At 69.1% G+C, this 57,671-nt stretch carries 45 protein-coding genes and 1 pseudogene (2 of these 46 cut by a window edge); 31 read left to right on the top strand and 15 right to left on the bottom strand.

What is annotated here, in order from left to right; all coding sequences use genetic code 11:
• Together ACFYSH_RS25210 and ACFYSH_RS25205 are read left to right on the top strand one after the other, a co-directional pair.
• Nucleotides 1-1,060 carry the 3' portion of an MFS transporter gene (locus tag ACFYSH_RS25210; RefSeq protein ID WP_359470802.1) on the top strand. It extends 662 nt beyond the left edge of the window, so the window shows 1,060 of its 1,722 coding nt (coding positions 663-1,722); its start codon lies beyond the left edge, outside the window; the stop codon is at nucleotides 1,058-1,060.
• An 85-nt stretch (nucleotides 1,061-1,145) separates the two neighbouring features.
• Nucleotides 1,146-2,372 carry an acyl-CoA dehydrogenase family protein gene (locus tag ACFYSH_RS25205; RefSeq protein ID WP_359470805.1) on the top strand — a complete coding sequence of 409 codons (1,227 nt, stop codon included), beginning with the start codon at nucleotides 1,146-1,148 and terminating at the stop codon, nucleotides 2,370-2,372.
• A 22-nt stretch (nucleotides 2,373-2,394) separates the two neighbouring features.
• On the opposite strand, the gene ACFYSH_RS25200 is transcribed toward ACFYSH_RS25205, so the two are convergent.
• Entirely contained in the window at nucleotides 2,395-2,835 is a 441-nt protein-coding gene (locus ACFYSH_RS25200; protein ID WP_359470807.1) for a cell division protein SepF, read from the bottom strand.
• 287 nt (nucleotides 2,836-3,122) lie between these two features.
• On the opposite strand from ACFYSH_RS25200, the gene ACFYSH_RS25195 reads away from it, so the two are divergent.
• The gene (locus ACFYSH_RS25195) at nucleotides 3,123-4,358 is read left to right on the top strand and encodes a DUF5685 family protein (protein ID WP_388755447.1); all 1,236 of its coding nucleotides are present in this window, start codon (nucleotides 3,123-3,125) and stop codon (nucleotides 4,356-4,358) included.
• A 30-nt stretch (nucleotides 4,359-4,388) separates the two neighbouring features.
• On the opposite strand, the gene ACFYSH_RS25190 is transcribed toward ACFYSH_RS25195, so the two are convergent.
• Entirely contained in the window at nucleotides 4,389-5,324 is a 936-nt protein-coding gene (locus ACFYSH_RS25190) for an ABC transporter substrate-binding protein (protein WP_388755444.1), read from the bottom strand.
• A gap of 450 nt (nucleotides 5,325-5,774) precedes the next feature.
• Between ACFYSH_RS25190 and ACFYSH_RS25185 the strand changes: the two genes are divergently transcribed.
• The 8 genes from ACFYSH_RS25185 to ACFYSH_RS25150 all read left to right on the top strand — a co-directional run bounded on the left by ACFYSH_RS25185 (nucleotide 5,775) and on the right by ACFYSH_RS25150 (nucleotide 14,419).
• A complete protein-coding gene (locus ACFYSH_RS25185; protein ID WP_388755441.1) occupies nucleotides 5,775-6,653 on the top strand; it encodes an amino acid ABC transporter permease in 879 nt (292 codons plus the stop codon).
• Nucleotides 6,650-8,512, top strand: coding sequence for an FAD/NAD(P)-binding protein (locus tag ACFYSH_RS25180; protein ID WP_388755438.1), 1,863 nt, complete (start codon nucleotides 6,650-6,652; stop codon nucleotides 8,510-8,512). The genes ACFYSH_RS25185 and ACFYSH_RS25180 overlap by 4 nt, the downstream gene beginning before the upstream one ends.
• Before the next feature lie 35 nt (nucleotides 8,513-8,547).
• A complete protein-coding gene (locus ACFYSH_RS25175) occupies nucleotides 8,548-9,300 on the top strand; it encodes an amino acid ABC transporter ATP-binding protein (RefSeq protein WP_359471067.1) in 753 nt (250 codons plus the stop codon).
• Between the two features lie 105 nt (nucleotides 9,301-9,405).
• Nucleotides 9,406-10,482 (top strand): LLM class flavin-dependent oxidoreductase, encoded by a 1,077-nt coding sequence (locus ACFYSH_RS25170; RefSeq protein ID WP_359470821.1) that lies wholly within the window; start codon nucleotides 9,406-9,408, stop codon nucleotides 10,480-10,482.
• On the top strand, nucleotides 10,479-11,768 hold the full coding sequence (locus tag ACFYSH_RS25165; protein WP_388755435.1) for an NtaA/DmoA family FMN-dependent monooxygenase: 1,290 nt from the start codon (nucleotides 10,479-10,481) through the stop codon (nucleotides 11,766-11,768). Before ACFYSH_RS25170 ends, ACFYSH_RS25165 begins: the two co-directional genes overlap by 4 nt.
• 4 nt (nucleotides 11,769-11,772) lie before the next feature.
• Nucleotides 11,773-12,579, top strand: coding sequence for a DUF1684 domain-containing protein (locus ACFYSH_RS25160; protein ID WP_359470823.1), 807 nt, complete (start codon nucleotides 11,773-11,775; stop codon nucleotides 12,577-12,579).
• 272 nt (nucleotides 12,580-12,851) lie between these two features.
• Nucleotides 12,852-13,754, top strand: coding sequence for a S1 family peptidase (locus tag ACFYSH_RS25155; protein WP_359470826.1), 903 nt, complete (start codon nucleotides 12,852-12,854; stop codon nucleotides 13,752-13,754).
• Between the two features lie 185 nt (nucleotides 13,755-13,939).
• Nucleotides 13,940-14,419 (top strand): hypothetical protein, encoded by a 480-nt coding sequence (locus ACFYSH_RS25150; RefSeq protein WP_388755432.1) that lies wholly within the window; start codon nucleotides 13,940-13,942, stop codon nucleotides 14,417-14,419.
• 15 nt (nucleotides 14,420-14,434) lie between these two features.
• On the opposite strand, the gene ACFYSH_RS25145 is transcribed toward ACFYSH_RS25150, so the two are convergent.
• The gene (locus ACFYSH_RS25145; RefSeq protein ID WP_388755430.1) at nucleotides 14,435-15,334 is read right to left on the bottom strand and encodes a DUF4231 domain-containing protein; all 900 of its coding nucleotides are present in this window, start codon (nucleotides 15,332-15,334) and stop codon (nucleotides 14,435-14,437) included.
• Between the two features lie 339 nt (nucleotides 15,335-15,673).
• On the opposite strand from ACFYSH_RS25145, the gene ACFYSH_RS25140 reads away from it, so the two are divergent.
• The 5 genes from ACFYSH_RS25140 to fxsT all read left to right on the top strand — a co-directional run bounded on the left by ACFYSH_RS25140 (nucleotide 15,674) and on the right by fxsT (nucleotide 24,659).
• Nucleotides 15,674-16,384, top strand: a complete 711-nt coding sequence (locus ACFYSH_RS25140) for a hypothetical protein (protein WP_359470833.1) — start codon at nucleotides 15,674-15,676, stop codon at nucleotides 16,382-16,384.
• Nucleotides 16,385-16,791: 407 nt separating this feature from the next.
• The gene (fxsA, locus tag ACFYSH_RS25135; RefSeq protein WP_359470836.1) at nucleotides 16,792-16,959 is read left to right on the top strand and encodes an FxSxx-COOH cyclophane-containing RiPP peptide; all 168 of its coding nucleotides are present in this window, start codon (nucleotides 16,792-16,794) and stop codon (nucleotides 16,957-16,959) included.
• A 30-nt stretch (nucleotides 16,960-16,989) separates the two neighbouring features.
• Complete coding sequence (gene fxsBH / locus ACFYSH_RS25130; RefSeq protein WP_388755427.1) at nucleotides 16,990-19,287, top strand: radical SAM/SPASM protein FxsBH, inactivated beta-hydroxylase extension form; 2,298 nt, start codon at nucleotides 16,990-16,992, stop codon at nucleotides 19,285-19,287.
• Between the two features lie 126 nt (nucleotides 19,288-19,413).
• On the top strand, nucleotides 19,414-20,727 hold the full coding sequence (fsxC, locus tag ACFYSH_RS25125; protein ID WP_359470841.1) for an FxsC protein: 1,314 nt from the start codon (nucleotides 19,414-19,416) through the stop codon (nucleotides 20,725-20,727).
• A complete protein-coding gene (gene fxsT, locus ACFYSH_RS25120) occupies nucleotides 20,724-24,659 on the top strand; it encodes an FxSxx-COOH system tetratricopeptide repeat protein (protein ID WP_359470843.1) in 3,936 nt (1,311 codons plus the stop codon). The genes fsxC and fxsT overlap by 4 nt, the downstream gene beginning before the upstream one ends.
• 52 nt (nucleotides 24,660-24,711) lie before the next feature.
• Here the strand turns inward: fxsT and ACFYSH_RS25115 are convergent, their stop codons facing one another.
• Nucleotides 24,712-25,557 (bottom strand): alpha/beta fold hydrolase, encoded by an 846-nt coding sequence (locus tag ACFYSH_RS25115; protein WP_388755475.1) that lies wholly within the window; start codon nucleotides 25,555-25,557, stop codon nucleotides 24,712-24,714.
• A 476-nt stretch (nucleotides 25,558-26,033) separates the two neighbouring features.
• Between ACFYSH_RS25115 and ACFYSH_RS25110 the strand changes: the two genes are divergently transcribed.
• Nucleotides 26,034-27,119: a S1 family peptidase gene (locus ACFYSH_RS25110; protein WP_388755423.1), complete on the top strand. Its 1,086-nt coding sequence runs from the start codon at nucleotides 26,034-26,036 to the stop codon at nucleotides 27,117-27,119.
• Between the two features lie 155 nt (nucleotides 27,120-27,274).
• Here ACFYSH_RS25110 and ACFYSH_RS25105 read toward each other — a convergent pair whose 3' ends face one another.
• Nucleotides 27,275-29,278, bottom strand: a complete 2,004-nt coding sequence (locus ACFYSH_RS25105; RefSeq protein WP_388755421.1) for an N-6 DNA methylase — start codon at nucleotides 29,276-29,278, stop codon at nucleotides 27,275-27,277.
• Nucleotides 29,279-29,419: 141 nt separating this feature from the next.
• Between ACFYSH_RS25105 and ACFYSH_RS25100 the strand changes: the two genes are divergently transcribed.
• The 4 genes from ACFYSH_RS25100 to ACFYSH_RS25085 all read left to right on the top strand — a co-directional run bounded on the left by ACFYSH_RS25100 (nucleotide 29,420) and on the right by ACFYSH_RS25085 (nucleotide 39,370).
• Entirely contained in the window at nucleotides 29,420-30,352 is a 933-nt protein-coding gene (locus ACFYSH_RS25100; RefSeq protein ID WP_388755419.1) for a serine/threonine-protein kinase, read from the top strand.
• Between the two features lie 97 nt (nucleotides 30,353-30,449).
• Complete coding sequence (locus tag ACFYSH_RS25095) at nucleotides 30,450-31,706, top strand: protein kinase (RefSeq protein ID WP_388755416.1); 1,257 nt, start codon at nucleotides 30,450-30,452, stop codon at nucleotides 31,704-31,706.
• Nucleotides 31,707-31,835: 129 nt separating this feature from the next.
• Entirely contained in the window at nucleotides 31,836-35,084 is a 3,249-nt protein-coding gene (gene drmD / locus ACFYSH_RS25090; RefSeq protein WP_388755414.1) for a DISARM system SNF2-like helicase DrmD, read from the top strand.
• Entirely contained in the window at nucleotides 35,081-39,370 is a 4,290-nt protein-coding gene (locus tag ACFYSH_RS25085; protein WP_388755411.1) for an Eco57I restriction-modification methylase domain-containing protein, read from the top strand. The genes drmD and ACFYSH_RS25085 overlap by 4 nt, the downstream gene beginning before the upstream one ends.
• A gap of 86 nt (nucleotides 39,371-39,456) precedes the next feature.
• Here ACFYSH_RS25085 and ACFYSH_RS25080 read toward each other — a convergent pair whose 3' ends face one another.
• Nucleotides 39,457-39,663: a DUF397 domain-containing protein gene (locus ACFYSH_RS25080; protein WP_388755408.1), complete on the bottom strand. Its 207-nt coding sequence runs from the start codon at nucleotides 39,661-39,663 to the stop codon at nucleotides 39,457-39,459.
• On the bottom strand, nucleotides 39,660-40,511 hold the full coding sequence (locus ACFYSH_RS25075) for a helix-turn-helix domain-containing protein (RefSeq protein WP_388755405.1): 852 nt from the start codon (nucleotides 40,509-40,511) through the stop codon (nucleotides 39,660-39,662). The genes ACFYSH_RS25080 and ACFYSH_RS25075 overlap by 4 nt, the downstream gene beginning before the upstream one ends.
• A gap of 548 nt (nucleotides 40,512-41,059) precedes the next feature.
• Here ACFYSH_RS25075 and ACFYSH_RS25070 point away from each other — a divergent pair.
• Nucleotides 41,060-41,374, top strand: a complete 315-nt coding sequence (locus tag ACFYSH_RS25070; RefSeq protein ID WP_388755402.1) for a hypothetical protein — start codon at nucleotides 41,060-41,062, stop codon at nucleotides 41,372-41,374.
• A gap of 205 nt (nucleotides 41,375-41,579) precedes the next feature.
• Here ACFYSH_RS25070 and ACFYSH_RS25065 read toward each other — a convergent pair whose 3' ends face one another.
• From ACFYSH_RS25065 to ACFYSH_RS25050, 4 genes and pseudogenes are all read right to left on the bottom strand, one after another.
• Nucleotides 41,580-41,786, bottom strand: coding sequence for a DUF397 domain-containing protein (locus tag ACFYSH_RS25065; protein ID WP_388755400.1), 207 nt, complete (start codon nucleotides 41,784-41,786; stop codon nucleotides 41,580-41,582).
• Nucleotides 41,783-42,382, bottom strand: a complete 600-nt coding sequence (locus tag ACFYSH_RS25060; RefSeq protein ID WP_388755397.1) for a DUF5753 domain-containing protein — start codon at nucleotides 42,380-42,382, stop codon at nucleotides 41,783-41,785. Before ACFYSH_RS25060 ends, ACFYSH_RS25065 begins: the two co-directional genes overlap by 4 nt.
• Nucleotides 42,383-42,476: 94 nt before the next feature.
• Nucleotides 42,477-42,563, bottom strand: a pseudogene (locus tag ACFYSH_RS25055) (transcriptional regulator); the annotation flags it as partial.
• A 251-nt stretch (nucleotides 42,564-42,814) separates the two neighbouring features.
• Nucleotides 42,815-43,129 (bottom strand): hypothetical protein, encoded by a 315-nt coding sequence (locus ACFYSH_RS25050; RefSeq protein WP_388755394.1) that lies wholly within the window; start codon nucleotides 43,127-43,129, stop codon nucleotides 42,815-42,817.
• Nucleotides 43,130-43,887: 758 nt separating this feature from the next.
• On the opposite strand from ACFYSH_RS25050, the gene ACFYSH_RS25045 reads away from it, so the two are divergent.
• The gene (locus ACFYSH_RS25045; RefSeq protein WP_388755391.1) at nucleotides 43,888-45,159 is read left to right on the top strand and encodes a PIN-like domain-containing protein; all 1,272 of its coding nucleotides are present in this window, start codon (nucleotides 43,888-43,890) and stop codon (nucleotides 45,157-45,159) included.
• A gap of 134 nt (nucleotides 45,160-45,293) precedes the next feature.
• Here ACFYSH_RS25045 and ACFYSH_RS25040 read toward each other — a convergent pair whose 3' ends face one another.
• From ACFYSH_RS25040 to ACFYSH_RS25025, 4 genes are all read right to left on the bottom strand, one after another.
• Nucleotides 45,294-46,616, bottom strand: a complete 1,323-nt coding sequence (locus tag ACFYSH_RS25040; protein ID WP_388755388.1) for a serine hydrolase domain-containing protein — start codon at nucleotides 46,614-46,616, stop codon at nucleotides 45,294-45,296.
• Between the two features lie 274 nt (nucleotides 46,617-46,890).
• Entirely contained in the window at nucleotides 46,891-48,300 is a 1,410-nt protein-coding gene (locus ACFYSH_RS25035; RefSeq protein ID WP_388755386.1) for a hypothetical protein, read from the bottom strand.
• On the bottom strand, nucleotides 48,297-48,650 hold the full coding sequence (locus ACFYSH_RS25030) for a hypothetical protein (protein ID WP_388755383.1): 354 nt from the start codon (nucleotides 48,648-48,650) through the stop codon (nucleotides 48,297-48,299). The genes ACFYSH_RS25035 and ACFYSH_RS25030 overlap by 4 nt, the downstream gene beginning before the upstream one ends.
• Nucleotides 48,651-48,813: 163 nt before the next feature.
• Nucleotides 48,814-49,362 (bottom strand): hypothetical protein, encoded by a 549-nt coding sequence (locus ACFYSH_RS25025; RefSeq protein ID WP_388755380.1) that lies wholly within the window; start codon nucleotides 49,360-49,362, stop codon nucleotides 48,814-48,816.
• A 232-nt stretch (nucleotides 49,363-49,594) separates the two neighbouring features.
• Between ACFYSH_RS25025 and ACFYSH_RS25020 the strand changes: the two genes are divergently transcribed.
• The 8 genes from ACFYSH_RS25020 to ACFYSH_RS24985 all read left to right on the top strand — a co-directional run.
• Nucleotides 49,595-50,032: an ATP-binding protein gene (locus tag ACFYSH_RS25020; RefSeq protein ID WP_388755377.1), complete on the top strand. Its 438-nt coding sequence runs from the start codon at nucleotides 49,595-49,597 to the stop codon at nucleotides 50,030-50,032.
• A gap of 172 nt (nucleotides 50,033-50,204) precedes the next feature.
• Entirely contained in the window at nucleotides 50,205-51,290 is a 1,086-nt protein-coding gene (locus ACFYSH_RS25015) for a hypothetical protein (RefSeq protein WP_388755374.1), read from the top strand.
• A complete protein-coding gene (locus tag ACFYSH_RS25010; RefSeq protein ID WP_388755371.1) occupies nucleotides 51,287-51,457 on the top strand; it encodes a hypothetical protein in 171 nt (56 codons plus the stop codon). Before ACFYSH_RS25015 ends, ACFYSH_RS25010 begins: the two co-directional genes overlap by 4 nt.
• A gap of 197 nt (nucleotides 51,458-51,654) precedes the next feature.
• Nucleotides 51,655-53,940, top strand: coding sequence for a hypothetical protein (locus tag ACFYSH_RS25005; RefSeq protein WP_388755368.1), 2,286 nt, complete (start codon nucleotides 51,655-51,657; stop codon nucleotides 53,938-53,940).
• Between the two features lie 66 nt (nucleotides 53,941-54,006).
• The gene (locus ACFYSH_RS25000) at nucleotides 54,007-54,819 is read left to right on the top strand and encodes a hypothetical protein (RefSeq protein ID WP_388755365.1); all 813 of its coding nucleotides are present in this window, start codon (nucleotides 54,007-54,009) and stop codon (nucleotides 54,817-54,819) included.
• A gap of 39 nt (nucleotides 54,820-54,858) precedes the next feature.
• Nucleotides 54,859-55,440, top strand: a complete 582-nt coding sequence (locus ACFYSH_RS24995; protein ID WP_388755362.1) for a hypothetical protein — start codon at nucleotides 54,859-54,861, stop codon at nucleotides 55,438-55,440.
• A gap of 215 nt (nucleotides 55,441-55,655) precedes the next feature.
• Entirely contained in the window at nucleotides 55,656-56,852 is a 1,197-nt protein-coding gene (locus ACFYSH_RS24990) for an ATP-binding protein (RefSeq protein ID WP_388755360.1), read from the top strand.
• Nucleotides 56,849-57,671 carry the 5' portion of a ParA family protein gene (locus tag ACFYSH_RS24985; RefSeq protein WP_388755357.1) on the top strand. The gene runs 221 nt beyond the window's last position, so the window shows 823 of its 1,044 coding nt (coding positions 1-823); the start codon lies at nucleotides 56,849-56,851; the stop codon falls past the right edge of the window. Before ACFYSH_RS24990 ends, ACFYSH_RS24985 begins: the two co-directional genes overlap by 4 nt.

Below are 57,671 nucleotides of genomic sequence, written 5' to 3'. Positions count from 1 at the left end.
GCTCGGCGTCGTCCTCGGGATCAAGCGGATCGGCGGCGGCGAGGGCCTGCTGAACCTCGCCACCCTCGCCCCGCTGCTCGCCGGGGCGGCAACGGTCGTCCTCTTCGTCCGGAGACAGAAGCGGCGTACACATCCGCTGATCGACATCGCGATGTTCTCCCGGCCGGCCTTCACCACCGCCGTCGGCTGCATCGTGCTCGCCATGCTGGCCCTGGTCGGCCTGGAACTGATCGCGGTCCAGTACCTCCAGCTGGTCCTGGACCTGAGTCCCCTGGAGACCGGCCTGCGGCTGCTGCCGCTCACCTTCGCCGCGATGGCGGCCGGCGCCACGGGTTCGTACACCTTGAGCCGCATCGGCCCCCGCCGGATGGTCGGCTGGGGCTTCGTGCTCACGGCGGCCTCGGTGCTCCTGCTGACCCTGATGGGCCTGCACGACCGGCCGGTGCTGCTGACCGTAGGTTTCGTGCTGCTGGGCTTCGGGCTGCAGTCCACGCTGTTCGGGGCGTACGAGTCCATGCTGAGCGAGGCCCCCGCCGAGCGGGCGGGCGGCGCGGCCGCGATCGGCGAGACCTCGTACCAGCTGGGTGCCGGGCTGGGGATCGCCCTGCTCGGCAGCGTCATGAACGCCGCCTACGCCCCAGGGCTCTCCCGGCTCCACGAGGAAGGCGTGCCCGCCGCCGCCGGATCGGCCGCCTCGCATTCGCTGGGTGAGGCCTACCAGGTGGCCGGCCGGCTGGGCGGCCCCCTGGGCGACCTCCTGCGGAACACGGCACGGCACGCCTTCGTCGACGGGCTTCATGTCACGCTGCTGGTCAGCGCCGGACTGCTGCTGCTGGGGGCGCTGGCGGCACTGCGTCTGCCGCGCGTCATGGACTGTCCTGCGGTGGAGAACGTCTGCCGGGAGCCGTCGGCCGCCGTACCGGAGCAGGCCACCGGGCCCGGCGTCCCCGGGTCGGAGCCCCGCCCGCTCCCGGCACCGGACGCCCCGGGGCGCCGGGTCCCCCGCCCCGCCAGGCGGGAACCCGCCGAGGCGGCGGGCTCTGGACGATCAGCACACTGAGCCGTAACGTCGGCCCGGCGTCGTAACTACCACTAGTTCCGGTGGCTCGGCGCGTTCCGTACCGTGCGAGCCGCCGGAGGCACTCATGTCCACCACCGAGTCCGTGCCGTCCGCGCCTTCGAAGGGCGGGCCGTTCGATCCGGGTGACCCCCTCGGCATCGACGACCTCCTCGGCCCCGAGGACCTCGCGATCCGCGACACGATGCGCGGCTGGGCCACCGACCGGGTCCTCCCGCACATCGCCGAGTGGTACGAGAACGGCGAACTCCCCGGCATCCGTGAGCTGGCCCGGGAGCTGGGTTCGCTCGGCGCACTGGGCATGTCCCTGGAGGGATACGGCTGCGCCGGGGCGAGCGCCGTCCAGTACGGCCTGGCCTGTCTGGAGCTGGAGGCCGCCGACTCCGGCATCCGCTCCCTGGTCTCCGTGCAGGGCTCACTCGCGATGTACGCCGTCCACCGATTCGGCTCCGAGGAGCAGAAGCAGCGGTGGCTCCCCGGCATGGCGGCCGGCGAGACGATCGGGTGCTTCGGCCTCACCGAACCGGACCACGGCTCGGACCCCGCCGGGATGCGGACGTACGCAGAGCGCGACGGCGAGGACTGGATCCTCACCGGCCGCAAGATGTGGATCACCAACGGGTCGGTCGCCGGCGTCGCCGTCGTATGGGCGCAGACCGAGCAGGCGGGCGGCGGCTCGGGGATCCGCGGCTTCCTCGTGCCGACGGACACCCCGGGTTTCTCCGCCCCCGAGATCAAGCACAAGTGGTCGCTGCGCGCATCGGTCACCAGCGAGCTGGTCCTGGACGGTGTGCGGCTGCCCGCCGACGCGGTCCTGCCGGGGGCCACCGGACTGCGCGGCCCGCTCAGCTGCCTCAGCCACGCCCGCTACGGAATCGTCTGGGGAGCCATGGGTGCCGCGCGGGCGAGCTTCGAGGCGGCTCTGGACTACGCGAAGACCCGCGAGCAGTTCGGCAGGCCCATCGGGGGATTCCAGCTGACCCAGGCCAAGCTCGCGGACATGGCCCTGGAACTCCACAAGGGCATCCTGCTCGCCCACCACCTGGGCCGGCGGATGGACGCGGGCGGGATCCGCCCCGAGCAGGTGAGCTTCGGAAAGCTCAACAACGTGCGGGAAGCCATCGAGATCTGCCGCACGGCGCGGACGATTCTCGGCGCCAACGGGATCTCGCTGGAATACCCCGTGATGCGGCACGCGACGAACCTGGAGTCGGTGCTCACCTACGAGGGCACCGTGGAGATGCACCAGCTGGTGCTGGGCAAGGCGCTCACCGGCCTGGATGCCTTCCGGTAGGATTTTCCGGCGAGCGCCTCGCTCAGCTCTGGTTGAAGAAGCCGTCGGCCGGCCGGCCGACGGCTTCGCCGTTGACCACCCGGGTGTGGGCCGGGGACAGAAGGAAGACCCGGGTCGCCACGCGGTCGATCGAGCCGTGCAGACCGAAGATCAGTCCCGCGGCGAAGTCCACGACGCGCTTGGCGTCGCCCGGGTCCATCGCGGTGAGGTTGACGATCACCGGGACGCCGTCCCGGAACAGCTCACCGATGGCGCGCGCGTCCCGGAAGCTGTCCGGGGTCACGGTGGCGATCCGGTGGCCCTTGTCCTCGGCCTTCTCGGAGGCGACCTGCACGCGGGGGTCGGTCACCCATGGCTGATTCGTGCCGGTCTCAGCATCCTCGGAGTACTCGTCGTCGTAGTACCGCTCGTCGTTGTCCTCCACGAGGCCCAGCCAGGCGCTTGCCTTGCGCACCGATCCCATGGACGCCTCCTCTCACCGCGGTTCGTTGGTGTTCCGTATCTCTTTCCTATCCCTATGGTCGTGCATGATGCGGATACAGCGCCAAGGGGATAGGTGCCGAGTAGGCGATTCGTGACGCTACTGGTGCAGAAGATGTGGCGATTCGTCAGGTTTTCTACCGCATAGGGGGGCTTGCGGAAGGAAAATATGACGCTCCCCTCCGTACGGGTGAGATGGGGGGCGTACGGGTGAACGGATCGCTCGATACGATGCACGCCGCGCGCCGATGCACGGGCGTGACTCGTCAGATGAACAGCTCCCGGGGGATCGTCGTGTTCGGAATCGTGAGGCCATGTACCCATCGCCTGTCCGAGGGACTCAAGACGGAGTGGATGGCTCATCTCTGCGGTCTCTGTCTCGCTCTGCGTGCGGACCACGGGCAGTTCGCCCGCGTCGTCACGAACTACGACGGCCTCATCGTCTCGGTCCTGACGGAGGCTCAGTCGGAGCGCTCCGCCGGTCTGCGGCGCACCGCGGGCCCCTGCCCGCTGCGCTCGATGCGGACGGCTCCGGTCGCCCGCGGGGAGGGGGCCCGGCTCGCCGCCGCCGTCTCGCTCGTGCTGGCCTCCGCGAAGGTGCGCGACCATGTGGCCGACCGTGACGGCCTGTTGAAGCGGCGCCCGGTGGCCGCCGCGGCACGCCGGGTCGCCGCGGGCTGGGACAGGGCAGGGGCGCGCACCGGAGCCGAGCTCGGCTTCGACACGGCGGTCCTGGTCGACGCCGTCGACCGACAGACCGGCATCGAGTCCCTCGCCGGCCCGGGCACCCCGCTCCTGACGGTCACCGAACCCACCGAGACGGCCACAGCCGCCGCCTTCGCACACACCGCCCTGCTGGCGGGCAAGCCGCAGAACGCCGTACCGCTCGCCGAGGCCGGGAGGCTCTTCGGGCGGCTCGCCCATCTGCTGGACGCGGTGGAGGACCGCGAAGCTGACGCCGCGTCGGGTGCCTGGAACCCCCTCACCGCGACCGGCACACCGCTCGCCGAAGCGCGCCGCCTGTGCGACGACGCGCTGCACGGTGTGCGCCTGGCGATGCGGGACGCGGAATTCACCGACGGAGCGCTCGCGCATGTGCTCCTGGTGCACGAGCTGCGGCGCTCCGTGGACCGAGCCTTCGGCTCCTCGTCCTGCTCGCACCAGCGGGACGGGCAGCCCTCGGGCGCCTTCGGCCCGCCGCCCGGCAGCCCGTACGCGCCGACGCCCGGCGGTCCGTACGGCCCTCCCGGGCCGCCACTCCCGCCCGAGCCGCCCCGCAACCGGCGTGGCCTCGTAGCCGGCTGCCTGGTCTGGGCCGGTCTCGCCTGCACCTGCCAGATGTGCTGTTCCAGCAGCTTCAACGGCCCGTGGAGCGGCGAGGAGCACGAAGGGCTCTGCCGCAACAACAGCTGCAGTGACTGGTGTGAGGGCTGCTGCGAGTGCTGCAGCTGCTGTGACAAATGCGGCAACTGCTGCGACGGCTGTGACTGCGGGTGCGACTGCTGACGAGGAGTCAGGCAGCCGCACCGGTCGGCCTCACGTGATCTCGGGAGGCGAGATCTGCGACGTCCGGATCGCCGACCTGGTGGTACCCCACTTCTTCAGGATCCTGTCGTAGGTCCCATCGGCATCGAGGCCGTTGACCGCGGCCTGGAAGGCCGGTGCCAACGGGGTGCCCTTGGCGAAGGCGAAGCCGACGTCGAGGCGTTTGTACTCGTTGAGGAAGCGCAGCCCCTCCTGCTGGGTCACGGCGTAGCGCAGGCCGTTGATCGTGGACATCAGGACGTCGCTGCGGCCCTGCCGGAGCGACGTCCAGACGGCGGCCTGGTCGGCGTACGTCTGGACCTCGTACGCCTTCCTGCCGGAGTCGGCGCACCGGTGCTCGTTCTCCTCCAGGGTCGCCTCGAAGGTGGTCCCGGCACCGGTGGCGACGGTCAGGCCGCAGAGTTGCGTGAGGTCGGTGATCTCCCTCAGGTCGCTGTCGTCTCGGACGGCGAAACCCTGCCCGTCGTTGATGTACGTCACGAAGTCGATCGTCTTCCGACGTTCCTCCGTCACCCCGAAATTGCCGGTCCCCACGTCGTACTTGCCGCTGTCGAGGGCGGGCAGGATCGCCTCGAAGGAGGCGACCTCCCGCGTCAGCTCCAGCCCGAGCGCCTTGGCCACCGCGTCCGCGAAGTCGATGTCGGCGCCCGCGAGCGTCTTGCCGTCCTCGCGGTAGAACGCGCCGGGAGGAGAGCCGACGCCGGCCGCGAGGGAGAGGGTGCCCGAGGCGCGCACCCTCGCGGGCAGCAGCTTCGCCGCCTCGTCGTTCTTCTTCACCGACGCGATCACGTCGGCCGTCGGGATCTTCCCCCTGACCGCGGACGCCCCGGCGGGCGCGGCCGCGGGGCCACCCGATCCGCAGGCGGTGAGCGAGAGGGCGGCCACGGTGATCAGCGCGAAGGCAGAGGTCTGCCGGGTTCGGGGCATGACGAGGGTTCTCCGGGTTCGTCGACCACGCTCCGTCACCTGGGCGGCACGGAGCGTCGGGGCGGGAGATCAGCTGTACGAGGGGAGGGTCTGGCGGTGTCGTGTACGCGAAGGAACGCGGGGAAATCCGCTCGAGCGCCGACCGGGGCGTGAGCGGGAGGAACGGAGACGCAGGGCGGTCAGCTCAACAGGAACAGGACCACACACGACCGAAGTCGATGTGGGAGCGGGTGACCAGCCATTGCTGCGCATGCATGGCCCAAGTGGAGCAGGCAACCGACGGTGCGTCAACCAGGTCGAGACGTACGGCTCACACTGTGGACAAGCTTGACAACGGCAGCGGGTGGCGCTTTTCTCGGAGGCGGACCGGCGCTGAGGGGCCCGGTCCACGTTGTGTTCCGCGCTGAAGGCACGCCCCGTGTTCGATCTCTGCATCCACGGAGCCTTCGTATGTCCGCGCAGACAGAAACCCATGCCCCGTCACTTCCCGCCTCGGGCACGTACACCGAGGGCAGGCACGCCGAAGATGACGCTCCACGCATCGTCCCCGTACGCCGAACCGGGCAGTGGGCGGCGGCCGTTGCCGTCCTTCTCCTCCTCGCAGGCGCACTGAGCTCCGTCGTCCGCAACGACGCCTTCCAGTGGGACGTCGTCGGCACGTACCTGACGACCGAGTCGGTGCTGCGGGGCCTCGGCCTCACCCTGTGGCTCACCGGCCTCGTCATGGTGCTCGGCTTCACCCTCGGCACCCTGCTGGCGGTGGCGAGGCTCTCCGGCAACCGGGTGCTCCAAGCTGTGAGCTGGGGCTACATCTGGCTCTTCAGGTCCACACCGATCCTCGTCCAGCTGCTGTTCTGGTTCAACATCGGCGCCCTCTACCCGACGGTCCTGGGCGTCGACACGGTCAACCTCCTCGGTCCCGTCGCCGTCGCGGTCATCGGCCTCACGCTCCACGAGGCCGCGTACGCCGCCGAAGTGGTGCGCGGCGGCATCCTCTCCGTCGAACGCGGACAGCTGGAGGCGGCCCAGTCGCTCGGCCTCCGGCCCTGGCGCCGGTTCCGGCGGATCGTGCTGCCGCAGGCCATGCGCTCCATCGTCCCGCCTGCGGGCAACATGCTGATCGGGACGCTGAAGGGCACCTCGATCGTCAGCATCATCGCCGTGCAGGACCTGCTGTACTCCGTGCAGCTCGTCTACCACCGCACCTACGAGGTCATTCCGCTGCTGCTGGTCGCCACCCTCTGGTACGTGGGCGTCACCTCGCTCCTGTCCATCGGGCAGTACTACGTCGAACGCCACTACGCCCGCGGCACGGCGGGCGCACGATGAGCGCCGCACCGGCGCTCGTCGTCATAGGCGCCGGGCCGCGCGGCACCGGCGTCATCGAGCGGATAGCCGCCAACGCCGCCGAGCTGTACGGGGACCGGCCCCTGGACATCCACCTCGTCGACCCGTACCCGCCGGGCGGCGGCCGGATCTGGCGACAGGACCAGTCCCCGCTGCTCCGCATGAACTCCAAGGCCGAGGACGTCACCATGTTCACCGACGACACGGTCGAGCTGGACGGCCCGGTGAGCCCGGGGCCGGCCCTGCACACCTGGGCCGAGGACGTCCGCGAAGGGCGGACCGCCATCGGCGCCGACCCCGCGGTCCTGGAGGAGATCCACGGCCTGCGGGCCCAGGGCTTCCCCAGCCGGCGACTGCAGAGCGCCTATCTGCGCTGGGTGTACGAGCAGGCCCTCGCCGCGCTCCCGCCCGGCATCACCGTCCACGAACACACGGGCGTCGCCCTCCGCGTCTCGGGCCCCCGCGACGGCCGGCAGCGCGTCGTGATCCAAGGGCGCGCCGATCCGCTCGTCGCCGACCTCGTGGTCCTGACCGTCGGCCATCTCGACGCCGAACCAGATGAAGAGCAAGCCGCACTGGGGGCTTTCGCCGCACGCCACGGCCTGGTCCACCTGCCGCCCGCCTTCACCGCAGACACCGACCTGACAGCTCTGCCGGCCGGCGCACCCGTCCTCGTGCGCGGCTTCGGTCTCGCGTTCATCGACCTGATGGTGCTGCTCACCGAAGGGCGCGGCGGGCGCCACGAGAACGGCCTCTACATCCCCTCCGGCCACGAGCCCGTCCTGTACGTCGGATCGCGACGAGGCGTCCCGTACCACTCCAAGATCGGCTACCCCTGGCACGGCGTACAACCGCCCCTGGCACGCTACTTCGGACCGGACCAGGTTGAGGAGATCCTGCACCGCCCCGGCCCTGTGGATTTCCGGCGCGATCTGTGGCCGCTGGTCACCAAGGAACTGGGCCACCTCCACTACCACCGGCTCTTCACCGCCCACCCGGGGCGCACAGCGGCGGACCGCCGCGACTTCGAGGAGAAGTACGCCGTCGCCGACCCGGGCAGCCCCGAACTCGCCGCCCTCATCGCCTCCGCCGTGCCCGACCCGGCCGACCGGCTCGACCTCGATGCCCTGGACCACCCCCTCGACGGGGTGCGCCACGCCTCGTACGAAGCGCTGCAGGACGGACTACGGGCCTACATCACTGCCGATCTCCACCGCCGGCACGACCCCCGGTACAGCCCCGACCTTGCCGTGTTCCTCGGACTGCTCTCCGTCTACGGCCGGCTGACCAGGGCAGGAGACATCGGCGAGCGGTGGCACAGCTTCTTCAGTCACCTCGCCTCCGGACCACCGGGCTTCCGACTGCGCGAGCTCCTCGCCCTCTCACAGGCCGGGATCGTCCGCTTCCTCGGCGCCGGCATGACCGTCGAGTCCGACGAGGAGAACGGCGTCTTCCGCGCCCGTGGTGCCACCGTCCCCGGCGCGTCCACCGAGGCCCGCGCCCTGGTCGAGGCCAGGCTGCCCGCCCCTTCGCCGCGCCGGACCCGCAGCACGCTGGTGAGGGGTCTGTACGAGGACGGCGCGGCCGGCACCGACACGGGGCTGCTCTCCGTCGACCCCGCCGACGGCCGGATCCGGGGCCGCGACGGCCGCCCCCACCCGCGCCGCTTCGCCCTCGGCCCCCACACCGCCGCACGGACCGGCGGCGCCTTCACCCGGCCCCGCACCGGCGGCCCGGCCTTCCGGCAGAACGACGCCACCGCCCGTACGGCGCTCACCTTCCTACGAGACCTCACGCCGGCATCGCGCCGAACGCCACTGACCGAGGAGGCCGTGCGATGAGCGCACCCACAGAAGAAGTCACCGGCTCCGACGCCATGGTCGAGATCCGCTCGGTGCACAAGAGCTTCGGCCCGCTCGACGTGCTCCGCGGCATCGACCTGTCCGTACGCACGGGAGAGGTGACCGTCGTCCTCGGCCCCTCGGGCTCGGGCAAATCCACCCTGCTGCGCGCCATCAACCACCTGGAGAAGGTCGACCAGGGCTGGATCAGCGTCGACGGCATCCTGGTCGGCTACCGCAGGTCCGGCGACAAGCTGTACGAACTGCGCGAGCGTGAGGTCCTGCGCCGGCGCACCCGGATCGGCTTCGTCTTCCAGAACTTCAACCTCTTCCCGCACCTCACCGTCCTCGAGAACGTCATCGAGGCCCCGGTCGCCGCCCTCGGCCGCCCCCGCAAGGCCGCCACCGCCGCAGCGGAGAGGCTTCTGGCCCGCGTCGGGCTCGCCGACAAGACCGGGGCCTACCCCGGGCAGCTCTCCGGAGGCCAGCAGCAGCGCGTCGCGATCGCCCGTGCCCTCGCCCTGGAACCGAAACTGCTGCTGTTCGACGAGCCGACGTCGGCGCTCGATCCGGAGCTCGTCGGCGAGGTCCTCGACGTCATCAAGGACCTGGCCCACGGTGGCACCACGATGATTGTCGTCACGCACGAGATCGGCTTCGCCCGCGAGGTCGCCGACACCGTCGTCTTCATGGACGAGGGACGGATCGTCGAGCAGGGCCCGCCCGCCGACGTACTCGACCGTCCGGCGCGTGAGCGCACCCGGGCCTTCCTCTCCAAAGTCCTCTGAGCCATGTCCCGCACACCCCCGAAACCGGCTTCGCAGCCGAGGAGAAGCCGGGGATCAGCACACCCGGCCTCCACACGACCGCGAACTGACCCCGAGAGGTCCCGCATGTCCGCCACCAGGCCGCTCCACCTGGCCGCCGAGATCGGCGGCCCACCGCGCTACGACGCCGGCTCCCACGTCGCGCTGACCCGCCTCGCCGAACGGGGCGCACTCGACTACGTCACCCTGGACGACTCCTTCGCCCGCCCCGGCCCCGACGCGCTCGCCGTGCTGGCCCGCGTCGCACCGGCCACCACCCGGATCGGCCTCGTGCCGACCGTCACCACCACCCACACCGAGCCCTTCCACATCTCGTCGGCCGTCGCCACCCTCGACTGGGTCAGCAAGGGCCGGGCAGGCTGGCACGCCGACGTGTCGACGACCGAGGCCGAGGCCCGGCTGTTCGGCCGGCGCCCTGCCACAGCCGCCACCGCACTGTGGCAGGAGGCCGGGGACGTCGCCGAGGCCGGGGCGCGGCTGTGGGACAGCTGGGAGGACGACGCGGAGATCCGGGACGTCGCCACCGGCCGCTTCGTCGACCGCGCCAAGCTGCATCACATCGACTTCGAGGGCAGCACCTTCTCGGTCCGGGGCCCGGCCATCGTGCCCCGGCCGCCACAGGGCCGGCCCGTCACCGTCTTCGACGGTACGAGCGGCCCCGCCCGGGGGCCCGCCGCGCGGCACGCCGACGTCGTGCACGTACGGGCCACCTCACCCGAGCAGGCGGCCTCGCTCCGCGAGGACCTGCGCCGTGGTGCCGCGGCCCACGGCCGGGACCCCGACAGCCTGCGGGTCCTGGCCGCACTCACGGTCGACCTCGGCGACGCCGAGACGACGTCCGAACCCGGACTCGGGAGCGGCCCGCAGCCCGGCGGGCGGGGGACCTACTTCCGGGGCGGCCCGGTGGACCTCGCCGAACACATCACCCGGTGGCACCGGGGTGGAGCCGTGGACGGATTCCACCTCACCCCCGTCTCCCCGGAGCGCGACCTGGAACGCATCGTCAACGCAACCGTGGCCCTGCTCCAGCACCGCAGCCTGTTCCGCACCTTCTACCCGGGCGGCACACTCCGCGAGCACCTGGGCCTGGGCCGGCCGGCCAACCCCCACACGCTCGCGAGGAACGCGGCGGCGACCTCATGAGGCATATGCACCTCGCCGCCCACTTCCCGGGCGTCAACAGCACCACCGTGTGGACCGATCCCCGGTCCCGGAGCCAGATCGACTTCAGTTCCTTCGAGCACCTGGCCAGGACCGCCGAGCGCGCGAAGTTCGACTTCTTCTTCCTCGCGGAAGGGCTGCGGCTGCGCGAGCACCACGGCCGCATCCATGACCTGGACGTGGTGGGCCGCCCCGAATCCCTCACCGTCCTCAACGCCCTGGCCGCCGTCACCGAGCGCCTCGGGCTCGCCGCCACGGTCAACGCCACCTTCAACGAGCCCTACGAACTCGCCCGCCGCCTCGCCACGCTCGACCACCTCAGCGCGGGACGCGCCGCATGGAACGTGGTGACCTCCTCCGACGCCTTCACCGGCGAGAACTTCCGCCGCGGCGGCTTCCTGGACCGGGCCGACCGGTACACCCGTGCCGCCGAATTCGTGTCCACCGCACGTGAGTTGTGGGACTCCTGGACACCGGAGGGCACCTCGCGGCCGTTCGCCCACCATGGGCAGCACTTCGACGTCTCCGGGGAGTTCACCGTCCCCCGCTCACCCCAGGGGCACCCCGTCGTCATCCAGGCCGGGGACTCCGACGAAGGCCGGGAATTCGCCGCGTCCGCGGCCGACGTCATCTTCACCCGGCACGGCACCCTGGAGGCCGGACGGGTCTTCTACGCCGACGTCAAGGCACGGCTGGCGAAGTACGGCAGGGACCCGGCCGACCTGAGAATCATGCCCGGAGTCACCGTCGTCGTCGGCGACACCGACGCGGAGGCCCAGCAGAAGGCCGCCGAGATACGCCGGCAACAGGTCACCCCGCAGAACGCCATCCGCGCCCTGGAGCAGGTCTGGGGCCGCGACCTCTCCTCGTACGATCCCGACGGCCCACTCCCCGGCATCGACCCGGACCCCGACTCGGACCTGGTCCAGGGAAGGGTGCGGGTCGCGGACCCGCTCGCCGTCGCCGCGAGATGGCGGGCACTGTCGAAGGCCAAGGGGCTCTCCATCCGCGGGACGGTCATCGAGTCCACGGCCCGGCAGTCCTTCATCGGCTCGCCGGAGACCGTCGCCGGCGGGCTGGAGGAGTTCGTCGCCACCGACGCGGCCGACGGTTTCGTCCTCGTACCGCATCTCACCCCGGGCGGCCTCGACGACTTCGCCGACCGGGTCGTCCCGCTCCTCCAGGAACGCGGGGCCTTCCGCTCGGAATACACCGGCTCCACGCTGAGGTCACACCTCGGCCTGGCCGAGCCGGTATGGAAGGGTTGACCGCATGAGCACGGACGCACAGCAGGACAGCGAGGAGTTCCACGCCTGGCAGCGCTGGCACGAGGGGCGCATCGTCGCCGTGGCCGCGCCGCACGGCCCACTCTCCCTCACGGGCACCCACTGGCTCGCCGACCATCCGGAGGGTCGAATTCCGGCCGTACCCGGGCTGTGGCGCGAGGAGGGTGACGAAGTGGTGCTCACGGCCGGGCCCGAAGAGGGACTGACCGTCGACACGAAGCCACTGGCCGGAGAGATCCGCCTCGGTGCCGACCGGGGCCCGATCGACACCTCACGGGTGGCGCAGGGACAGCGCCGGCTGGTGGTGCTGAGCCGCGAAGGCCTGTGGGCCGTACGGGACTTCGACCCGCAGTCCCCGGCCCGCCACGCCTTCCGCACCATCGACGCCACACCGTACGACCCCAGGTGGTCGCTGGACGGCACCTTCCGGCCGTACGACTCCGACCGGACCGTCCGGGTCGCGAACGCCGACGGGCGCGAGCGGGGACTGGGGCTCTCGGGTGAGATCGCCTTCACCCTGGAGGGCGCCGAGCACACCCTCCAGGTGGCGGTCGAGCCCGACGGGTCGCTGTGGGCGGTCTTCGCCGACGCCACCAGCGGAAACGGCAGCTACCGCTTCCGCTTCCTGCGGCCCCCGCCGCCCGACGGGGACGGCAGGGTACGGATCGACTTCAACCGCACCCTGCTGCCGCCCTGTGCCTTCGCCGACCACTTCATCTGCCCCTTCCCGCCACCGGGCAACACCCTCACGGTGGCCGTACCGGCGGGGGAGCGGAACCGTATCGACGGCTGACCCGTCCCACCCGGGACCCACAGACCAGGCGCATCGGCCCCACCAACCCCACCGGCCTCGCACCGGCCGGGGCCGGTGGGGCCACGGCCGAAAAGGCGCCCTTGCGCGCCACGTCGACGCGCCCCAATACTCCCGAGCAGCGCCCGTCAGGAGCACGACGCCTCCGGAAGCCGAACGCCTTCCCGGAAGCGCTGCCGCGCCCCACGACCGCGCCTCACGGGTCCGGCCACCCCACACGGCGGGCCCCCGATTCCCCTCGGGAGGAACGAGAAGTGAGGATCAAGCGCATCACCCCCCGCACAGGCAGTACGGCGAGACGTAGCCGGGTCACAGCCGTCACCGCAGGCCTCGTCGCGGTCGCAGCCCTCGCCGTCCCCGCCGCCAACGCCGACCAGGCCGGAACATACAGCGCCGCTCAGCTCAGCGCGGCCGGGGAAGCCGTGCTCGAAGCCGATGTCGCCGGCACCGCGTGGAACGTCGACCCGGCGACCGGGCGGCTCCTCGTCACCGCGGACAGCACCGTCTCACAGGCGGAGATCGACACGATCAAGGAGTCCGCCGGGGCGAACGCGGGCGCTCTGCGCATCGAACGCACGCCCGGCAGGATCAGCAAACTGATCTCCGGCGGCGACGCCGTCCACGCCTCCGGCTGGCGCTGTTCCCTGGGCTTCAACGTCCGCAGCGGCAGCACCTACTACTTCCTGACGGCCGGGCACTGCACCGACGGGGCCGGCACCTGGTGGGCCGACTCGGCCCGCGCGACGGTGCTCGGCACCACCACGGGCTCCAGCTTCCCGACCAACGACTACGGCATCGTCCGCTACACCAACAACTCGGTCACCAAGTCCGGCACCGTCGGCAGCCAGGACATCACCAGCGCGGCCAATGCCACCGTCGGCATGTCCGTCACCCGCAGGGGTTCCACCACCGGGATCCACAGCGGCTCCGTCACCGGCCTCAACGCCACGGTCAACTACGGCAGCGGGGACATCGTCTACGGCATGATCCGCACCAATGTGTGTGCCGAGCCCGGCGACTCCGGCGGCCCCCTGTACTCGGGCACCCGGGCGATCGGTCTCACCTCGGGCGGCAGCGGCAACTGCTCGTCCGGCGGGACGACCTTCTTCCAGCCGGTCACCGAAGCACTGAGCGCGTACGGAGTCAGCGTGTTCTGACCCTGTCGGGCACCGTCGCACTCCCGTGAGCCCCCGCCGAACCCCGGCGGGGGCTCCCGTTCGGCCCGCGGCTCTTGAGAGGATGTCAGGACGGTCGGTCGCAGAGGCACCACGGGGGGCGGACGCTGTGCCCGTCCGGAGGGACGCCCTCCGGAGCCCCCGCAGACACAGGGGGTTCCAGGTCCGTGAAACGCATCGGAGTGACCGGTCACCGTTCCATCCCCCAGGAGCTGCACGCCCATGTGCTGGAGGGGCTGAGGGCGGCGCTGTGCGGGCATGACGGCTCCTTGGAGGCGCTCTCCAGCCTGGCGGTCGGGGCCGACCAGCTCTTCGCCGACATCGCGCTGGCCCACGGCGCGGAGCTGACCGTGGTCATCCCCAGCGGGGACTACGAAGCCGGCTTCACCGACGAGGCCGAGCTGGAGCGCTATCGTGCGCTCAAGGCCCGGGCCGCCCGGGAGGTCCGGCTGGACTTCCCGCACGCCACCGACGAGGCCTACTACGCGGCGGGCGCCTACATCGCCGACCACTGCGACCGCCTGCTCGCGGTCTGGGACGGCAGGCCCGCGCGGGGTCTCGGCGGCACCGGCGACATCGTGACGTACGCCCGCAGCCTCGGGCGGCCGGTCACCGTCATCTGGCGCGAGGGCGTGGAGCGCGGCTGAGCCGGCGGAGTGGACTCACATCCGGTGCCGGACCAGCCAGTCGGTGTGCTCGGGTGAGACGATCCGCTCGGTCTCGAAGACGGCGGCGGCCCACTGCCGCTCGGTGAGGGTGGTCTCCATCGCGGCCTGCATGTTCTCCAGGTCCTCCTCGACCAGGGAGTGCGCGGTCACCAGAGGGTGGTGACGGCGCATCTCGTTCCAGGCGAGGCAGGCGGCAGCGGCCGCGGAGAACGTCCCCGTGAGGGCGAACGAGCCGGCGCCTCCGAAGGTCTGCAGCACGGCGAGGACCAGCGCCGGGAGCGTCAGCGCGGCGATCGTGCTCGACCAGACGAGCGCCCCGCGCCGCGACACGAGCCGACGCCTGCGGTACCAGCGGCGCTGCTCGATCAGCCGGTCCCGGATGTACGTCTCCTTGCGTACGGTGAACGCCTTGTCCCGTAACTCCCGCATGGACGCGGTGATGAGACCACCGCCCGAGTCGGCCATCTCCTCCCTCGGGTCGTCCCACCCGACCTTCCGCAGCTCCTGGAGTCCTTCCTCCAGCCGGTTGGCGAACACCGCTTCGGGGTGCTGGACGGCGGAGTCGAAGGGCGAACCGTGGACCGCGTAACGCCAGCAGTTGGACTTGATGAACTCCGCTGCGGAGCGGTTGAGTTGCCAGTGCGACTTTGCTTTGCGCCGGGAGCCGAGGTAGGTCGTGACCAGCACTCCGAGATACGCCAACACCGCGATGCCGTCCAGGAGTCGGATACCGGAACCGATCTCCGCGTGCCAGGGCAGGGCGGCCGGGACGGTGCCCACCACGAGCAGGACCAGCTGGCCGCGGGTGGTGTTGACCGTCTCACGCTGGCGGGCGATGGCGACGGCGTCGGTGTGGTGGAAGAGTGCGGGCAGATCAGCGCTCCTGAAGACCATGCTCCGCAGTGGTCCGGGAATCGCCATGTTCACCCCCGTGTGCAGTTGTGGTGCGCGTCATCGGTCCTGGATGCGGCCATGGCCTTCCGCGGTCGGCCCATGGGTGTGCCCCGGGGCTCGGAAGGGCGTACGAAGGCCTGCCGGGGCCATGAGAGTAGGTCGCGCCTCCGTGTACGGCAATGGCGCCTCCGAGGGGTGTTGGTGTCCTCCAGGGCCGAGAAGGCACTCTCGTGCGCTCGGGTGCCTCTGTGCAAGAGTCACGCTCAACGTCGTTGCGGGACAAGGGGGTTGGCTCTGCTGATGGGTGGGCCGCCCCTCGACCGGGGGGTGGGGGCAGGCATGGCAGACACACGTCCAGAAGGGGCTGATCCGGGCTTCCAGGTCCAGCGCAGGGTCCGCAGGAGCCGGTTGTTGTTCACCGCGCCCCTGGTCATGCTCGGTCTGTTGACGCTCGTCCTCGTCTGGGAGTCGATCCGGGGCAACATCGCGCCCGACGCACGGGATGACTGGCCCTGGCGTCTGCAACTGCTCGACATGGAAGCGCTCGGCAGCCTCCTGGCCGTCGCGGTCGGTGCCGTTCTCGCGCGCGCCCAGTACGCCCGCACCGTACGGCCCTATCTGGGGTGGCGAGGGTCGTGGACCAAGGGGCACCTCCGTGGGGACTCTCAGGCGTGGACCGTGGGCGTGCTGAACGGAGGCCAGCACATCGCGACCGTCGAGTCCTACGACTGCCGGGTGGTCCTGGCGGGAGGGGGCGGTGCCACGACTTCTCCGTGGACCGACATCTCCGTGGCGGTGACCGAGCTGACCGGAGCAGGGCTCGTGGTCGCCGAGGATTTCCAGCTCGTCGAACTCGGACCGGGATTTCCCCTGGTGGGTACCAGCAGCTACGAAACGGTGCTGGTGGGCGCCTTCTCCAAGAAGTTCGTCGAACGGGTCGACGCGCTCCACGTGCGCATGCGGGTGACCGATGTCGTGGGTGACAGCCACGAACGCACCGGTGACTGCATGAAGGGGGCCCGGGCGAACACGCACGCTCCGCTCGACTGACGCTCGCGTCGGCCGCCGAACGGGTGCATGACACCCAAATCGGGAGACGTCGTCCCGCCGTCCTGTGCCCTTGTTCCGTTCGCGCGGGGCGCTCCACGAGTGGTGGGGCGGCGAAGGATGTGCGGGGCAGGGGCCGCCCGGTTCGCGACCAGAACCATGAGGTGAGTGGAGACACCCCCGTGCCGGCCGGCCGGTGAGGGGTCCCCGCCGCGGCTGTTCTTCCGTCACCCGGGCGGGCCAATGGTCGCCGTCATTTCCGTCTCCATAATTCGTCGTAAACGCAAGATTTCCTCCCACGTCGGCGTTTGCGAAGGGCTGCGGGCAGAGTAAAGTCATGCCGCCGGACACTGTGCATATGCAGGACCGGTTGTGATTCGGTGTTCGGAAACAATCCATCAAGGACGGCCGTGAAGACCTACGCAACCCTCCCCCCCTTCGCCATCGCGAAGAAGAGCCGTGTGCCGCTTGCCAAGATCGACGCCTCTGGCGCCGATGCCTCCAGGAAGATCGGGCGGGTGCTCGCCACCTCCACGAGTCGTTCCACCCAGACCTCGACCTTCAGCTCAGCACTCTGAGTTGTGGGTCGAGGTGGCTAGACTGGGGGAATGACTGGACCCCTGGTCCCCTTTCGCGAGGTCGTGCTCAAAGTGCACAGCAGGTGCGATCTCGCGTGCGACCATTGCTATATCTATGAACACGCGGATCAGAGCTGGCGCACCCGCCCTAAGTCCATCTCTGACGAGGCGATTTCATGGACAGCTCGACGATTGGCCGAGCATGCCTCGGAGCATGCACTCGATTCGATGTCAGTGATCCTGCATGGAGGCGAGCCGCTCCTGGCCGGCCCTGCGCGACTGCGCCGCGTCTGCGAGGAGCTCACCTCGGCATTGGACGGTACCGCTGAGCTGGACCTCAGGATCCACACGAACGGTGTCCAGCTCAGCCCCCGATATCTCGACCTCTTCGCCGAGTTCGACGTCAAGGTGGGTATCTCCCTCGACGGCGACCGTGCGGCGAACGACCGGCACCGCCTCTTCGCCGACGGCCGGACGAGCCATCCCCTGGTCCTCAGGGCCGTGGAGCTCCTGCGCCAGGACCGCTACCGCCACCTCGATCTCGGGCTGCTGTGCACCATCGACATCGGGAACGATCCGGTCGCCGTGTTCGACGCCCTGGCCGAACTCGAACCCCCGCGGGTGGACTTCCTCCTGCCGCACGCCACGTGGGACGAGCCCCCGCTGCGGCCCGACGGCTCGCCCACCGCTTATGCCGACTGGCTCCTCGCGGTCTTCGACCGCTGGACGGAACAGGGGCAGAAACTGCCGGTGCGGCTCTTCTCCTCCGTCGTGTCCACCCTGAGCGGCGGCCCGAGCCTCACCGAGTCCCTCGGACTCGCCCCGACGGACCTGGTCGTCATCGAGACGGACGGGCAGATGGAGCAGGTCGACTCCCTCAAAAGCGCCTACGAGGGGGCCGCGGCCACCGGATTCGACGTGTTCTCGCACTCCTTCGACGATGTCGCCGCCCATCCGGGAGTCCGGGCACGGCAGCTCGGCCTGGCGGGCGTCAGTGAGGAGTGCCGGGCGTGCCCCGTCGTACGCTCGTGCGGGGGCGGCCTCTACACGCACCGCTACCGCTCCTCCAACGGGTTCGACAACCCGTCCGTGTACTGCACGGATCTGGCGGCGCTGGTGCGTGCCGTCGAGGAGCGCGCGGCCGCCTTCATGGGTTCTCCGGCGGTCACCGAGCCGGCCGAACTCGTCACGGCGGGACAGGACCTGAACCGCACCCTCCTCGCCGCCCTGCACACCAGGCTCGGCCCCCGCGGTCATGCGCTCTGGGACGAGGTATGGGGACTGGCGGCCGAGGCCGAATCGACCGAGCAGGGGGCCTGCGCCCTGGACGAGGTGCTCGGGCACCCCTACGCCCGCACCTGGCTCCTCGCGGCACAGAAGGCGCCCGACGACCGGGACCACGCGGACCTGGCCGCCGGACGACTGGCCGCATCCGTGGCAGCGGCTGCCATCCGCGCTCGACTCGAACTCACGGTTCCGGTGCGGTTCGACAACGGCAGGCTCTTCCTCCCGACTCTGGGCGAAGTGCGGATCGGTGACCCGGAGGAGCAGGGGCGAGCCCTGGTGCGAGCGGCCGGAGAGGGGTTCCTCGTCCGCAAGGAGGGTTCCGCTGGTGCGACCAGCGTCACCGACACCACGACCGACGGCCCCGGCTGGGCCCCGCTGCGCCGTGTCGGCTCCGGCGGCGGGCCCCGGTTCGTGCTCGATGATCTGGACCCGTACCGCGCCTGTTTCGACGCGCCCGTCGCTTCGCGGCTCACTCCGCGGCAGGCCGAAGCATGGGGCGTACGGCTGGACGCGGCGTGGGAGCTGCTGCGGGAAAGAGTTCCCGGGCAGGCGGCAGAGGCGGCACGGGTCATGGTGGTCCTGACTCCTCTCGCCGCAGGCCCCACCCGAGCGGGGGAGCACGGGTACGGGGCACTCGGGCTCGGCGTCGACGGTGGTGACGAGGAACTCGCGCTCGCACTGCTGCGCGGATTCAGGCGGACGAAGCTGCGGGCGCTCGTCGGTGTCACGGATCTTTTCGCCGCGGACGGGGAATGGGAACACCGGACTCCCTGGAATCAGGAATCCGTACCGTTCTCCCAGCTGCTCGGGGAAACGTATGAACGGGTGGGGACGGAGCTTTTCAGGCCAGAAGGTCTGGAGAGTGTCCGGAAGGCACTCCGCGCGATCGAATCGGCTCCCGAACTGACCATCGACGGAACGCGAGTGCTGGCCGGACTCCAAAAGGAGCTCGCTGACTGTGCGCACGGAACATCTGAGGAAGGCAGCCGCCGGATCCTTTCCGGTCATCAGGAGGTCGTAGCCGGGTACGGGGGCGGATGACTGAAAAGTAACGGTGAATGACCGAACCGCAAGGGGGTGGAGTGCGGTCCGCTCCGTGATGATGAATGCGCTCGCATCTTCCCTTTCCACTCTCTTGATGCGAGTGCCACACAGGACGGGGGTCGTGTGCACGCATCGACGCAGCAGCGAGCGGCGGACCATCGGCCGTACTTCTTTCTGAGCTACGCGCATACACCGGGGTACGGCGGTGGATCGGACCCAGACATGTGGGTCGAACGGCTTTTCCAAGATCTCTGCGGTCATGTGATGGCCATGACCAACCTGCCCGCCGGTGCGCCGGCCGGTTTCATGGACCGGGAGATACGCTCCGGTGAAGGCTGGTCCGAGCGGTTGGGCAGCGTGCTCGCCAACTGCCGGGTCTTCGTCCCGCTGTTCTCTCCGCGCTACTTCGCCAGCGAGATGTGCGGCAGGGAGTGGTACGCCTTCGAGCAGCGCGCCATCCACCATCGGGCCCGGTCGAACCAGCCGGCCGAGGCGATCGTGCCCGCGCTCTGGGTACCGGTACCGCCGACTCAACTCCCCGGCCCAGCCGAGCGGTTACAGTTCAACCACCGGGATTTCGGGGACCGGTACGTCAGTGACGGACTCTACGGGCTGATCAAACTCACACTGTTCGCGCAGGATTACGAACAGGCCGTCTACCACCTGGCCAAGCGCATCGTCCACGTCGCCGACACCGTGCGGCTCGGCTCGGGCAGACCACTCGACTTCCGGCTCATTCCCAGCGCCTTCGGTGCACCGGGCAGCGGCGCGGGCGCACCGAGGCCCATGCGCATCACCATTGCCGCGCCCACTCTTCACGACCTGCCGGAAGGCCGGAATCCGGAGTACTACGGCGACAATCCGCAGGAATGGAACCCCTACCACCCGGCCTCCGCCAGGCCACTGGCCTATGTGGCCGAGGAGCTGGTCCGCTCCCTCAATTACCAGCCCCTCATCACGTCGTTCGACGAGGAACCCGGGCAACGCGAAGGGAAACAGCCACCCAGCACCCCCGAGATACTCCTGGTCGACCGCTGGGCCCTGCAGGACGAGGACCTGAGGCGTCGCCTCGCCGCATTCGACGCGGAGAACCGGCCCTGGGTGACCATGGTCGTGCCGTTGTGCAGGGAAGACCATCAGAGCAGGGCGGCCGAGGCCGAACTGACCGAGAGACTCGAGCAGACGATGCCGGTCAAGATGCGGCAGGGGCGGGCCTTCTGCCGTGTCGCGGCCAAGGGGGTACCCAGCATGGAGGCGTTCGGCCAGATTCTTCCCCAAGTGGTCGAGGTGGCCGCCCAGCAGTATCTGAGGCATGCCACGGTCTATCCACCGGCCGGAGGACGGCACAGCGAACGGACGCGACTGATGGGGCCCATGGGCAACACACAGTTCATACCCGACATGCACGACCCTGCGACGGATGCGGAGGACGTATGACAGCCGGTCGTGACGGGCGCGTCGTCACTTTCTACTCGTACAAGGGCGGCACGGGGCGCACGATGGCTCTGGCCAACACCGCATGGATCCTCGCCGCCAACGGCAAACGGGTCCTGGCCGTCGACTGGGACCTGGAAGCCCCCGGGCTCCACCGGTTCTTCCACCCCTTCCTCGACCCCTCGACCCTCGGGGCCACGACCGGCGTGATCGACCTGATCACCGAATACGCCTGGGCCGCGACCAACCCCGCCCAGCGGGCCGACGACTGGCACCGCGACTACGCCCGCATCCAGCCGCACGCCGTCTCCCTCACACCCGAGCAGCTCGGGTGGGAGTTCCCGCGGGGCGGCACCCTCGACTTCGTCTCCGCGGGGCGTCAGAACCGCGAGTACTCCGCCACCGTCTCCACGTTCGACTGGGACAACTTCTACGACCGGCTCGGCGGCGGCCACTTCTTCGACGCCCTGCGGGACGACATGAAGGCCAACTACGACTACGTCCTCATCGACAGCCGTACGGGCCTCAGCGACATCGCCGACATCTGCACCGTCCACCTCCCGGACGTGCTCGTCGACTGCTTCACCCTCAGCGACCAGTCCATCGACGGAGCGGCCTCGGTCGCCCGGCAGATAGCCGAGCGCTACACCGGCCGGCCCATCTCCATCTTCCCCGTACCCATGCGGATCGACGAGGGCGAGAAGGAGAAGGCCGACGCCGGCCGGGCGCTGGCCCGGCTGAAGTTCGACCGGCTGCCCCGTGACCTCTCGGGCGACGAACTCACCGCCTACTGGGGCGCGGTGGAGATCCCCTACCGGCCGTACTACGCGTACGAGGAGACTCTCGCCACCTTCGGCGACGAGGCCGGGCTCAGCAACTCGCTCCTGTCGGCGTTCGAGCGCCTCACCGCGGTCGTCACCGAGCAGGAGGTCACCGCGATGCCTCCCGTGAGTGAGGAGACGCGACTGCGCATCCGTGACGCCTTCACCCGCCGCAGGCCCGCGCTGCCCGCTGATCTCTTCCTCAGTTACGTGGCGGAGAACCGCATGTGGGCCGACTGGATCGAGTCGGTCCTCACCCGGGCGGGGTTCAGGGTGGTCCCGCGCGACGTCTCGGCCGACCCGGGCTCCCTCGACCCCACGCACGCCACGGCCGAGGCTGCGGCCCGTACGGTCGTCCTCCTCTCCAGCGCCTATCTCAAGTCCCAGCGGGCCGTATCCCTCTGGGAGCGGGCCGTGTCCGACGACCCCGGTGGCGGGCGGCGGCAACTGCTGCCCCTCAGGATCAGCGATGTCCGGCTCTCCGCGCCGTACATCGACCGCAACCCGGTCGACCTGTTCCGGCTGGACGAGGTGCATGCCACCACGGCCCTCATGCGCGCCCTGGACCGGCCGGTGCAGCTCGGTGACGGGGCGTCACCCGGACCCCGTTTCCCCGGCACCGTACCCAGGATCTGGAACGCACCGCCCCGCAACCCGGGCTTCACCGGCCGCTCCCTGGTCCTGGAACGGATGCGTGACCAGCTCGGCGGCGGTATGGCCGTCGTACTGCCGCAGCCACAGACCCTGTACGGTCTCGGCGGCGTGGGGAAGACCCAGGTCGCGCTGGAGTACGTGCACCGCTTCATGGCGGACTACGACCTGGTGTGGTGGATCTCGTCCGAACAGACGGACGACGTGATCGCGGGACTCGCGGAACTGGCCGTCCGGCTCGGCGCCCAGGGCGGCGACGACATGGCTGCCGCATCTCAGGAGGCCGTCGATCTGCTGCGCCGCGGTGTGCCGTCCGACCGCTGGCTGCTCGTCTTCGACAACGCCGACGACCCGGAGCGGCTCAGGCGCTACTTCCCGCAGGGGGGATCCGGCCACATCCTCGTCACCTCCCGGAACCAGGCATGGTCCCAGCACGGCGACGCACTGCCCGTCGACGTGTTCCTGCGGGAGGAGTCGATCGAGCATCTCCAGCGCCGGGCCCCTGGGCTCAGTGAGGAGGATGCCGCTCAGGTGGCCACCGCGGTGGGTGATCTGCCACTCGCGGTCGAACAGGCGGCGGCATGGATCGCGGAGACCGCGACCCCCATCGACACCTACCTGGAGCAGTTGGCCCGACAGGCCCCTGAGGTGCTGGCCCTGAACCAGCCGGCCGGGTACCCGCAACCCGTCGCCGCCACGTGGAACATCTCCATCGAACGTCTCAAGGAGCGCTCGCCCGCCGCGGTGCGGCTCCTCCAGCTCTGCGCGTTCTTCGCACCCGAGCCGATCTCCGCGAATCTCCTCTACAGCAAGGAGATGATCGAGGCGCTGAAGCCCTACGACTCCTCTCTCCAGGAGAAACTGGTCCTCGGCCGCGTCATCCGGGAGATCGGCCGCTTCGCCCTCGCCAAGGTCGACCAGGTGTCCAATTCGATCCAGGTGCACCGTCTGGTACAGGCGGTCATCAGGGCCCAGCTCAGCGACGAGGAGCAGGCGGAGGCCAGGCACGTCGTCCACCGTGTCCTGGCAGGCGCCCGGCCGGACGACACCGAGCCGATCGACAACCCCGAGACGTGGCCGCGTTTCGCCACGATCTGGCCGCACCTCGGCCCGTCCGACGCGCGCAACTGCCGGGACCACGAGACCCGCAGGCTGCTCATCGACCGGGTGCGCTATCTGTGGAAGCGCGGCGACGTCAGGACCGCGGCGAGACTGGGTGAGGAACTGCGCGAGATCTGGCTGGACAAGCTGGGGGAACGGGACATCCAGTACCTGTACCTCTGCTTCCACCTGTCCAACATCCTCCGCACCCGTGGGCGGTACGTGGAGGCCAAGGAACTCGACGAGTTCACCCTGCGACTGCAGCGGGAGGTGCTCGGGCCGGAGCATCCGCACACGTACATGACGACCAGCAGCCTGGCCATCGACCTGGGTCTGCTCGGTGACTACACGCGGGCGATCGAGCTGGCGACGGAGGCCCACGACGGCTTCAACCAGATCTTCCACGAGAGGCACGCCCGGACGCTGGCGGCTGCCAACAACCTCGCGTTGAACCTGCGGAGCGTCGGGCAGTACGCCAGGGCCCGGGAGATCGACCAGGACTGCTACGACCTGCGGTCCGAGGTGCTGGGCCAGGAGCACCCGCACAGCCTTTCCTCCGCGCTGAACCTGGCCCGTGACCTGCGTGAGGTCGGCCGGTACGAGGACTCGGTCGGACTGCTCAGCCGTACCTACGACAGCCTCAAGGCGACCCTGGGCCGGACCTACCCGACCACGCTGAGCGCAGCCAAGAGCCTCGCGGTCTCGCTGCGCAGGGCAGGGCAGCTGGAGGACGCGCGCAGGCTTACGGTGGCCACCAGGGCCCGGTACCGGGCCAAGTACACCATCGCCAACCCCGAATCACTGGCATGCGACCTCAACATGGCGGCCGACCTGTTCGCCGCGGGGGAGGCCGCCGAGGCCAGGGACACCGCGCAGGAGGTGGTGGACCAGTACATGAAGGTGCCGGGGGAGCAGCATCCGTACACCCTGGCCGCGCAGAACAACCTCGGCGTCTATCTGTCGGGGAGCGGTGCACCTCTGGAGGCGGAGAAGCTGCTGACGCGCGTGGTCGCCTCCATGCGCGAGGTGTTCGGACGGGAGCACCCGAACACGCTGTTCTCCGTGATGAACCTGGCCAACGCCACGGCCGACCGGGGCGGGCTCGAGATCGTACTGGAGACGGAGCGTACGGTGGCAGGCCAGCTCAGGGAGGTCCTCGGAGCACACCACCCGGAGACCCTGGCCATGACGTCGAACCTCGCGGTGACGCTCGATGCGATGGGGCGCAAGGACGAGGCGGCCAGAGTGCGGGCGGAGACGGGCGACGAGCTGGCACGGCAGCTCGGCGACGAGCATCCGCTGACCAGGATAGCGAGGGACGAGCGGAGGTTCCGGCGCGAGTTGGAGCCGATGTCGGTGTGATCCCGGAGGGCCCCGGGCTGCGGAAGTCCGGGGCCCGGAGCACCTGGCGCGATCAGCAGACCGCCGCTTCCCGGTCGTCCAGCAGCCAGTTGAGCACGTCGGGCAGCACGGACAGCGCGTCGAAGTGCGCCGCAGCCGGCTCCAGTACGGTGGTGGCGTCCGGGATCTGGCCCGCCAGCCAGCGGGAGTGACCGACGGGCGAGAACACGTCCTTCACGCCGTGCCAGAGCATCACGGGACATGTGATGTCGGCGGGGTCGAACCCCCACGGCCGGGAGAACGCGAGCGCGTCGTCGATCCAGCCGTACGCCGAGGTGCGCAGCCCTTCGCGGAAGTTGGCGAGCAGCATCGTACGGATCCCGGCGTCGTTGACCACCACACGGTCGGAGTCGGTCAGCTCCCTCCTCAGGTCGTCCAGGAGCCGGACCGGATTCTGCCGGATCTCCGCCGAGCGGCTGATGAAGGATTCCGCCAGTCCGTCCGGGTCCGCCGCCGCCCTGGAGTACGCGAGTACGTTCGAAGCGGCCATCCCGTCGAACCAGTCGAGTCCTTCGGCATCCGGGGGAGCCAGACTGACCAGGGCGGCGCTACGGGTGACCCGCTCGGGCATCATCGCGGCGCAGGCCAGAGCGTGCGGAGCGCCACCCGAGCGGCCGACCACGGCGAAGCGCTCCAGCCCGAAGAAGTCGGCTATCGCCCGTACGTCCCCGGCGACGTCCCTCACCCGCCGCCCGGGCAGCCGGTCGGAACCGCCGTACCCCGGACGGTCGTAGGAGATCAGCTGCATGTTCCGCTGATAGAGGACCATTCCGCGCGGGGCGGGACCCAGTCGGCTGCCCGGCATCCCGTGCAGGAGGAACACGGGTCTGCCGCGGGGGTCCCCCTGTCGCTCGACCATCAGATGCCGTCCGTCCGCCACGCGCACCTGACTCCGCACGTCGCTCCTCCGATCGGTCGCTCCACCCGGTCCCGAGCGTCAAGTGCCCGGTGTGTACCGCCTGTTCGATGATGACCTATCGGAAGCGATACCGGCACTCCTTGTCGGAACGAGCCGGTGGTGTTCGGGACGTTCGGGGGCATTCGGTGGTGTTCGACTTCAGGAGCGCCCGCCGCGGCATCCGGACTGCGGGAGTCGGTTCAGGACAGGTCCGGTGCTCACCCCATGCCGTCGGCTCGTCGCCCCGGCTGTTCGCGAACGTGACGGAGGCGGGCCGGCCCCGGATTTGTGAACGGTTCGCGACCATGGCGTTGTTGTCGTGTGCGCGTCCAGTAGGCGACCTTGTGTGCCCCTGGCCGCGTGGGAATAGTGGGCGCCCCATCCTCCGTGTTCCGGACACCCCACTTGTCCGGGCGCGGCCCCACAGGAGGTCGAAGTTGCAGCACCGACGCATACCCAGGAAGCGCGTGGCGCTGGCCGGATCGGCCGTTCTCGCGCTGGTCGCGGCTGGATTCACGTTCCAGACCGCGAACGCCAGTGACGACGTGCCCCAGTTCACCCCGCGTACTCTCACCGCGCACGCGGCCGGAAATCTCGCCACCACCCTGGACAAGGCCCTGGGCGGTGACACGGCGGGCGCGTACTACGACGCCGATTCCGACAACCTCGTCGTGAACGTCATCGACGAGGCGGCGGCCGAGCAGGTCCGCCAGGCAGGCGGCAAGGCCAGACTCGTGCAGAACACGCTCGCCGAGCTGACGGACGCCCGGCAGACCCTCGCCGACAAGGCGGCCATCCCCGGCACGTCCTGGGCGGTCGACCCGGTCAGCAACAAGGTGGTCGTCACGGCCGACCGCACGGTCGACGGCGCGGCCTGGGACAAGCTCGGCAAGGTGGTCGACGGGCTCGGCTCGAAGGCCGAACTGAAGAAGACCGCAGGGGAGTTCAAGCCCCTCATCGCGGGCGGCGACGCCATCTGGGGCGGCAGCGGGCGCTGCTCGCTCGGCTTCAACGTCGTCAAGGGCGGAGAGCCGTACTTCCTGACCGCCGGCCACTGCACCGAGGGGATCACCAGCTGGTCCGACTCGCAGGGCGGCGCGGAGATCGGTGCCAACGAGGGCTCCAGCTTCCCGGACAACGACTACGGCCTGGTCAAGTACACCTCCGACGTGGACCACCCCAGCGAGGTGGACCTCTACAACGGCTCCACCCAGGCGATCACCAAGGCGGGTGACGCGACCGTCGGCATGTCGGTGACCCGCAGCGGCTCCACCACCCAGGTCCACGACGGTCAGGTCACCGCCCTGGACGCCACGGTCAACTACGGCAACGGCGACATCGTCAACGGCCTCATCCAGACCACGGTCTGCGCCGAGCCCGGCGACAGCGGCGGCTCGCTCTTCTCCGGAGACACCGCGATCGGCCTGACCTCGGGCGGCAGCGGCGACTGCTCCTCGGGCGGCGAGACGTTCTTCCAGCCGGTGCCCGAGGCGCTGGCGGCGTACGGCGCCGAGATCGGCTGACCTCCGGGTCCCCCTCCGGTCCCGGCGAACCCGGGGCGAGCCCGCCCCCTCACACGAGGGGGCGGGCTCGCCTGTCGAGGGAGCGGAGCATGCGGGGGAGTGTCGAGCCCGCTCGGGCGGACGGCACCTGTGCGCGAGAGCCGGTCACGGAAGCGCTACCGCTGGCCTCCTGCCGTCAGCCCGCCTGCGGCGAGCCGGTCGCCGATGTCGTCAGTGAGCTGCTCGCCCAGTGCGTCCGCCCTGGTCAGCAGCTGTCGGAACGCCGACAGGTCCCGAAAGGCCTCCGCATAGCGGGCCTGCTCCTCCAGGGGAAGCTGCAGTACGTGCAGGCGTCTGATGTCGACGCGGGACGAGCTCGAAGCATGCGTGCCGGCCTGGCGGCCGTTGGACGGGGCGCGCAGGCAGCCGGCCAGGAAGTGGGCGCTCAGCTTCCCGGGCTCCACCCGCAGGACGTGGAGCTGGGATCCGAGGGCGATCGGAGGCCCTTCATGGACCCACGCCCTGAACGCGCGGACGACCCCGGCGACCACGACATCGCCCTCCTCGGCCACTGTTTGAGCGGCTTCGGGAGCCACTCGAGTGCTCGGGGTGCCGGTCATCAGCAGGTCGGAGACGGTGAGCAGCGGAATGCCGGTGTCGAGGGGCGATGCCGTGACGTCCGCCGGCTGCTGACCGGCGCGAAGGGTGAGCGCTCCGGCCTTGACGAGATCGCCGACGGTGGCCGTCGTGCATGCCTCCCCGGCCGAGAGGCCAAGCTTCGACAGGTGCTGCACGAGCTCGGTCAGCCGGCCGAGGGATCCGGTCAGCTCGTCCCATGTGGCGTCCAGTTCGACGCGCGACGGCTCACCGCCCGCAGAGGTGTAGCGGCCCGGAGTGACGTCCACCTCGTCATCCAGCAGGTCGAGAAGAGGGATCCGTACGGCACCGTCCGGAAGCTCGCCCTCCGGTGCGTCCAGCTGTGACACGGCGGAGAGCACGAAGTCCGTCAACGGGCTCCAGTCAGGCCCCTGGTCACGCGCACCGGGCTTGGCCAGCCGGGTCGCGTCGACCAGGAGGGCGCTCTGGGCGACCGGGCCGGTGGAGGCGGGACCGTCCGGAGCGGCTCGCAGGACCCACAGTTGGAGCGAGACGCTGTGCGGCTGCGCGCAGCCCGGCGGCAGGGCGACGACCGCCCGTAGGATCCCCGTACGCAGCAGCGACCCCCGGATGCGGCGGCCCGCCTTGCGGGAGGCCACGGCCGGAGGCAGGACGACGACGGCGGTGCCGCCGGGTCGCAGGTGCGCCAGCAGGTGCTGGACCCAGGCCAGCTCCGGTTCGGTTCGCGGCGGCAGCCCGTGGGTCCAGCGCTGGTCGGTGGCCAGCTCCTCGTAACCCCAGTCGCGTTCGTTGAACGGCGGGTTGCACAGTGCGATGTCGGCCCGTAGCCCGGCGAACGGATCGGCTCGCAGCGCATCGGCCGTCACGATCTCCGTACGCAGGTCCGCCCGGCCCTCCGTCGCGAAGCCGAGGCGGGCGGTGGCGAGCGCGGCAAGGGCCGGATCGCGTTCGCATGCGACCAGAGCCGGCTCCGGGCCGGTGTACTCCGCCGCCGCCGCCACCGGCAGATGCCCTGTGCCGCACGCCGGATCGAAGACCGTCAGGCCACCGGAGCCCTCACCGAGCCGGGCGCCGAGGGCGATTCGGGCCATGAGCGAAGCCAGCGGAGCGGGTGTGGTGCTGAGCTGGCGTACGTGGGTGTCCAGCCACCGCTGCAACAGGAACTCGAACGTGTCGCGCGGCCCGTCGCTCCGGCCCAGCCGGGCGGCCTCGCCGGCCAGGTCGCGCGCCTCCTCGGAGAGGTCCGCCAGGGTGGAGCGGGCTCGCGGGGAGCGCATCCTGCGGGCCGCCTCTGCGATGGCGAGTCCCGAGGCGTCCCTGCTGCCCAGTGCTTCGAACCGGGGCCACAGGAATTCGCGGCCGGCGACATCGCGCAGCTTGCCGTTGTCCCGCAGCCACTGCTCCACCTCGGACAGTGAGAACTGGGGGCTCACGTCCGTGCCGCCGATGCGGGACGGGAACGATTCGTGGCGGCGGCGCCAGTTGCTGACAGCCGCACGCCCCACGCCCGCGATCCGGGCGATCTCGGCGAGACTGACCGGTACGGCGTTGGTTCTGTGCATTCGAGGGTCTCCGGGTCCTTGGCGGGCCGGGCGGGTCGGCGTTCCGGCGGCCGCAGTCATGGCAGGCTACTACGCTCATTGACTTTGTTCACAGGTCAAGCCCTTGATGTCGCCGTGTGGGAAATGTGGAGGCTTGGGAATATGGGTGCATTCGCTCCAGGGATAGTGCTGCGTGACCGGTACCGGCTCGACTCCGTGCTCGGGCGTGGGGTGATGGGCCAGGTGTGGCAGGGGTCCGATCTGTACCTGGACCGGCCGGTGGCGGTGAAGACGATCGCGTCGGAGCTGCTCGCCGTCCCGCACAGTCGCGACGCGGCACTGACCCGGTTCAAGCGGGAGGCGCAGGCGGCGGCCCGCCTGGACCACCCCAACATCACCACCGTGTACGACGCGTCGTACACGGACGACACCTGCTGCCTGGTGATGCAGCTGGTCGACGGGACGACCCTGGAGTACCTCTTCGACCAGCAGGAGGGTGAGAAGTTCGACGTACCCTCGGCCGCCTCCGTCGCCGCTCAGCTGTGTGCGGGACTGTCCGCCGCGCACGCCGCCGGTCTGGTGCACCGGGACCTCAAGACGCAGAACGTGATGGTGCGGAGGGACGGGATCGTCAAGATTCTCGACTTCGGACTGGTCAAGTCCCTCGCCGACGCCGATCCGCGCCTCACCATGACGGGGGAGGGGATCGGCAACATCCTCTGCGCCTCTCCCGAACTACTCTCCGGACGGGGCACGCTCGACGGCCGCAGCGACCTCTACGCGGTGGGCTGCCTGCTGCACCACATGCTCACCGGCGCTCCTCCCTTCGCCACCGACCAGCCCGCGCTCCTCGCGTCCCAGCACCTGACGGCGGTCCCGCCCCTCATCGGCGAAGTGGTGCCGGGCCCTCTCCAGGACCTGGTGACCGCCCTGCTGTCCAAGCGTCCCGAGGCCCGCCCCTCCTCCGCCACCGAGGTCTACGCGGCCCTCGCCCCGTACCTGCCGGCCTCGGAGCCCGCGCTGGCCTCCCGCCGTGGTCTGCCGGAGGATCCGCGCCGTCCCTTCCTCGTCCCGCAGGCGCCGCTGCCCCTGTGATCGGTGAGAGGATGGAGCCACCGGCCGGCTGCGCCCCGATGCATCGGCCGCAGGGGTGTGGCAGGCGCTCTCGGCGCCGGAACTGGGGGCGGGCGCGATGCGGCGAAGCCTTGGGCGGTACGAGCTCACACACGAGCTGGGCCGGGGAGGAATGGGCGTCGTATGGGCGGCCCAGGACCATGACCAGGGCCGTGAAGTGGCGGTCAAACTCCTCGCCCCGCCCGCGTACGGCTCCGAGCTGTCGACCCTGGAGCGCCGTTTCCTGCGGGAGGCACGTCTCACCGGGCGCCTCCGCCACCCCGGCATTCCTTCGGTGTACGACCACGGGAGCCTCGACGGTGAGCTGTACCTCGTGATGGAACTCGTCCCGGGGCAGGCGCTGGACGCGGTACTCAAGGACAAGGGCACTCTGGCCGTCGAGCGGGCCGCGGCGGTCGCGCACGGCGTCGCCGACGTCCTCACCTACGCCCACGGGCAGGGTGTGGTGCACCGCGACCTCAAGCCGTCGAACCTCATGATCACGCCCTCCGGTGTGATCAAGGTTCTCGACTTCGGTGTTGCGGCGGCTCTGGAGCCGCGTCCTGGTGAGACCCGTTTCACCGCCGCCAACGCCACTCCCGGCACCGTCGTCTACATGGCCCCCGAACAGGCCGTCGGCAAGACCGTGCCCGGGAGCGACCTCTACTCGCTCGGCTGCGTGCTGTACGAACTGCTGGCGGGGCAACCGCCGTTCACCGACGGCAGCCTCTTCATGCTGTACCACCAGCACGCGAATGAGCCCGTTCCTCCGCTCTCCGGCCACCGTCCGGGCATCCCTTCCGGGCTGGAGGAGCTGGTGGAGGGGCTGCTGGAGAAGCGACCGGAGGACCGGCCCGCGTCTGCCGGCGAGGTTCGCGCCCTGCTCACCGCCTGGGCCCCGGCCCCGGCGTCCACGACCGTCCTCGCCCACCCGCGTCTGGCCGAGATAGCGGCCCTGCGCCTCGCGGGTCGTCCTGCCCCCGCGCTGGATCAGTACCGGGAGTTCCTCGCCGCCCCTGGTCCCGGCCGCGCGGATGTCCTCGCCGCCCGTGCCGGTGCGGCCCTCTGTGCGGGAGCGCTCGGCCGTACCCGCGAGGCCCTCGACGAGCTGAAGTCGGTGCTGGCCGAGCAGCGCAGCCTGCTGGGTGCTGCCGACCCCGGCGTCCTGGACACGCGCTACGAGATCGCGGTGCTTCTCGTACGCACGGGAGAACGCCACCCGGCGATGGAACTGTTGCGGCGGCTGCTCGACGACGAGGAACGCGTCCTGGGGGCGGACGACCCCCGGCACGGACGGTCGCGCGCCCTGCTGAAGCGGCTCGACCGCATGACCTGACCACCAGTCACATGCAGCTGTGATCTCTGTTCACAGCATTATATGCGTGTTACGCTGCACCCGCATCGTTCGGGTGGGAGGCAGGGCACTGCCTACGGACGGCAGCAGAGACCGAGGGGAACAGCACCGATGACGCCAGCAGCGCAGCGCGAGAGCGAGCGGACCGTTACGGAGGGGCTTCCCGAGGAGGGGAAGCTCGTCGAGGTGCGTGGCCAGTCCTGGGTCGTCGCTCGGGTCGAGCCGTCTCCAGCCCCTTCGTCGGAGGGCGAAGGCGAGGCCCGCCGGCCCGCCACCCTCGTCCACCTGCAGTCCGTCGCCGACGGCCGCTTCGGCGACACCCTCTCCGTCATCTGGGAGGTCGAGCCCGGCCGCCGCGTCCTGCCCGCAGGCTCCCTCCCCGACGCCTCCACCGGCCAGTACGACCCGCCGTCGCGCCTCGCCGCGTTCCTCGACGCCGTCCGCTGGTCCGCCGTCGCCTCCGCCGACGCCAAGACCCTCCAAGCGCCCTTCCGCTCCGGCGTCGCCGTCGAGCCGTATCAGCTGGAGCCGGTCTCCCGCGCCGTCGGCGCGCCCCGCGTCAACCTCCTGCTCGCCGACGACGTCGGCCTCGGCAAGACCGTCGAGGCGGGACTCGTCGCCCAGGAACTGCTCCTGCGCGGCCGGGCCCGGCGCATCATGGTCGTCTGCCCGGCCGGACTCACCCTCAAGTGGCGTGACGAGATGGCGGAGAAGTTCGGCCTGGACTTCACGATCGTCAACTCCGAGCACTGCGCCCGCCTCCGCCGCACCCACGGCACCGCGGCCAATCCCTTCCGCGTGCACCCGCTGACCATCGTCTCCCTGCCCTGGCTGCGGGGCACGAAGGCCCAGCGCCTCCTCGACGAGGTCATCGGCGCCCCCGAGGAGAGCGGCAACGGCGACCACAAGCGGTTCTTCGACCTCCTCGTCCTCGACGAGGCCCACCACGTCGCCCCGTCGGCGCCCAAGCAGGTCTACGCGGTCGACTCCCAGCAGACGAAGCTGATCCGGCGCCTCGTCCCGCACTTCGAGCACCGCCTGTTCCTCTCCGCCACCCCGCACAACGGCTACCCCGAGTCGTACACCGCGCTCCTCGAACTGATCGACGACCAGCGTTTCGCCCGGGGCATGGACCCGGACAAGGACGCCCTCAAGGACACCGTCGTACGCCGTCTCAAGGCCACGGTCACCAACGCCGACGGCACTCCCCGCTTCCGTACCCGCAGGACCGAGCAGCTCTCCGTCGACTACACCGACGCCGAGCGCGAGATCCACGGCCTGCTCAGCTCCTTCGCCGACCTGCGCCGCAAGAAGCTCGTCCCGACCGCCAAGGGCGGACGGCGGGCCGCCGACCTGGTGACGCTGCTGCTGAAGAAGCGCCTCTTCTCCTCACCGGCCGCCTTCCTGCACACCGTCCGCGTCTACCTGTCCCACCTGGAGGACACGGGCACCCGTACGCGCACGGCGGCGGCCGAAGTGCCGGACTGGCTGGACGACTTCGCCGACATGGTCGCCGACCTCGACGACCTGGGCCTGGTCGACGCCGAGGACGCGGCCCTCACCCGCTCCACCTCCCTCACCCCCGCCGAGGACAACCAGGAGCTTGACCTGCTCCAGCGCATGGAGCGATGGGCGGTCACCCACGAGGCCGACGCCGATTCGAAGGCCGCCGTACTCCTGGACACACTCAAGGCGATCTGCCGCACGGCCGACGGCAAGCACTGGACGAACGAACGCATCGTCGTCTTCACCGAGTACCGCGACACCCTGGACTGGCTGGTCACGCTCCTTCGCCAGGAGCAGCTCACCGACGACGGCCGCACCGCCGTCCTGCACGGCGGCCTCACCACCGAGGAACGCGAGCGCATCCGCCTCGGCTTCCAGGCCGATCCCGCCACCGACGAGGGCGCGGTCCGCATCCTGCTCGCCACGGACGCGGCCGGCGAGGGCATCGACCTGCAGAACCACTGCCACCGCCTGGTCAACTACGACATCCCGTTCAACCCCAACAAGCTCGAACAGCGCATCGGCCGTATCGACCGCTGGGGCCAGCGCAACGACCCGGAGATCGCCCACTTCATCGGCTCCGGCTGGCAGCAGGCGCAGGCCGGATCGTACGAAGCGGACCTGGAGTTCCTCTCCCGCGTCGCCCGGAAGGTGGCGCGCATGGAGCAGGACCTCGGCTCGGTCAACGCCGTCATCGCCGAGGCCGTCCAGCGCCGCATGACCGGCGACACGATGCCCGTCGACATCGAGAACGCCAAGCCCCGCACCATCCAGGGCCGCCGCACCGGCGGCGAGGTCGCCCCCGAGCAGAACGTCACCGCCCAGTCGAAGCGCCTCGCCGACCAGTACGGCGAGACCGTCTCCACGCTCGGCCTCACCCCGGCCAACGTCAAGCGCGTCGTCGACACCGCCCTCGCCCTGGACCACCAGCCGCCCCTGGCGCCCGACCGCACCCTGCCCGAGGACTTCGAGCCGGGCGAGCTGTACGAGGTCCCGCCGCTCTCCGGCACCTGGGAGCGGGCGACCCGGGGCCTGGCCCACAAGCTGCGCGAGGACGAGCAGCGCCCCATCACCTTCGACGCGGCCGTCGCCGCCAAGGGCCGTGAGGACGTGGTCCTCGCCCACCTCAAGCACCCGCTCGTCGCCCTGTCCACGCGTCTGCTGACCGCAGCAGTCTGGAACGCGGACTCGGTCGGCCTGCACCGTGTCACCGCCGTCGTCAGCGACGACCCGGCGATCACCACCACCCTCGTCTCCGCCTACGCCCGGTACGTCCTCGTCGGCAACGACGGCACCCGCCTCCACGAGGAGGTCGTCCACGCGGGCGGCTGGTTCGGCGACACCGGCCGCTTCCGCCGCTGGGAGTCCGTCCGCACCCAGGGAGCCGTCCTCGCGAAGGCCCTCACCGAGGGCACCGAGGCCGCCCCGCACCTCAGGCAGGAGCTGACCGCAGCCTGGGAGAAACTGGCCAAGCCGCTCAACACCTCCCTCGAAGCCCGCGCCCGCGAACGAGGCGAGAGCCTGGAGCGCGCCCTCGCCGACCGGCAGGCCGAGGAGGAACGCCGCATCACCGCGACCCTCGGACGCTTCGAAGCCACCCTGCGCGCCAAGCTCAAGGAGGAGGGCGACGGCTCCGGCGAGCAGTACGCGCTCTTCGGCGCGCATGACATCACCGCCGCCGAACGCCGCCAGTACGACGACGACCGCGCCCGCTGGCAGCAACGCCTGGACGGCCTGCCCGGCGAGCTGGAACGCGAACTCGCCGCCATCGCCGCCCGCTACCGCGACCCGCGCGCCCACCTCTTCCCCGTCGCCGTCGTCTTCGTGATCCCCGCAAAGGAAGCCCGCCGATGAGCCCCCGCCCCACCTCACGAGGTCTCGCCGCAGCCAAGGCCCAGGCGCTCGACGGCCGCCGTCAGCACCAGGAGTGGCTCGACCTCACCGAGGTCTCCGGCCCCTTCCTCACCATGCCCGTCCTGCGCAGGGCCTGGCCCCAGCTCGACGCCCTGGAGAAGGACGAACGCGCCCGCCTGCGCGCCCACCACGCCGACTGGCAGAACGACACGACCGCCGGCCGCGACGAGTGGGTCGCCCACCTCCTGCGCTCCCTCCTGGAGTGGGGCGACGCCCTCGTCCTGCGCCAGGGTGAGAGCGAGGACCCGGCGCTCGACCGCCTCACCCTCCACGTCCCGGAGCACGGCGCCGTCCTGCGCCCCGACTTCGCGCTGCTCGAACCGGGCGCGGACCTCGCCGCCGAACCCGACACCGCCTCGGCCGCCAAGCGCGTGCGTCTCCTCGGCGTGACGGTCCCCGCCGGCACCGTCCCCACCTCGCGCGCCGCGGCGGGCGCCGACTGGGCGGCGGCCCCCGCCGACCGCCTCGCCCGGCTGCTGCGCCATCACGACATCCCGCTCGGCCTCGTCACCGACGGTCGCTGGTGGTGCCTGGTCTGGGCCCCCATCGGGGGTGTCACGACCACCGCCGTCTTCGACACCATCGGCTGGAACGAGGCCGCCGAACGCAACGTCGTCCGCGCCTTCGTCTCCTTGCTGCGCCGCCGCCGCTTCTTCGAGTACGAGGAGGCCGAGACCCTGGTCGGCCTCCTCAAGGCGAGCCTGGCCGCCGGTGAGGACGTCACCGAGGCGCTTGGCATCCAGGTCCGCCAGGCCGTCGAGCTCCTCGTCGACGCCATAGGGCGCGCGGACGTGCGGGCCATGGACGCGGGCGCACCGGGCCTGCACGCGTCAGGTGTCGCGGCCGGTGAGATCTACCGGGGCGCCGTCGCCGTCATGATGCGCATCGTCTTCCTCCTGTACGCGGAGGAGCGCGGCCTCCTCCCGGCGGACAACGAGGTGTACGCGAAGTCGTACTCCGCCCGGTTCCTGCGCGCCGAACTCAAGGCCCGCGCCGACGCGGAGGGCGAGAGCGCCCTGGAACACACCACCTCCGCCTGGCACCGCCTGATCGCCCTCTTCCACGCGGTGCACGGGGGAGTGGACCACCCCGAGCTGAAGCTGCCCGCGTACGACGGCTCGATCTTCGCCCCGGACACCTACGCCTGGCTGGAGCTCACCACCCCGCTCCTGCCGATCGACGACCGCACGGTCCTGCACATGCTCCAGTCGGTGCAGGAGGTCCGCGTCGGCACCGGAAGGAACGCCGAGGTCCGGACGCTGAGCTTCCGCGCCCTGGACGTCGAGCAGATCGGTTACGTCTACGAGGGCCTGCTCTCCTTCGGCGGCGAGCGCGCCGTCGAGGACATGGTCGGCCTGATCGGCCCCGAGGGCCTCGAACACGAGGTGCCGCTGCGGGAGCTGGAGTCCCTGGCCGCGAAGTCGGGCGGCTCGGTGAAGGCGCTGGCCAAGGCGATCCACGAGAAGTGGAAGGACCCGAAGCCGCCGGCGAGCGCTTCAAGGCTGGAGAAGCTGCTCGCCCCGGCGAAGGACGAGGTGGAGGCGCGGCGGCAGCTGAACGCCGTCACCAAGAAGAACCCGGCGCTCAGCGAGCGCCTGCTCCCCTTCTTCGGCATCCTGCGCCGTGACCTGCGCGACCTGCCGATGGTCATCCCGAACGGCTCGCTGTACGTCACGGAGTCCACCCTCCGCAAGAACACCGGCACGCACTACACCCCCCGCTTTCTGGCCGAGGACGTCGTCCGGCACGCGCTGGAGCCGCTGGTCTACGAGCCGGGGCCACTGCAGACGGCGGAGACGGGGAAGTGGCGGCTCAAGTCGCCTGAGCAGATCCTGAAGTTGAAGGTCGCGGACATCGCGATGGGCTCGGCGGCGTTCCTGGTCGCCGCCTGCCGTTACCTGGGCGACCGGCTGATCGAGGCCTGGGAGAACGAGGGCCGCACGGACGCGATGACGTACCGGGCGGGCCGGGCGGTGGACGCGGTGACGGCGGCGGACGCGGAGCAGGACCCGGTGGTGGTGGAGTCCCGCCGCCAGATCATCGAGCACTGCCTGTACGGGGTGGACATCAACCCGATGGCCGTGGAGATGGCGAAGCTGTCACTGTGGCTGGTCTCGATGGACCCGACGCGCCCCTTCACGTTCCTGGACGACCGGCTGGTGGCGGGGGACTCGCTGCTGGGCGTGCACACCATGGAGCAGTTGCAGTCGGTGCACATGAAGCCGCGGGCCCAGTCGGACGTGCTGGTGGAGCAGGCCCGGGAGCTGGTGGACGAGCTGACGCGGGAGCGTCTGGCGATCACAGCCATCAAGGGCGTGGACCTGCCGGCCCTCAAGCGGAAGCGGGAGCGCCTGGAGGACGTCAACAGGCACTCGCGGCGGCTGCGGCTGGTCGGCGACCTCATCGCGGGCGCGGCGCTGGCGACGTGCGCGTCGGGGCGGGTGGAGTGGTACGCGGCGGACGGCGGCGAGCGGGTCAGGGACCTGTTCCCGCAGGCGGCTTGGATCGTGCAGAAGATCGTCGCGGACGGGGTCGAGGACGACTCGGAGGTTGTGCGGGAGGCGCGGGCCACGGCGGAGGAGTGGCTGGGGGCGGAGTTGCCGACGGGGGCGATGGAGCGGCGGCCGGTGCATTGGCCGTTGGTGTTCCCGGAGGTGTTCTCGCAGGGGGGTGGGTTCGATGCGGTGGTGGGGAACCCGCCGTTTTTGGGTGGGCAGAAGCTGACTGGTGCGATGGGGGAGGCGTATCGCGAGTACATGGTCGACTTCGTTGCGGGCGGTAAAAGGGGAAGTGCTGACCTTGTGGCGTACTTTGAGCTGCGGGCGCACGAGTTGCTGAATAGGAATGGGCAGAGTGGACTCATCGCGACTAATACGCTCGCCCAGGGAGACACGCGGGAAGTTGGACTTGACCAAATCACGGCCAATGGGGTGGTAGTGCGACGGGCTATTAAGAGTGCCCCTTGGCCGTCGAGTTCAGCGGTACTGGAATATTGCGCTGTCTGGACCAGTGTGGGAGGCGTTGCGCCGAGTGCGCTGCGAGAGTTGGGGGGAGTCGCGGTAAGCGGTATCAGTGCGTCACTCACTCCGATGTCTCGTGTTGGTGGTTGGGGGAGAACTCTCGCACGGAACGAGGGTATGTCTTTTCAGGGCGTGATCATCCTGGGTATGGGTTTCACTCTCCCTGAAATCGAGGCACAATCCTGGATTGACAAAGATGGCAAGTATGCGGACGTGCTGTTTCCCTACTTGAATGGACAGAACTGTAACAATAGCCCAACGCATGCGCCGGATAGGTGGGTTATTAATTTCCATGACTGGCCGATAGAGCGTGCACGTGAATATCCTCAAGCATTTGAGAAGGTGCTTCGTGAGGTTAAGCCGGAACGCCTCGTTAATAATTTCAGCAAGCGGGCCAGGGATAAGTGGTGGTTGTACGAGCGTAGCCGTTCGGAGCTCTATCGATCTATTGAGAGGAGCGAGGTATGCATTGCTCTTGCCCGAGTGAGTAAGGTAGTGATGCCTGTTTTGGTTTCGACTCGTCAAGTTTTGACACTCGATCTGATCGTTTTCGCGAGTGATGATCGAGCTCTCCTGGGGTTCCTCAGCAGTTCAGTTCATTACTGGTGGGCGATCGATCGCGGCTCGACCATGAAGGGCGACCTTCGCTACACCCCCACCGACGTCTTCGAAACCCTCGTCCGCCCTCCGCTCACCCTCCGGCTCCGCGCCGCAGGTGCCCACCTCGAGAAGTACCGCAGCGACCTGATGCTCGCCCGCAACATGGGTCTCACCGCCACCTATAACCTCGTCCACAACCCCGACTGTCACGACGAGGACATCGTCGAACTCCGCCACATTCACGAGGAGATCGACCGCGCCACCGTCGAGGCCTACGGCTGGTTCGATCTCCTGGACGACTCCGGGCAGACCCCGCATGCCGACCCGACCCATGAAACGTTCCCGCTCGACCACGGCTTCCATGAGACCGACCAGGGCACCCGCTACACCATCGGCCTCCTAGCCCGTACCGAGATCATCGACCGCCTCCGCCAGCTGAACCATCAGGCGTACGCCGACGAGGTCCACCTCGGTCTGCACAAGAAGCCGGCCAAGCATCCGGACATCCCGAAGCCCTCCGCCGACGCCATCCGGAAGCGCAAGGAGCAGCTCGCTGCGCGAGGTGGCTCGGATTTCGGTGAGGGCGCGGAGGGCGCCCTCTTCTGAGCCTCCTGCATGACGACGGGCTCGCCGGCATCACCTCACGTGAGGCGGGCGAGCCCGTCGTTTCCCCTCAGGAAACCTCGTCGGCGTTACCCCTGCGCGAGCGACACGAACGCGGCCCACTCGCCCCGGCCGACCCGCAACACCGACCCACCGCCCGCGACCTTCGAGTCCCGTACGTAGACCGCATCGTGGTCGGCAGCCACCTCTACGCAGTCGCCGCCGCCCGACCCGCTGTAGCTGCTCTTGAACCAGCGCAGTTTGTCCACGTTCCCGGTTACCTGCTCCACGCTCATGTCTCTCCCACCAGCCGTTCGATGAGCCGCGCAGACTCCTGGGCGTTCAGGGCCTGCGATCGCAGCTTGCCATAACGCAGCGCGAAGCCGCTGACGTCTGCCGGATCACTGACGATGCACCCGATCTCCTGGGCCTCGATGTATCCGAGGCGCCGGAGCTCGCTCGTCTCGACCAGGACGAACGGACCGTCCAGGCCAGTATGGAAGCCGCTCCCAGTGGGCATCACCTGCACCTCCACATTGCGCAAGGCGCCTACGTCAAGCAGGCGTTGCCACTGCTCCCGCATCACCTCGACACCACCCACCGGGTTCCGCAACGCCTCCTCCCCGACAGTGAACGACAGCTCCGCCAATGGGTCCCGCGTCAGCAGCCGCTGACGCCCCAGCCGCGCCTCCGTGTGCTGGTCGACGATCTCCTCGCTGAACGGCGGGCAGTGGCCGGCGAACACCGCCCGTGCGTACGCCTCCGTCTGCAACAGCCCCGGCACCAGCAGCGGATCGTACGAGAACCGGCTCAGCACCTCCGCCTCGATGAGCGCGAAGTTACGGAAGAAGCGAGGAAGCTTCGCGCGGTCCACCTCGGTCTGGAGCACGTCCAACACCCCATCCGCCCCCAGCGCCCGTTCCGCAGCCACCGTGAACGTCGCCTTCGCCGCCCGCCGCCCCTGTTCGACCGACGCGACCTGCTCCAGCGAGTACCCGATGGCTTCACCCAACGCCTGCTGGTTCAACCCGGCCCGTTTGCGCAGGTGCTGGAGCAGCGTCCCGTACGCCACCCAGACCCCCGGCAGCTCGGTGTCCTCCTTCGCCTTCACCTTCGTCGCGCGCCCGTTACCCGTCTCCCGCACTGCCCTCACACCCTTCCGGCCACCGCACTACGGCTGGACATGGTTCAACAGCAGAGGCCGTTCCCGCGTCACGGCCCGAGCCCGTACAGAGCCCGTACAAGTCGGCGCGCTGTCAGCCGTACCCAGGTGCGAGCAGACCAACAGCGTTGGACGTCATCGGGGTGACCGATTGCCCCCGCATGTGGATCTTCCATAGGGCGGACCCGCCGGGGATTCAGCCGCGCCACTCGTGCCATCGGGCGTGCGGTGCTGCACGCCGTGCGGATCGAGGTGACGGACACCCGCCCCGAGCGGCTCCTGCCGGACCTGTCGCAGCCCTTCCGGATGCCACCGCGGGCTGGACCTTTCTCCGCGTCGACGCGTACGCGGACCCATGGGGCTGCGCAGCCCGTGACGCCTGCACCAAGACGGCCTGGGCGGAAGTGCCGATCGCTTGGTGTTGTGAACATAGTCAACGTCTGAGATGCTTGTCGCGTACTTCTTCATGGCGACTTCACGTCGTCGTGAGGGCAGCGCACACGGTCTGGCGGTCATCGGGAACGCGACGGATGTCGAACGACCTGTTCGTCGCCAACAGGGACTTCTACACCTTGAAACGAGAAGGGGGAAAACTGATGGACCTCAAGAAGGAACTCAAGGACACACCTCAAGGTCAGATGGTCATGCTCGCGGTTGAGCTGGTCAAGACGGCCAAGGACTTGTCCTTCGAGAAGAAGGAAGACGGAGGCGGCAGCGCGTCGGCCACCTTCAATACGACTCGGGTGGAGGTTGGATGGGGTGGCTCTGCTGGATTCAGCCTGAGATTCTCTCCCGTCAAGACCATCCCCGGTGAAGTGAAGGGGAAGTCCCCTCGGAAGCATTGAGACGTGAAACAACGAAGGGCTCCCCTGTCGCTTCCGTGGCGTCGACGGAGCCGACGTCGTCGTCTTGGCCACCGAGAGGTCCGAGTACAGGCAGGCTGACCCCCCGGGCCTGGTGAACCGTCCGGCCAACCCCTTGCTCGTCAACTGCCGCACCACGCACAGCTCTACTTCGCCCCCGCGTGCTGCGGGCGGGTCCTCGTCGGCGTTACCCCCGTGCGAGCGGTATGAACGCCGCCCATCCGCCCCGGCTGACCCGCAGTACTGGCCCGCCGTCCGTGACCTTCGAGTCGCGTACGTGGATCACCCCGTGGCCGGCGGCCACCTCGACGCAGTCGCCGCCGCTGGTGCCGCTGTAGCTGCTCTTGACCCAGGTCAGTCCGTCGGGCTGCTTCGTCTGCTGGTCGTTACTCATAGCTCCCTAGCCACGCGCTCGATGAGCAGTGAGGACTCCTCGGTGTTGAGGGCCTGCGTCCGCAGCATTCCATACCGCAACGAGAACTCGCTGACCTCACGGAGTTCGGATCGGACGCTCACCACGTCCTGTGCCTCCACATACACACACTGCCTGTGGTCCATCGTCTCCAGTAACACCATCGGACCGTTGAGACCACTATGCGCGGCGTGAGACGTCGGCATGATCTGGAGTTCCACGTTCCTCATCCGTGAACGCTCCAGGAGCACTTCCAGCTGCTCGTTCCTCACCGCACTGCCTCCCACACCGCGGTGAAGTACCGACTCCTCGACGACGAAGACGAACACGATCGGCGGGTTCTTCCGGCCCAGCAGTGTTTGCCTGGCGAGGCGGGCTGATACCCGGTGTTCGACGGTGTCCTCGTCCAGGGGTGGGAAATGGGCGTTGAGCAGGGTAGTGGCGTAGGCCTCGGTCTGCAGCAGCCCTGGCACCAGCAGCGGGTCGTAGGAGAAGCGGCTGACAGCCTCCGCTTCCAGCGCCGCTACGTCCCGGAAGAATCTGGGAAGCTTCGCCCGGTCCACCTCGCCCTGAAGCACGTCCAGTACGCCGCCCGCACCCAGCGCCCGTTTCCGCCGCGGCCGTGAACGTCACCTTCGCCGCCCGTCCCTGCTCGACCGAGGCGACCTGCTCCAGCGAGTACCCGATGGCCTCGCCCAGCGCCTGCTGGTTCAACCCCGCCCGCTTGCGCAGGTGTTGGAGCAGCGTCCCGTACGCCACCCACACCCCCGGCAGCTCGCCGTCCTCCTTCGCCTTCACCTTCGTCGTGCGCCCGTTACCCGTGGCCCGCACTGCCCTCACGCCCTTCCGGCCACCCCACTGCGACTGGACATGGATCAACCGCCACGACCCCTCCGCCGTCACGGCCCCGGACCCGTACAGCACCCGTACAAGACTGTGCGACGTCCGCCGAGCGGAGGGACGGCCGGCGTCAGATGTCCGGTTCCACCGGGCCCTCTAGCCGCTCGTCTTCAGCGGGCTGACGTGGTGACGAGCCAGTGCCATGATTCGTGTCGGTACCTGGTGCCGAACTCGTTGACCGTCACGAAGTCCCTCATCCATCGCCCATGGCCGTGGTGCTTCGCCCGGCAGGAGCAGATGCAGTACGGCCCTTCTGCGCTCTTGCACCGCGCGTTGCACCGCTCACCGGGCCTGTACTCGCGGCCGATGATGAGGTGCCGGTGCTGCTTCAGGAGCCTGTTGGACAGCGTCAGGAAGTGGCCCTTCGGTGCTGTCCAGCAGTTGCGTTGCCCGTCCCACATCGGCGGAGTGGCTGTCGGCATCATGGTGCCGATCGTGGCGCGGTGCCCCAGGGATGTCTTGTAGGGCAACCAGATTCGCACGTCACCCGAGGCCGGAAGGGCGAGTGAGGCCAAGTGCCGTTGGTGCCAGGGTGGAAGCCAGTCGGGGGCCGGCAGATCGTGGGTCGCATCTATCCGGTCGGCAGCTACGACCTCGGAGGCCCGGCCCCCTGCACTGCGTACGGGTTGTGCACCTTCCCCCTTGCACTGGAGGTCGCTGTACACGGTCAGGAGGTGGCGCGCTACGCGACCCGAACGGGTCCGCTTGACCGGTTGCGCACAGTGTGGGCATAAGTACATAACGCATTCATATAATGACTGTCGTAGAGGCCGACACCCCCACGTCGCGCTCAGTCTTGGCCTGGGTTGCAGGAGTTCATCACTGCCAGGACGGGCAACTGGAGTGCCGATGGACCGCCTCGGTACGTGAGCCGGCTGCCTCGGCCCTCAAGCCTTGCCCGGGGCGCCGCAAGTCTTGGGTTGGGCCTCACCGGGTGTGGAACCGCGAAGGTCTCATTCTGTTGGACCGATGCCCCATGTCTGATTCTCTTCAAGGCTCACTCGCTGTATTACGGCCCCGTAGCCAGATCTTCTGACTAGCCTTGGCCGCCAGGCAGTTCAAAGGGGGGAACATGGTGGGTTCAGGGGATGAGGAACAGCGGGGGCTGTTCAGCGGGTTCGAGGGTTACCGGACACCTGCGCCGACGGAAGTCCGCGGGGTCCTGGCACACGGGGTCGTCATCGTGGACACCAATGTGCTGATCGATCTGTACCGGATGAACCGACAGGTTCGCGAAGACATGCTGACGGTACTGGAGGCGCTCGGCGCTCGCCTGTGGGTACCGCACCAGGTCCTCGTCGAGTTTTGGCGCAATCAGCAACAGCCCGGCGTACTCGGACACCATCACGCCCAGGTGCGCGACACCGTCGCAGTCATGACCAAGGCGCGCAGCACCATCGGAGACTCGCTCAACCGCTGGGCGCGGGCCGTCCACCTGGCTGCGGACGCCCCTATCCGTGACGAGCTGAGCAAGCTCGAGGAGGACCTTGACGCCACCCTGGATGGTCTGCGCGAGGTGCTCGAACGGCAGGCTACGGACGACCAGGTACCGGGTGCACCTGACACATCGGCGGACCCGGTGATCGCGAAGCTGGAGGTGCTGCTCCAGGGCAAGGTCGGGGCCCGGCCGACGGATGACCAGCTCACACGATGGGTTGCGGAAGCCAAGGAGCGCTCACAGCACAGGCAGCCGCCAGGTTTTCGCGACTTCGAGGACGGAAAGCCCGACCAGGCTGCGGCGGGCGACTACATCGTGTGGAGACAGCTTTCCGCGGAGGTGGCAGCGCGCGGTATGGACGTCCTCTTCGTCACCAGGGACCTCAAGGAGGACTGGTGGCGGACCCTGGCGGTGTCCGGCGACCGGCAGCCACGCGTTGAGCTCGTACACGAGCTGCGCGCCGAGACGGGCCGACAGCTGTACATGCTGGAGCCGAGTGGTCTGCTCGACCTCGCCCAGGACAGCCTCGATCTGCGCGGGAGAGTGGCCAGCACGTCGGTCGACGCACTGCGTCAGATGGAGAGGGAGTCGAGCACCGTTGTGTGGTCTGAGGCGATGCTCCGCTATTTGCTGGCCACGCTCCAGCACCAGTCCCCGGTCAGATTCCAGGTGCTGCTTCACGCCGGTCGCAACAACGGCTTCGTCGATCGAGAGACCGTCTACAAGCTCGGTGGTTACGGGGCGAATCGGATGCTGCGCGGCTTCACCCGGCCAGTGGCGACCGCCGCTCGCCGCCTCCACGAACTCGGCCTCATCGACGGCACACCGGAGGAATTGCTGCGTGCTGTGTATGACGGCGACGTTCTGGCATCGGGGTTCGACGTCCCTGATTACACCGTCCCGATGCTGAAGGGTATCGCCGAGCATTTCGACGCGCACGGCGTCGTCACGCTGGCGAACGACGCCGACACCGGTGACGAGGACGCGGCATACGACCCCGAGACCGACGAAGGCTGACGCGCGCCGACACCGGCGGCTTGCGGGATAGCACTCCGGAGCAGGTCTGAGCCGCCCGCGATCCTGATCGCGGGCGGCGAGGGCTGCGTGACCGCCGAACCCAGGGCGGTGCTGGTCCCAGCCAAACGGCCAGGCTAGCGCTGCAGCTGCTCGGGTGCGACCAGACGCTGAGGCACGGGCGACGCGCCGGGAGCCCGCTCAACGGGCGCGCCGCTCAGCGCTCCGTCCATGTATCCGAACAGCGCGTTGCCGATCGGGTCCGGCAGAGGTCGGCCGTCCTCGTCGAACCGCTCGTACTTCATCAGGTTGTAGCCGATAGCGGCCTGGCGGCGCCCGTCCTCCGTGGACAGGGCCCAGGTCCCCGCTCCGAACACGCCACCGTCGTGTCCCCAGTACCATCCGCCGCTGGGCATCTTGAGCGTGTACAGGCCGAGGCCGTACCGCATCGCCACCTCCTGTCCCGGAGCCGGCTCGTAGGCGGGAACCGTCGTCTTCATCTCCCGCAACTCCGCCGCGCCGAGCAGCTTCCCGCCCAGGAGCCTGCGGTAGAAGTCGTTGAGGTCGCTCATCGTGGAGACCATCGCACCCGCCGTCCCGGCCCAGGACATGTCGTAGACGCTGTAGTCGCGCGCCGGTTCGATGGTCCCGTAGAACGACTCGTACATCCTGGCGTGCGGCCCCGATATGCGGGCGGAGCGCGGGAAGTACGTATGCCGGAGTCCGGCCTTGCGGATGACGTTGCTGGTGATGTACGACTCCGCGTCCTGGCCCGTGACCTTCTCCAGCAGCAGACCGGCGATGATGTAGTTGGTGTTCGCGTACGCGTGTATGCCACGCGGCGCCTGCGGCTCGGCCGCCAGGCCGAGGCGGGCCAGCTCCTCGGGGTCCATCCTGCGGAACCGGCCTTCGTCCAGGGCCTGTCCCGGGTCCGTCACCAGCTTGGGGAAGGCGGGCAGTACGTAGTCCGCGATGCCGCTCGTGTGGTTGAGCAGCATCCGCACGGTCACCTGCCGGCCCCGCTCGCCAGGCACCAGCTCCGGAACGTAGTCGCCGACTGGGGCGTCCAGGTCTATTCGGCCCTTGGTCACCTGCTGGAGGACGGCCACCGAGGTGAAGGTCTTGGTGATGCTGCCGATGCGGTGCTCATAGTCCGGGCGCATCGGCCGCCTGCTGTCGATGTCGGCGACGCCTGTCGCCCCGCGCCATTGCTCGGAGCCGTCCCTGACCGATGTGTAGGCCCCGTACATCCCCGCCTGGTGGAACGCATCGAGGGAGGCCCGCAACGCCTGCCGGTCGAGGCCGGACATGGCCGCGGCGGAGGATGCGGTGGCAGGCTGCGGGGCAGTCGCTCCGGCCGGAAGCGCACCGACCGCGAGCGACAGCAAGGCCGCCGATGCCACGGCGGCCAGGCGTAGTCTCCGGCGATCGGGGTGAGGGTTCGGGTGGGTGTTGCGCATGGGCGGGCCCCGTCTCATTAGTTGTGCGTGGCGGAGCTCCCTATCCTCTGCGCGTCATACCGGCGATCCATCCTCCTTGGGAACGACTCCGTGCACAGGAAGAGATGACGTTTGTCAGGTGTCGGCCTGCCCGGCGCCGGGTCACGCATCCGGGTGTCAGCCTGCGGCGCACACCATGCGCGTCCCCACACGTGGCCGGCCGGACAGAGGCCGATACTTCTGCCGGCGCCCTCGCCGAACGGGTTGAAGATCAGGTCAGGTAACGGGCAGCCGATCAGGTCAGGTGACGGGCAGCCAATGTCGCCGCCGCCAGGGCATACCCGTCCGTTCGCAGGCTGTCCACCCCTCGCGCCTCGAAGCCCTTCCTCAGGCTGTCCAGAAGGGTGAAGAACAAGAGTGGCTTCCCCGGGTCGCAGAGCGGGGCGATGCCGGTCTTGCGTACGCCCCAGAGGCGCAGCGCTTCCGCGGGGTCTCCGCTGACAGCAAGGCGTGCGGCCTCGCCCAGCCAGGCGTCGGAGTGCCGGCTCTCGTTCTCCAGGAGAGCAAGGAGCCAGGACTCCGAGCGGCACTGCAGCGCGTCGAGCTGGGCAACGTTGAGTACTTTCGTATGAGGCAACGACGTGTATACCGGTGCTGTGCCTGCCAACTCCCAGGAGAAGACTTGGGCTTCCTCGGAGAAGGCCAAGGCCGATTCCGTCGCAGCCAGCGGCGTACTGAGGAAGATCCTTGCAAACTGCTGCTCCCGCTCACCGACCTGGTCGAGAAGCAGCGCAGATCGGACACGGGCGGACGGGTGAGTGCAGCCTCGGCGGATGAACAGCGCCCGCTCCGTCAGGTGCACGGCCAGCATGGCGATCAAGGCTCCCAAGAGGGAGAACGTCGCGGCGTGGTCAGCCTCCGCCCGGCCGGTGAGTTCCTGCTCGATCAGCCGTTTGCCGGCTCGGTAGGCGAACAGATCCGCCTCCAGTTCTCTGGCCTGGTTGTCCGAACAGACCGGAATGTGTTCGTCCGGTGAGAAGCCGCTCACGGCGGACTGGTGCCCTAGCGTGTGGTGGGCTATCTCGTGCCCGATGACGAACTGGCTGGCCTGGAGGTAAAGGAACGCGGCGTTGCTCTCGGCCTCGAGGTCCAGCCGCAGGCCCAGTTTCGCGGCCAAGGCGTACACCCGCTGATTCGTGCAGTAGTAGCGCAGCAGGCCGGTGAGCACAGCCGGGTCCCCGCCCATATTTCCTGCTCTTGCCGCCCGTACGCTCGCGCGAAAGGACCCGGAGGCAAGCTGGGTCAGGGAGATCGAGATGTACCGGGCATAGTGGGAGCACAGAGTGAGGGTCGCGTCGGCCACATTGACCAGCCCTGAACCGTCGGAGAACGGCGTCATCTGTGCCGAGACGTCTTCTCTGAGGGTCTTCACGACGCGCACGGAGGCGAGGCGTTCCGTACTCGCACCGAGATCGGCCATGGCGGCTTTCACCTGCTCGGTCACAAACTCCTCGGGCGCGGTCATCATGTCCCCGTACTTGCCGGCCCACTCGCTTTGCTGCCACGCTGCCGCAGCGGCGTCGAGCTGTCGGAGGCCCTCCTCGTCCCCGAGCTCACGCAGTCGTTGCCTCATTTCCCTGAGCTGCACTTCGCGGTCGGCCCGGAGCAGCTCGTACTTCCGGTCGGCCATCGTCTTGCGGATCACGATGGTGCCGGTGCCGTGCGGCAGAAGGCGCCGAGGCCTACCCGCGCAACGAGGACGGCGATCAGTGCGGCTGTGGTGGGGTCGTCATCCAGGTCGGTGAGCAGTTCCTGGATGGTGAACGCGTCTATCAGCCTGTCCGACCCCGTGGTCCCCAGCAGGCCTTGCGTCTTCTCGTGATGGCAGATCCTCCGCTGCAGTTCACTGCGCTTGTTGGCGAACCACTGTTTACCGAAGCGGCGGTGGTTCTCCTGATCCTCGGGGGAGAGCCCCAAGCCCTCGCCCAGCAGCTCCGCCCCGAGCAGCGAGTAGAGCTCTTCGTCGGATTTATCCCAGTAGGCCTCGACAGTCACTTTGCTCCACCCTTAGTGCTGCATTTCGGTTATCTGATGTTCCGACCGACTCCTGCATCTTAGAGACCCCGCCACTCCAGGAGGGGACGAACAGAAAAAGCCGTCCACAGATGGCCGGGTGGGAAGCGCGCGTCGTCAGACGTTTGTTGCCAACGCGTCCGGTTCACGGGTGGGGCGGCGCCGAGATGCCGAGGTCCTGGCGCATGGCGAGCTGCATCACTCCTATCGGCTCCCACATGCCGATCAGGAAGGCGTGGGCCTCCTGCCACTTCTGCTGATCGTGCGGGACGTCCTCGGTCAGTGAGTCCATGAGCTTCTTGGCCTCTGCCAGCGCCACCCGGACCGTCTGGCAGGGCTGCAGGACGTCGTCGGGCACGAGCATCTGCGCCTGCGCGTACGTGTCCTGGAACTCGACGCGCGCCACCTCCGTCGCCGGATCGGGGTCTGCCCCGCGGCGTACGGCGTAGAGGTCCTCCATCATCAGGAACCGGTATCGTCGGGCGCCGGAGTTCAGCGCGACATAGGTGTCGCGCCGGCGCTCCAGGTTCGCCTGTGCGTCGTCGATGTGCCGCTTCGCCCGGTCGGAGTCCTGCTGGAGTTCGAACTCCTGGCGGCGTGAGCGGGAGCCCACCCAGGCGGTGGTGATCGGGGCGAGCAGAGTGCCCGCTACACCGACCACGGCGACCAGTAGCGCTATGACCCCGGTGCTCATGACTCCCCCTGGAACGTCGTTGCCCGCGTCAGCCGTGTGCCTGCCCGGCCGTCGCCTGCCGGTGTGGTGACGAGCGACTGGCCACCATGGAGCTGACCTTCGATGAGGAACAGATTCAGACGTCCGGAGCGGGCGGTCAAGGTCGCCGTGACCCGTACGGCGGCCGTACGTCGCGCCGGGGTACGGCGGAATGCCCTGGCCCGCGCTCGGCTGCGACCTGCACGGTGGCGACATGTCATCCAGAAGCCACGTCGCCGGACTCCGCCTCACGACGGCCGAGTTCGACATCCGTCTCAGCAGCACGCCCCGCGGAGCCCGCCTCGCGCGGCGGCTTGCCGAGCAGCAGCTCGCGGTGTGGGGGATCCCGTACGACTCCGGTTCCGCCCGTGCCGTCGCCCTCGTCGCGGCCGAACTGGCCTCCAACGCCATCACCCACGGGCGCCTGCCCGGCCGCGACTTCCGCCTGGCCCTCGCGCTCCTGCCCGACGCCGTGCGCATCGAAGTGACGGACGCACGCCCCGAGCGCCTGCTGCCCAACCCGTCGTCCGCCCGCCCCGACACCGCGGCGGGACTGGGGCTGCTCCTCATCGACGCTTACGCGGACTGCTGGGGCTGCACAACCCGTGACGCCTACACCAAGACGGTCTGGGCGGAAGTGGTATCCGCGTAATCTTGTGAACTCAGTTAACGGGTGGCATTCTTGGCATCCAAGGGAGGGACGTCCGGACGAGGTGTCCCGATTCGAGTGGACGAAGTGCCGGCACAGGCAGGGCGGGCCCTCGGCTCTGCCCGGCGGTCACCGCGCGCACCCTCATTGTGAGCAGCCACTTCTGGAGCGGGCGATGGACAACGGGATTCAGCTGATCAGTGACGGTGACGGACTGGCGGTCCTCGGGAGTGAGGCCGACGTCGAACGCTTCCTCGTCTCGGAAGGACTGTCGTCGAAGGACCTCGGAGTGCAACGGCTCAAGTCCGCCGTCGGTATCGGGGCTGTAGCCGCACAGGTGGGCTCGGACCTTGCCGCCAACTCCGGTCGATGGGTGAAGCTGACCCCGAAGTCGGCACAGCTCGTCAAGAAGTACGGGTTGAGAGAGAGTTCGAAGACTGGCTTCAGTACAGGTGTGGTGAAGGGGCAGAAGGGGCAGATCAGGGGATTCGTCGAATTCGTGAAGGGACCTCGCTCGCTTCTGAGCAACCCGGCGGTCCTCGCCAATGCCGCGAAGCTCATGTCGCAGGTCGCGATGCAGCAGACCATGGACGAGATCACCGACTATCTCGCCACGATCGACGCGAAGGTCGACGACGTGCTGCGCGCCCAGAAGGACGCGGTGTTGGCCCGCATGATCGGAGTGGGCTTCGTCATCGAGGAGGTCATGACCATCTGCGAGAAGAGGCGGGGAGTCGACGAGATCACTTGGTCGAAGGTCCAGGCCGCGCCGACGGCGATCGCGGAGACCCAGGTGTACGCATTGCGCCAGCTCGACGCAGTCGCCGAGAAGATGGAGCACAAGGACAAGATCGGTGATCTCGCCACGACGGTCAAGGAGGCTGAGTCCGCCGTCCGGGAGTGGCTCGCTGTTCTGGCGCGCTGCTTTCAGCTGCAGAATGCGATGGCCGTGCTCGAACTCGACCGGGTGCTGGACGTGTCACCTGAGGAGTTGAACGGGCATCGTCTCGGGCTGAAGGCTGCCCGTCAGGACCGTTTGGAACTCATCCTGCGGAGCACCGAGCGCCTGCTGGCCAGGATGAATGCGGTAGCTGACACGGCTAACGCGAAGGTGTTGCTGCACCCGGCCAAGTCCCCGGCTGTGGTCCAGTCGAGCAATCACGTCGCGACCAGCGTCTGCGACTTCCACCTGCTGCTCGGGATCGAGGCCGGGGGCAGTCGTCCGAGGCGAGACGGTGGGCGCATGCGGCTACGGAGGTGAGGGACAAGGCGCTTGAAGCGGGAGCCAAGGGCGTCGATACCGCCAGGAGCCTCGGGAGCGAGACCCTCGATCGGGCCGGCTCGGTGACGGAGAAGCTCTCCAATGGGATCGCCGAGCGGGTGCGCCGTCGGCGCGGACGCGATGAGGAACCCGACGAGAAGGGCTGAGGGGCGCCGGTCATCAGGTAGGTGCGCAGCCACTTGCGGCGTCAAGTGCAGGTGGCCCAGCCTCTTGTGAACTCAGTCAATGACTGTCATGCTTGTCGCTGTTCTCACGGGGGAAGGTGCCCGCCTTGCACGACCACCGCCTTGTCCAGACTGCCGTGATCGGTCAGAAGAACTCAGACCTCCCGATCATCCTGCCCATGGACGCATTCGAGCTGGACATCTGGCGCAAGAGGCACTCGGACTACACGTATTGGTGTGGACTGCAGCTCGGTGGCTGCGGCGGTGCGTTGAGCGACCGCCGGTACACCAACAAGGTGTGCCACTTCGCCCACCAGGCGGATGCCCCCGTCTGCCGTCGCAAGGCCACCGGCGAATCCAGCGCCGACCATCTCTTCATCAAGCAGGGTGTGCGACGCCTGTTGGACGCGCGGAAACTCAACGGCAAGGTGCAGACACAGGATCTCGGGACCGGACCCGGTGACGCCGTCGATGTGTATCTCGCCGAGAGCCGCCGCCGACTGCGCTTCCAGCTCGGCGCCGTGGACTACCGGACCTGGCGCAGCAGCGCCGAGGAACTCGGCGCGCAGGGGGATGACATCGACTGGATCTTCGGCACGGAAGGGCCGATCACTCAGCAGTTCCTCGGCCGCCAGGGCTACTGCCTCCGCGTGCGCTGCGAAACGGTCGGAGGGGAGCGGCGCGTGGACATCGGCGCCGAGGCCCGGGACCGCACGGTCGCCTGGACCCCGCTCCAGGAATGCACCCTGACGCCCTCCGGCATCGTCACGCCTCATGTCGAGGAGATCCGCCTGTCCAGGCCGCTGCCCAGGCCGATCGTTTTCCCGGTCCAGGGTTCGGTGGTCTTCGCACCCGCCCCCGGAGACATGACGCCCGAGCGTTCGCCCTTCGAGGAGAAGGGCCGGCGACTTCTCCTCGCGGACGTGAAGCCGGTGGACGGCCCCATCGTCCGCACCGTTGTCTCCCTGCCGGGCGACACCGACAGTCCACCCGTCGAACACGTCTACCGTGTCTCCGAAGGTGCTCGCGTCCTGATGACCGAGGACGGCGGCGGCTGGGCCGTCAAGGCTGACCGCTACCAAAGGCTCAACGCACACGAAGCCCAGCGCACGGGACTGTGGACCCCGCCTCCCGGGGGCAGCACCGAGCCGGTGGCCGCGACGGCACCTCGCGGCGAGCAGCCGACGGGCAGGAAAGCCGCAGTGGCGCCGACGGTGGCTCAGCCCTCGAAGAAGGCATTGCGGGGGGAAGCGAAGAAAGCCTCGGAGAAGGCGCAGGCCCCTCGTGGCCCCAGCACCCGGCCCAAGCAGGTGAACGCCCTGCGCGAGGCTCTCGGACAGAGCGCCCGCCGGGGCCGTACCACGACGTGGGAAGAGCTCGCCCGGACCGTTGGCCGCGCACTCGACACCTGCACGACCGAGGACCGTATCTCCCTGCTCCTGGACGTGGATCAGCCGCTGTGGGAGAACGTGCCGGTGCTGTCCGCGCTCGTCAGGGAGAACGGGGCGCCCCCGTCGTATCTGCCGCGGCTGCTTTCCCGGCTGGGCGTGGCTCACTCCGAGCGCTCGTCGCGGATCACACGTTGGGCCGAGGTGGAGGCCGACCGGGCCTTCGCCGCCTATGCAAAGCCCGCACGCCTGATGCCGCCTCGGCTGTCGCTCGCGCCCGAGCGGCGTGTGCCGAGGCAGGGGGAGCAGGAGACCGCGCTGCAGCAACCTGCCAGGACCCGGACCGCCCCGGCCGTGAGGGAGCCCAGGGCCGAGCCGAAGGCCCAGAACCCTGATGACGCACGGCGGGTGAGGGCGCTTGTCACGCGACTCGACGCATTGATGCCCGGGCTGGGCAAGGACGCCCGCAGACCGGCGAACAGGGCTCTCCGCCGTGCGGAAGCCTGGCTCGCCTACGGGGAAGGCGCGAAACGACCCCAGGACCAGCAGCAGCGGAAGCTGGTGCGTGAGACCCCGGAGTTCGTCGTCAGCCTGCTGGAGTACACGCTGCGGGCAGCCGAGCGGGGGCGCGAGTCCGCAGGGGCACCGGGACAGCGGCGTGCGACAGCACCCGCAGCTCCGCATCAGCCTGCTGAGCAGGCGAAGGCGGCTGTGGGAGACCCGGTGGAGTGGCTGACCAGACAACTCATCGGTGTGGCGGCCCTGGGGGAGACCATTCCGGCCCTGCACCTGGACGGGGGCGTGCGCCGGCCCGATCTGCAGCAACGGATGGAATCGCTGGACAGCCAGCTCCCGCAGGACGTGCCGGTGCTCTCGGCGCTCGTGCTGGGAGCAGACGGCGGGCCGGTTCCCTTCTTCCGCGACGTACTCGGTGCTGCGGGACTTGCCGTTCCTCCGACCGATGAGGAGTTGCGCAGAGTGTGGCGTCGCGAGCAGGAACGGGCCCACGCTGCCTACGGGAACCCGCCGAGAGAGATGCCGCCCCGCCTCACTGCGGAAGCGAGTTCCTCCGAGTGAGCGGGAGCCCGTGGTGTGCAGCAGGACGATTCTCACGTACTGACGATCCGGAACTCAGGTGACAAGATGACGCCGGTCTTCAGCCGGACCGCGCTCGACCTGCTCGACGCCCATCTGGAAGACCTTCGGGACGGAGCGGATCTTCCGCTGCTGCCTGATGGACTCGACGGTCACGCCGTCGACGAGGCGGGCGACCTCGTCCGCTGGGCTCTCGGCCGGCTCCAGGACCTTGCGCGGCAGCCCCGGGACGTCTTCACGCAGGAAGTCGGCAGCCTGTTGGAGGAGTTCCGCCTGCGGGTGTGCCCTTGGAACGTGGCGGCCGTCCGGCTGCTCGGCGACCCGTATGTCTTCGTGGCCACAGGGCCTCGCTCGCACGAGAACTGGGCGCACGACGTGCTGGCGGTACTGCACCGCTCGGTCCGCGACCCGCGCGGGTGGGTCCGACTGGACCCGGACCGCACCAACAGCGCTCGCGACAGCGTGTCCGCTTATCCCTTCGACCCGCCTGTCGCATCAGAGTTGGCCGATCACCTGTACCCCCTGGAAAGGAAGGCGGCGGATACTGCCCTCGCCGTCATGACGGAGGAATGGATGGGGGAGCCCGCCCCAGTGCGAATCCGCCCAGACCAGGATGCCGTGCTGACGGACGCCCGTACACTCCTCGACCGGTACGGGCCGGAGGCGTGTTACTGGACCAACGCGAGGGCCGCCGCGTCCGGGCCGGCCCCGGACTTCGTCACGGCGGGCCTCAAGGGCACCGAGTCCCACCACTTCCTCACTGGCGAGTACATCAACGGCCTCGACCTGCTTGAGGACCTGGGAGTGATCGCGGTGAGCCACGACGAGGTGGGCGTCTTCTGGTCGATCGGCGCGTACTGACAGCGTCGAGGGCCCGGATCTTCATGAAGGGGAATGAGTATGAGTGCAAGCTGGGCGGGTCTACTGATCGCCATGGTCGGCGTGGCGGGAACGCTGGGAGCCGCGCTGCTGACCCAGAACCGCGCGGACCGCACCAAGCGCATGGAGCTCCAGGCCGCCGCTGAACAGCGGCGGGAGGAACGCGGACATACCGAAGAACTGCTCCAGGCGGAGCAAACCAGGCAGAGACAGAGCGAGAGCCTTGAACGGCGGCGCGCCTGCTGCATCACGCTGAACACCACCTCACGCCAGTACCTGACGGAGATGACCAACTATCTCTACGCGGTGAAGGACGACCAGGACGTCGACACGGCGCTGAAGAACCTGGAGGCGAGCCGGCTGGCCTATCGGGACAGTTACGCGGAATCCCAGATGATCCTTCCGGACGCGGTGCTGCGTTCTGCCGGGGCCGCCAAAGGGCGTTTGAACGCCGCGTACGGCACGCTCAAGAAATACGGAGCAGCACCACACGTCTATACGGTGGAACTGTCAGACCTGGAGAACGAACTCCATGCAGCGGTCTGGCCCTATCTGGGCGCGCTGAGACAGGCTATGCGCGCTGATCTGGGCATCGACGACTGACGCGCGCGTGCACGACGATCGAAATCGATGATTCCCCAGGGAAATCTTCGTGCTTGTTCCGGGCACCGCGCCGCCGGCCGCTTGCCGTTCGTGTCGGCGGGCACACCTGCGTGCTGGATCACGATGCCCGGAACGCGCCGGAAGAGCTCGGGAACGCCAGGCGCGGGTGGTGGCCCATGGGCCGTCGAGGCTGGAAAACCGGCACAATGCTCCATGTGAACGGACACGAAGTCGACCTGGCCGACCTCCTCGGTACCTGTGAGACCCCGACTCTTGAGTTCAAGCGGACCGCGAAGCGGGAGGGGAAGCGCGGAGACGCCATCGGTAACGCGGTCTGCGCGATGGCCAACGACCTCGTCGGCAGGGGCGGCGGGGACATCCTCGTCGGGGTCGCTGACGACGGGACCCCGGTCGACGACGTGGATGCCGGCGACCGGGCCCTCCTCGCGTTGACCGACCTGCGCGATGACGGACGGATCCTGGACAGGCCGTCCCTCACGGTGCAGGCCGCCGTTTACCGGGGGAAGACCGTGGTGCACATCCACGTGGAGGCATCGGCTGCTCTCCCTGTGCGTTTCGAGGGCGTGGTCTGGGTCCGCCCCGGCCCGACCACCCGGAAGGCGACCCGCGAGGACGAGCGCGTTCTTGCCGAGCGACGACGTGCGAACGACGGTCCCTTCGATACCCGGCCGGTTCCCCGTACGGCCCTCGACGACCTGGATCTCGACCTGTTCCGCCAGGCGTATCTGCCCTCCATGGTCGGTCCTGAGGTGATCGAGGAGAACGGGCGGCCCATGCTTCAGCAGCTCGGCTCCCTACACCTCACGACTCCCGACGGACAGCCGACGGCCCTGGGGCTGCTCGTGACCGGGTTGGATCCGAGCAGCTGTGTCCCAGGCGCGTACGTACAGTTCGTCCGGTACCAGGGCACGGACCTCGACGCACCCGTGGCCGACGACCAGGAACTGCGTCAGAACCTCGTTGGCGTCGCGGCGCGGCTCGAGCCGCTGCTGCGCAGCAATCTGCGCACGCGCCTCGTGGAAGAGGGATTCAGGGAAACGCCGCAGCCCGATTACCCGCTCGAAGCGTTGCGCGAGGTGTGCATGAACGCGTTGATGCACCGCAACTACGAGACGTCGTATGCCCCGGTCCGTATCGCCTGGTTCGACGACCGGATCGAGGTGACCAACCCCGGCGGGCCTTACGGGCAGGTGAGGGACGACAACTTCGACCGTGTCACGGACTACCGCAACCCGTCGCTAGCGGCGGCCATGAAGGGACTCGGCTACGTGAACAGGTTCGGCCGGGGGATCGGGCGGGTGCAGGCGTCACTTGCACGCAATGGCAATCCGCCCGCCGAATTCCAGGTCGACGACTCGTCCTGGGCCGTCACTCTACGGAGGGCCGCATGACCAGGACTTCGATCGCCCTCTTCAACAACAAGGGCGGCGTGGGCAAGACGACTCTCACCTACCATCTGGCTCACATGTTCCGCAGGATGGGTCTCACGGTGCTGGCCGTCGATCTCGATCCTCAGGCGAACCTGACCTCGATGTGCCTGGACGAGACCGAGATCGAGGAGCTCTGGGAAGGACAGTCGGAGCTGATCGAGCAGGGGGCGGCATGGTCGGCGCTCCCGGGGACCGGGCGGGTGCGCAGCGGGCAGACGATCGCCGACGCCGTGAAGCCGATTCTGGAGGGTACGGGCGACATCGCCCCCATAGAGCCGGCCGAACTCCAGCCCGGCCTGTGGCTGCTGGCGGGCAGCCTCGATCTCAGCCGCTTCGAGGACAAACTGTCCAACGAATGGTTCAAGACCTTCGCCGGCGACATTGCCGCGATCCGGACCACCACTGCGTTTCACCGGGTCGTGGAACAGGCGGCAGCGACGGTCCGTGCCGACGTCGTCCTGATCGACGTCGGCCCCAACCTGGGGGCGATCAACCGGGCGGCGCTCATCGCGGCGGACACCGTGCTGATGCCGCTCGCCGCCGATCTGTTTTCACTGAAGGGGCTCAGCAACCTGGGGCCGACCCTGCGCGACTGGCGCAGGAACTGGCAGCAACTCGTGCTCCCCCACGTGCCCGCGGGTTTTTCCGCGCCACGGGCGGAGATGCGTCCACTGGGATACGTGATCATGCAGCCCGAGATGAGGTTGGATCGGCCGGTGAAGGCGTACGTGCGCTGGCTGGAGCGCATTCCGTGGGTCTACTCGGTGGCCGTGCTGGACG

It is taken from the genome of Streptomyces sp. NPDC005791, from assembly GCF_042871485.1.
In the GTDB taxonomy this organism is placed as follows: Bacteria; Actinomycetota; Actinomycetes; order Streptomycetales; family Streptomycetaceae; genus Streptomyces.
This window is presented reverse-complemented; position numbering and strand designations above follow the sequence as displayed.

Coding starts and splice junctions, on each gene's coding strand:
- ACFYSH_RS25205 (WP_359470805.1), top strand. CDS start 1,146: ATGTCCACCACCGAGTCCGTGCCGTCCGCGCCTTCGAAGGGCGGGCCG.
- ACFYSH_RS25200 (WP_359470807.1), bottom strand. CDS start 2,835: ATGGGATCGGTGCGCAAGGCAAGCGCCTGGCTGGGCCTCGTGGAGGAC.
- ACFYSH_RS25195 (WP_388755447.1), top strand. CDS start 3,123: ATGAACAGCTCCCGGGGGATCGTCGTGTTCGGAATCGTGAGGCCATGT.
- ACFYSH_RS25190 (WP_388755444.1), bottom strand. CDS start 5,324: ATGCCCCGAACCCGGCAGACCTCTGCCTTCGCGCTGATCACCGTGGCC.
- ACFYSH_RS25185 (WP_388755441.1), top strand. CDS start 5,775: ATGTCCGCGCAGACAGAAACCCATGCCCCGTCACTTCCCGCCTCGGGC.
- ACFYSH_RS25180 (WP_388755438.1), top strand. CDS start 6,650: ATGAGCGCCGCACCGGCGCTCGTCGTCATAGGCGCCGGGCCGCGCGGC.
- ACFYSH_RS25175 (WP_359471067.1), top strand. CDS start 8,548: ATGGTCGAGATCCGCTCGGTGCACAAGAGCTTCGGCCCGCTCGACGTG.
- ACFYSH_RS25170 (WP_359470821.1), top strand. CDS start 9,406: ATGTCCGCCACCAGGCCGCTCCACCTGGCCGCCGAGATCGGCGGCCCA.
- ACFYSH_RS25165 (WP_388755435.1), top strand. CDS start 10,479: ATGAGGCATATGCACCTCGCCGCCCACTTCCCGGGCGTCAACAGCACC.
- ACFYSH_RS25160 (WP_359470823.1), top strand. CDS start 11,773: ATGAGCACGGACGCACAGCAGGACAGCGAGGAGTTCCACGCCTGGCAG.
- ACFYSH_RS25145 (WP_388755430.1), bottom strand. CDS start 15,334: ATGGTCTTCAGGAGCGCTGATCTGCCCGCACTCTTCCACCACACCGAC.
- ACFYSH_RS25140 (WP_359470833.1), top strand. CDS start 15,674: ATGGCAGACACACGTCCAGAAGGGGCTGATCCGGGCTTCCAGGTCCAG.
- fxsBH (WP_388755427.1), top strand. CDS start 16,990: ATGACTGGACCCCTGGTCCCCTTTCGCGAGGTCGTGCTCAAAGTGCAC.
- fxsT (WP_359470843.1), top strand. CDS start 20,724: ATGACAGCCGGTCGTGACGGGCGCGTCGTCACTTTCTACTCGTACAAG.
- ACFYSH_RS25115 (WP_388755475.1), bottom strand. CDS start 25,557: ATGGTCGAGCGACAGGGGGACCCCCGCGGCAGACCCGTGTTCCTCCTG.
- ACFYSH_RS25105 (WP_388755421.1), bottom strand. CDS start 29,278: ATGCACAGAACCAACGCCGTACCGGTCAGTCTCGCCGAGATCGCCCGG.
- ACFYSH_RS25100 (WP_388755419.1), top strand. CDS start 29,420: ATGGGTGCATTCGCTCCAGGGATAGTGCTGCGTGACCGGTACCGGCTC.
- ACFYSH_RS25095 (WP_388755416.1), top strand. CDS start 30,450: ATGCGGCGAAGCCTTGGGCGGTACGAGCTCACACACGAGCTGGGCCGG.
- drmD (WP_388755414.1), top strand. CDS start 31,836: ATGACGCCAGCAGCGCAGCGCGAGAGCGAGCGGACCGTTACGGAGGGG.
- ACFYSH_RS25085 (WP_388755411.1), top strand. CDS start 35,081: ATGAGCCCCCGCCCCACCTCACGAGGTCTCGCCGCAGCCAAGGCCCAG.
- ACFYSH_RS25080 (WP_388755408.1), bottom strand. CDS start 39,663: ATGAGCGTGGAGCAGGTAACCGGGAACGTGGACAAACTGCGCTGGTTC.
- ACFYSH_RS25070 (WP_388755402.1), top strand. CDS start 41,060: ATGTCGAACGACCTGTTCGTCGCCAACAGGGACTTCTACACCTTGAAA.
- ACFYSH_RS25065 (WP_388755400.1), bottom strand. CDS start 41,786: ATGAGTAACGACCAGCAGACGAAGCAGCCCGACGGACTGACCTGGGTC.
- ACFYSH_RS25050 (WP_388755394.1), bottom strand. CDS start 43,129: ATGATGCCGACAGCCACTCCGCCGATGTGGGACGGGCAACGCAACTGC.
- ACFYSH_RS25040 (WP_388755388.1), bottom strand. CDS start 46,616: ATGCGCAACACCCACCCGAACCCTCACCCCGATCGCCGGAGACTACGC.
- ACFYSH_RS25025 (WP_388755380.1), bottom strand. CDS start 49,362: ATGAGCACCGGGGTCATAGCGCTACTGGTCGCCGTGGTCGGTGTAGCG.
- ACFYSH_RS25020 (WP_388755377.1), top strand. CDS start 49,595: ATGTCATCCAGAAGCCACGTCGCCGGACTCCGCCTCACGACGGCCGAG.
- ACFYSH_RS25015 (WP_388755374.1), top strand. CDS start 50,205: ATGGACAACGGGATTCAGCTGATCAGTGACGGTGACGGACTGGCGGTC.
- ACFYSH_RS25005 (WP_388755368.1), top strand. CDS start 51,655: ATGGACGCATTCGAGCTGGACATCTGGCGCAAGAGGCACTCGGACTAC.
- ACFYSH_RS25000 (WP_388755365.1), top strand. CDS start 54,007: ATGACGCCGGTCTTCAGCCGGACCGCGCTCGACCTGCTCGACGCCCAT.
- ACFYSH_RS24995 (WP_388755362.1), top strand. CDS start 54,859: ATGAGTGCAAGCTGGGCGGGTCTACTGATCGCCATGGTCGGCGTGGCG.